The organism is Klebsiella sp. S69, assembly GCF_016516145.1.
Classification (GTDB): Bacteria; Pseudomonadota; Gammaproteobacteria; order Enterobacterales; family Enterobacteriaceae; genus Klebsiella; species Klebsiella oxytoca.
Genome location: NZ_JACVUU010000014.1, coordinates 115,344 through 173,014, shown reverse-complemented (window position 1 = coordinate 173,014; position 57,671 = coordinate 115,344). Strand labels below are relative to the sequence as shown.

Sequence of the window (57,671 nt, the reverse complement as noted above, 5' to 3'; positions counted from 1 at the left end):
ACACGCCCAATCAGATGTTCGCCCAGAGCATGGTCTATGAGCCACTGGTAAAGTATCAGGCGGATGGTTCGGTAAAACCCTGGCTGGCCAAAAGCTGGACCCAATCGGCGGACGGCAAAGTCTGGATTTTCACCCTGCGCGATGATGTGACATTTTCCAACGGCGAAGCGTTTGACGCCCATGCCGCCGCGGAGAACTTCCGCGTGGTGCTCGATAACCGCCAGCGCCACGCCTGGCTGGAGCTGGTCAATCAGATTGTCGATGTCAAAGCGCTCAGCCAAAACCAACTGCAAATCACCCTGAAAAGCGCGTATTACCCGTTCCTGCAAGAGCTGGCCCTGCCGCGCCCTTTCCGCTTTATCGCCCCGTCGCAGTTTAAAGACAATGAGACCCTGCACGGCATTAAAGCGCCGATTGGCACCGGCCCTTGGGTACTGAAGGCATCAAAACTCAATCAGTACGATGTGCTGGTGCGTAACGAGCGCTACTGGGGGGAAAAGCCGCAAATTGAAAAGATTACCGTCAAGGTGATCCCGGACCCGACGACCCGCGCTGTAGCTTTTGAAACCGGAGATATCGACCTGCTGTACGGTAACGAAGGGCTGCTGCCGCTCGACACCTTTGCCCGTTTCAGCCAGAACCCGGCGTACCGTACCCAGCTTTCCCGGCCAATAGAGACGGTGATGCTGGCGCTAAATTCCGCCAAAGCGCCCACCAGTGAGCTGTTGGTGCGTGAAGCGCTGAACTACGCGGTGAATAAAAAATCGCTGATCGATAACGCCCTGTACGGCACGCAGCAGGTTGCTGATACGCTGTTCGCCCCCACCGTGCCTTATGCCGACATTGGCCTGACGCCGCGCCGGTACGATCCGCAGCAGGCGAAAGCATTGCTGGAAAAAGCGGGCTGGCTACTGCCTGCGGGAAAAGAGATTCGCGAGAAAAACGGCCAGCCGCTGCGCGTTGAACTGTCGTTCATTGGCACTGACGCCCTGAGCAAGTCGATGGCGGAAATCATTCAGGCCGATATGCGGCAGATTGGCGTGGACGTGGCGCTGGTCGGCGAGGAAGAGAGCAGTATTTATGCCCGCCAGCGCGATGGTCGCTTCGGCATGATTTTCAACCGCACCTGGGGGGCGCCGTACGATCCGCACGCCTTTATGAGTTCGATGCGCGTGCCGTCGCACGCCGATTTTCAGGCGCAGCAGGGTTTAGCCGACAAACCGGTTATTGATAAAGAGATTGGCGAGGTGCTGGAAACCACCGACGAACCCCACCGTCAGGCGTTGTACCGCGACATTTTGACCCGTCTGCACAATGACGCGGTGTATCTGCCCATCAGCTATGTCTCGACGATGGTGGTCGCCAGACCGGAGCTGGGTGCTATTCCTTACGCGCCGATTGCGTCTGAAATTCCGTTTGAACAGATTAAACCGGTGAAACCCTGATGCTACGTTACGCGCTACGGCGGATCTCGCTGCTGATCCCGATGATCTTCGCCGCCTCGGTGATTATCTTCCTCATGCTACGCCTGGGCACCGGCGACCCGGCGCTCGACTATTTGCGTCTGTCGAACCTGCCGCCAACGCCAGAGATGGTCGCCTCGACCCGCGTGATGCTGGGACTGGATCAGCCGCTTATCGTCCAGTACGGCAGCTGGCTGTGGCAGGCGCTGCATCTGGATTTCGGCATCTCGTTCGCCACTCAGCGTCCGGTGCTGGATGACATGCTGAACTTCCTGCCCGCCACGCTACAGCTGGCGGGGGCTGCGCTGGTGTTGATTCTCCTCACCTCCGTACCGCTCGGTATTTGGGCGGCGCGGCATCGTGACCGCCTGCCGGATTTTATTGTGCGGGTTATCGCCTTCCTTGGCGTGTCGATGCCCAACTTCTGGCTGGCTTTCTTGCTGGTGATGTTCTTTTCGGTTTACCTGCAATGGTTGCCTGCGATGGGCTATGGCGGCTGGCAGCACATCATTCTACCGGCGGTGTCGATTGCCTTTATGTCGCTGGCGATCAACGCTCGTCTGCTGCGCGCCAGTATGCTGGAGGTCGCCGGGCAGCGCCATGTGACCTGGGCCAGACTGCGCGGTCTGAACGAGAAACAAACCGAACGTCGCCATATTTTGCGTAACGCTTCGCTGCCGATGATCACCGCCGTAGGAATGCATATCGGCGAGCTGATTGGCGGCACGATGATTATCGAGAATATCTTTGCCTGGCCCGGCGTGGGGCGTTATGCCGTTTCGGCGATATTTAACCGCGACTATCCGGTGATTCAGTGCTTTACGCTGATGATGGTGATTGTTTTTGTGGTTTGTAACCTGATGGTTGATCTGTTGAATGCCGCGCTGGATCCGCGCATTCGTCGCCATGAAGGAGCGCGTTCGTGAACTTTTTCCTCTCTTCGCGCGGGTCTGTTCGCCTCTCTTTACTCATCATCGCCCTGCTGGCGGTCGTTGCGCTCACCAGCCAGTGGTGGCTGCCTTACGATCCGCAGGCGATCGATCTGCCTTCGCGCCTGCTGGCACCTGATAGCCAGCACTGGCTGGGCACCGATCATCTGGGCCGCGATATCTTCTCGCGATTGCTGGCGGCAACCCGCATATCGCTTGGCTCGGTGATGGCCTGCCTGCTGCTGGTGCTGGCGCTGGGATTGATCGTCGGCGGCAGCGCGGGGCTTATCGGCGGTCGCGTCGATCAGGTCACCATGCGCATCGCGGATATGTTTATGACTTTCCCGACCTCGATCCTCTCTTTCTTTATGGTCGGCGTGCTGGGAACCGGGCTGACCAATGTGATTATCGCCATCGCCCTGTCGCACTGGGCGTGGTACGCACGGATGGTGCGCAGCCTGACCCTCTCCCTGCGCCAGCGCGAATTTGTGCTCGCTTCCCGGCTTTCCGGCGCGGGCCATGTCCGGGTGTTTATCGACCATCTGGCCGGCGCCGTGATCCCGTCGCTGTTGGTGCTGGCGACGCTGGATATCGGGCATATGATGCTGCACGTCGCCGGGATGTCGTTTCTCGGCCTCGGCGTCACTGCCCCCACCGCTGAATGGGGGGTGATGATTAACGACGCGCGCCAGTATATCTGGACCCAGCCGCTGCAAATGTTCTGGCCGGGGCTGGCGCTGTTTATCACCGTGATGGCCTTTAACATGGTGGGTGACGCGCTGCGCGATCGTCTGGACCCTCATCTGGTTACGGAGCATACCCACTGATGCCGCAACAAATTGAACTGCAAAACATCGCCTTACGGGCCGAGCGTCCGCTGGTGCACGGCGTTTCTTTGACGATCAAACGCGGGCGCGTGCTGGCGCTGGTTGGCGGCAGCGGCAGCGGCAAATCCCTGACCTGCGCCGCGGCGCTGGGCATTTTGCCTCCCGGCGTACGCCAGACGGCCGGGATAATCCTTGCCGACGGCCAGCCGGTTTCTCCCTGTGCGCTACGCGGCAGCAAAATCGCCACCATTATGCAGAATCCGCGCAGCGCTTTTAATCCGCTGCGAACAATGGCCGATCACGCCCGGGAAACCTGCCGGGCCCTGGATAAAGCCTCAGACGACGCCACGCTTATTGCGGCGCTGGAAGCCGTCGGGCTGGAGAACGCGCCGCGCGTGCTCAAGCTATACCCGTTTGAGATGAGCGGCGGCATGCTGCAGCGAATGATGATTGCTATGGCGTTGCTGTGCGATGCGCCCTTTATCGTTGCCGACGAACCCACCACCGATCTGGACGCGGTGGTCCAGGCACGCATTCTCGATCTGCTGGTAAGTATTATGCAAAACCGCGGCCCCGGCATGCTGCTGGTGACGCATGATATGGGGGTGGTGGCCAGGCTGGCGGACGATGTCGCGGTAATGGATAGCGGCCGCATTGTGGAACAGGGCGATGTGGAATCTCTGTTTCGCGCCCCGCGACACGACATCACCCGCGGGCTGGTGGCGGCGCATCTCGCCCTTTATGGTCTGGAGCTAAGCTGATGACATTACTGACCGCCTCGACAATTACCCATCACTACCCGGACTTAAAGGTGCTAACAGAGGTCTCTTTAGCGCTGAAAAGCGGTGAAACCGTGGCCCTGCTGGGGCGTAGCGGCTGCGGCAAAAGCACGCTGGCGCGCCTGCTCGTCGGCCTGGAATCCCCAACGCAGGGTCGCATCTGCTGGCGGGGAGAGCCGCTCTCCCGGCTCAATCGCGCTAAACAAAAGGCGTTCCGTCGGGATATTCAGATGGTGTTTCAGGACGCCATCAGCGCGGTCAATCCGCGTAAAACCGTACGCGAGATTCTGCGCGAGCCTATGCGTCACCTGCTATCGTTGACGAAAGCGGAGCAGCTGGCCCGGGCCAGCGAAATGCTCAGGGCGGTGGATCTCGACGATAGCGTGCTGAATAAGCGCCCCCCGCAGCTGAGCGGCGGGCAGCTACAGCGCATCTGCCTGGCGCGGGCGCTGACGGTAGAACCAAAGCTGCTGATCCTGGATGAGGCGGTTTCTAACCTCGACCTCGTGATCCAGGCGAGCGTTATTCGTCTGCTCAAAAAGCTCCAGCAGCAGTTCGGCACCGCCTGTCTTTTTATCACCCACGATTTACGCCTGGTTGAGCGCTTTTGCCAGCGGGTGATGGTGATGGATGAGGGGAAAATCGTGGAGATACAAACCGTGGGCGAGGCATTAACTTTTTCCTCTGACGCCGGTCGCGTGTTACAAAATGCGGTACTTCCCGCCTTTCCCGTGCGCCGAAATAAGGTTTAAGCCAGATGCAACGAATTACCATTACTCTCGATGACGATTTACTCGATACGCTGGATAGCCTGAGCCAGCGCCGTGGCTACAACAACCGTTCCGAAGCGATCCGCGATATTCTGCGCGGCGCGCTGGCCCAGGAGGCCGCTCAGGAGCACGGTACCCAGGGCTTCGCGGTGCTCTCTTACGTCTATGAACATGAGAAACGCGATCTCGCCAGCCGTTTAGTCTCCACCCAACATCACCACCACGATCTCTCCGTCGCCACTCTGCATGTGCATATTAATCACGACGATTGTCTGGAAATTGCCGTGCTGAAGGGGGATATGGGCGACGTTCAGCATTTTGCCGATGACGTTATCGCCCAGCGCGGCGTGCGCCACGGCCATTTGCAGTGCCTGCCGACGGAGAAGGAATCCCCCCACTCATAAACTGTGCGCGGCGATAAACGGCTTTTTAACTCGCGAGTGGGGCTAACGCTATCATGCTGGCTCGTTAGCCCATGCGCCTCGTAGCGGTTTTGCCAGCAGGGCAAGAACGGCAATCATGCTGATTTCAATCGAAAACGACCAGCAAATATGACCGAGGGTTTCGCTCCACAGCTCGTAGCCATTCAGGTTCCACAGCCATCCGGTTTCCCCGTTTAAATAGGCCGGGTGCCTGAAGCCCAACGCGGGAATGAGAAAGCCGTGCATAACGAGAGTAATAATCAGACCATAGGCCGCGCCGTACCAGAGCCGAATCTTTGGCCAGTACGCGGAAATAAAGACATAAAGAAAGGCGAAAGCAAAACTGAATAACCAGTGATAAAGCATGACGGCGCCGGGGATCGTCACTCCCTGGTAAACGTAGTCCAGCGAGTGTGAATTAATACCGAGCCAGCCAAGCCAGGCGTCGATATGCGCCGCCGGAGGCGATATTTCTCCCGCCACGCGAGGCGGCATATTGGCCTCCGTTCCCGACTTAACCAGGGAGCTAATAAAGCCCCCAATCAGCGTAGTCCAGATAATAACCTGGAGATTAACCCTGTTTTTCAACATAATAGATTTCCTCTTACAATATCGCTTATAGGATGTGTCACCTCTGATTTTTCAACTAATCAATGCGCTGATAACAGCCTGCTTGACTTATTCATCGATCATTATAGTTTGCCACTAACAAGTGCATGCTAAGACAACCCGCTCCTGCTACCTCCCCTATCGCGAAAACCAGCGGTTTTTCTCAACCATTAATAAACGATATGAATTATACGTTTGGTTAATTATTTCACTTCGCTAATAATCACGTCTCATTTAACGATCTCGTTATGGCGAGGCTCCTGCATAAACATAAGTTACCGCCCTGTTGGTATCGAGAGAGACCACTCAGGGAAATACAGGCTTCCATCGAATCAAGGTGTTGCCAAGGTAACTTCTGACGGCGTTCATGTCGGACAGATACGTTGTGCAGTGCTAAAACCAGGACGTAGGGATCTGCCTGTGCTCATCCTGTCTTGTTCGCCCCTATGAGTGATTTTTTATAGGGAATTACACCATGTCTTCCATTCAACTGTGCGCCGCACACCAGGCGACTTCGACTTTCGACGGCGACGCAATTGCCCAGTACATGCGTACCGATTTCATTACCCTGCCGGAGCATCTCAGCGTTCATGAGGCGCGAGAACTGTTCGTTTCTCAGCTGGCGAGCGATGAGATCCCCGGGCAGGTTTTTGTCGTCGCCGGAAAAAAACTGCGCGGCAGTTTATCGATTAAAAAGCTGCTGCAGGAGAGCGATACCGCGCAATCCATCCGTTATTTAATGGATAGCTGTCTGTTTCGCGTCAGGCCCGACGACCCGCGCCCGCAGGTGGTCGCCGAACTCGGCGAGCGCGGGCTCGATCTGGTGCCGGTGGTCGAAAAGGGTGAGCTGGTCGGCTGCCTGATGGAAAAAGAGATCGCTCATCTGCTGGAAGATGACGTGACCGAGGATGCTCAGCGCCAGGGGGCGACGCTGCCGCTGGAAAAGCCCTATCTGGAAACCAGCCCGTGGGCGCTGTGGAAAAAACGTTCGGTATGGCTGCTGCTGCTCTTTGTCGCCGAAGCCTACACCAGCAGCGTGTTACAGCATTTTGAAGAGGCGCTGGAATCGGCTATCGCGCTGGCCTTTTTCATACCACTGCTGATTGGTACCGGCGGCAACAGCGGAACGCAGATAACCTCTACGCTAGTACGTTCGATGGCGCTCGGGGAAGTGCGACTGCGCGATATGGGACGCGTGATCCGCAAAGAGGTCTCAACCTCGCTGCTGATCGCCATCACGCTCGGCCTGGCGGGCTGCCTGCGCGCCTGGATGATGGGCATCGGAATGGAGATCACCCTGATTGTCAGTCTGACGCTGGTATGCATCACCCTGTGGAGCGCGGTGGTGTCGTCGGTGATCCCCCTGACGCTTAAGCGCGTCGGCATCGACCCGGCGGTGGTGTCAGCGCCGTTTATCGCCACCCTCATCGACGGTACCGGATTAATTATCTATTTTAAAATCGCCCAGTATTTTCTTGGCCTGAATTGATTATTGCACCCGGCGGGCACGTCTTGCCGGGCTGTTTTATTCCCGCACGAATATCAGCAATCGCATTAAGCAATCTCAGTAAATCCGGTGCAAGTCGATAAAAAGCGTGTCCTTTCTCCGTTAAAATAACTTTTCTGATATTCCTGCCACGCGTAATCAGGTTAAAACCCAGTTCATTTTCAAGCGCACATATGCTGGTTGTTATTAGCGAAGGGGCAATACTCAGCCGCTGCGATGCAAAGTGAATACTCCCCTCCCGAACCATAAGCATGAATATCTCCACCTGTGATTTATTCACTGCCGAAATTTCTCCTGATTAAACCTTTGGCTTACGTTTTAAGTTGTCCAGTACGCAATGTCAATCGGTACAAACGGCCCCTCCGCCCCTACAAATAAAATAAAGTGTGAAGCTGACCGTTCGCGCATTTAATTATGCATTTCAGCCATTTCATTATTAAATATCCAGTCTCGCGGCGGCGTCTGCGGATGTGAACGACATCACTATAATTCAGCCAACCAAAAAACAAAATATACATACTTATCAAATAATTAAAGAAAAAATGCTTGCTGAATTAATTTATGGCACACGCCATGCAATTACCTCCACGTAATCAACACTGGAGATAGTTAAATGACGTACAAAATTTTACTCCCGCAGGAAATCATGGCTGAAGGGAGAGAATACCTGGAAAGTCGCGGTTATCAGCTGATTAACGGATCAGGGATGGAAGAAGAAGATATCATTCGCGACATCGGGGACTGCGACGGTATTATCGTACGCCTTTCAAAAATGTCCGATCGCGTATTTGAGGCGGCTAAAAAGCTGAAAGTCGTTGCACGACACGGTGCCGGTTACGATACGGTCGATCTGGAGTCAGCGAAACGTCACGGCGTAGTCGTATTAAATGCGCCAATTGCTAACAGCATGTCCGTTGCCGAACTGGCCATATTTTATATGCTGCACTGCTCGCGTAATTTCAAGCTGGTACAGGAAAAGATGCTTGAAGATTATTACTGGGCAAAACTGCGCACACCAAAAGTGGAGCTGGATGGTAAAACGCTGGGCCTGATTGGCGTGGGAAATATCGGTTCACGCGTGGCAATCAAAGCACTGCATGGCTTTAATATGAAAGTTATCGCCTACGATCCGTATAAAACCCAGCAGCAGATCCCCGAAGGCGTAGAACTCACCGACGATTTTGACCGTATTTTCAAAGAGAGCGACTTCGTTTCTCTGCACTGCCCGACGACCGCGGAAACCACCGATTTTGTTGGTGAGAAACAGTTTTCCATGATGAAGCCCACCGCCTACTTCATTAATACCGCACGCGGAAAGCTGGTTGATGAAAAAGCGCTGTATCACGCCTTGAGCACCCACGCTATCGCCGGAGCGGGCGTGGACGTCTTAAAGAAAGAGCCGTTTGATGCCAACGATCCGATTTTCTCGCTAAGCAATATCGTGATTGCCCCGCACATTGGCGCCGCCACTATCGAAGCGACCGACAGAGCCTCGCTCCATTCCGCGATTGGCATTGATGAAGTCTTATCCGGTAAGAAACCATCCTGGCCGGTGCCGGGTTTTTAAGGAGAAAAACATGACTATTGGTAACCGTATTTTTTTAAAACGTCCGGCCTGCAGCGTCGATCTTCTGAAAGAATTTGAACAGCTCCCGGCGGCGAATATTGCTGACACCATGAATCGTATTGCCGTACTGGGTAACGGGATTAAACGGATTTCTTCGCCGAAAAAACCGATTATGGCGGGCTTCGCCATCACCGTAAAAGTTCGTGCGGGCGATAACCTGATGCTGCACGCCGCGCTGGATATGGCGGGTGAGAACGATGTGATTGTGGTCTCCAACGAAGGCGACCGTTCGCGAGCGCTGATGGGCGAGATCATGGTGGCCTACGCCCACTGCATGAAGAAAGTCGCCGGTATCGTGCTGGACGGGCCAATCCGTGACATCGATGCGCTGTCGGTTCTCGATTTTCCACTGTTCGCCACCGGCTCCAACCCCGCAGGCCCGTTTAAACAAGGTCCCGGCGAGGTGAACACGCCGATCGCCGTTGGCGGCGTCGCGGTTTGTCCGGGCGACCTGATCGTCGGCGATGCGGATGGCGTCATTGTTATCCCCCTCGGCGACGCAGAAGCCGTACTGAATAAAGCCAAAGATTATGCAAAATTCGATGCAAGCAAAGTAGAGGCCGCGAAAAACGGCACCGCGAATCGCCTTTGGGTCAAAAAATCACTGGATGAGACAGGCGTTGAGTTTATCGACGACATGTATCGTTAATTTGATTAAATAATATCAGGCCGCGGTGCCCTGACGGGCCGTGGCTTTAAAGCAAAGGTAATAAAAATGCTTTATTTAAAACTCTTGCCCATTATCTTTTTTCCCGTTTTATTTTGGATAATACCGCACCCGGAAGGCGTCGCCGCGCCGACCTGGCATATGGTTGGCATCTATCTGGCGATGCTGTGCGGACTGGTTTTACGTCCGTTTACCGATGCGGTCATTATGCTGATTATTCTCGGGTTTGCCTCTCTGGTTCTCGACCCTGCTCCTCTGTTTGCGGGTTTTGGTAGCCCGATGGTCTGGTTTATCATCAGCGCCTTTATTATTTGCAAAGCGTTTGTCATTACCGGTCTGGGTAAACGTATCGCCTATCTGCTGCTAAAACGCTACGGTAAAAATACCCTCACCCTGGGCTATCTGATGATGGTGACGGATACCGTACTGGCCCCGGCAACAGGTTCAAATATGTCCCGTTCCGGAGGCATCACCTATCCCATCTTCAGGAACATCGCCGAAGCGCTGGGCTCGAAGCCCGACGACGGTAGCCGGAAAATCGGCGCCTATCTGACCATCCTGATGTACGTCGTCTCAATGGGAACCTCCAGCCTGTTTCTGACGGGGATGGCGACCAACTCAATTACCGTCTCGCTGGCTAACGAGATCATGAAGGTGAATCTCGAATGGATGACCTGGTTTAAAGCCGCCATTGTGCCCGCCGGACTGGTGCTGCTGCTCGCGCCATGGATTCTGTATAAAATCTACGCCCCGGAACTCAAAGTTATTGATAACGTGAACGAAATTGCTGAAAAAGGCCTGCGTGAACTGGGTCCGGTAAAGCGCGAAGAGAAGCTGTTGATCGTATTCTTTATTCTGGGCGTACTCGGCTGGATGACGGGCTCCATTACCGGCATCGCCTTTATTCCCGTCGGCCTGGCTTTCCTCGCCTGCCTGCTGCTTTTCGGCGTCCTGAGCTGGAACGACGTGGTGAGCGAAAAATCGGCCTGGCAGACCTTCGTCTGGTACGGCGCGTTTTATGGATGCGCGGTTGCGCTATCAAAAGGCGGGTTCTATGTCTTCCTGGTCGACGTTATCAAAAACTATCTTGACCTGTCGCACCTGAATGAAATCAGCGCGATTGCCGTCCTGGTCTTTATCAGCCTTGCTGTCCGCTATTTCTTTGTCTCTAATAGCGCGTTCGTGGTCTCATTCTACCCGGTACTTTTTACCCTGGGAATGACGACTCAGGCGCATCCTATGTACGTGGCGCTTTCTCTGGCCTTCTCCGCAGGCTATGGCGCATTGCTGACGCACTATGGCAACGGCGCTGGCGTATTTACGTTCTCCAGCGGCTACGTGCCGCAAAAAACATTCTGGATGCTGGGCACCATCATGGTGGTGGTCAACGTATTAATCTTCTTCCTGATCGGTATTCCCTACTGGAAGTTTATCGGCATTTAACAGGAGCATAAAATGAAACTGGATATTCTGATTAAAAACGGTCTGGTCGCCGATCTTGATAGCCGCGATTATATTAATCGCAATATTGGCATCATCGGCGATCGTATCGTTGACTTAAATGCCGTTGATGATTTGCAGGCCGAAACGGTTATTGATGCCGCAGGTTGTATCGTACTGCCTGGCTTAATCGACTTCCATGGCCATGTTTTTCATGGCGGGACCGCCATCAGTGTTAACCCTGATATCGTATGCTTGCCTAATGGGGTCACCAGTATGGTCGATGCCGGCAGCAGCGGCTGGGTAAATTATCAGCTTTTTCGCAATAGCGTGATTCATCCTGCCATGGTGAAAATCAAAAGCTATCTGAACGTGGTCAACGTCGGACTTTCTACCCTCGGAGGCGGGCCGACCGGTTATCTGGAAAATACCAATCCGGCAAATTACAACGAGGAGAAGATAGCGCAAACGCTGAATGGCAACAGAGACAATATTCTCGGCCTGAAACTACGCTACAGCCAGGATATCGCTAAAGGGAAACAGTACGCCAGCGACCCTCTTCTCTCTACCGTCTCCCTGGCGCGTAAACTGGATACCACGATTTGCGTTCACGTCACGGACTCTCTTCTCTGCGCCGATGAACTGATCCGCTATTTTAATGCCGATGATATTTACGCGCACTGTTTCCACGGCACCGGCCACTCGATTCTCAATGAACAAGGCGAGGTCTATGCGGCGATAAAAGAGGCCCAGTCCCGGGGCGTTATCTTCGACTGTTCAAACGGCGTGGCCCACTTTGATTTTCACGTTGCCAGAACCGCCATGGCGCAAGGATTCTATCCTGATATCATTAGTACCGATCTCACTTTAAGAAATAGCTTACGGACGGATAAGGTCTACAGTCTGCTCCACGTCATGTCGAAATATCTCAACATGGGAATGTCCTTCTTCGATATTGTTCGCGCGGTAACCGCTACGCCGGCCCGCCTGATGAAGATGCAGGGACAAATTGGTACCCTGGCGCCCGGCGCGTTTGCTGATATTTCGATTGTTAAACTGCAAAAAGAGAAGATTGTTTTTGAAGATACTCAGGGCGTTAAAATTGAAGGCGACCGTTACATTGATAACTGCGCTACCCTGTGTAATGGTCAAATTGTCTACCGCCGCCTGCGCTTCTAATCGCTAATTATTAAGCCTTACGTCTACCTCGGCGTAAGGCTTTTATTCTGAATCGCGTATAATATGACTTCACTCATTGATTCTCCTCGCGCTCATCATATACTAAGGCTTGCCTACCCTGCTGTCTGCGAGAATAATGCATGAATAATAATGAAATTGTTATCTTTTCAGTTTCCAGGACAATAACCCAACGAATCATGAATGTCCTTATTGAAAGGAAACTCGACATCCCCGTGTATGAATTTCGTTATTCAGAAGTTCTCGACAAAGCCCATGAGATGATTCAATCCGGCACTAAGATAATTATTAGCCGAGGCGGTACCGCCGCACTCCTGCGTAGCAATATTACTATCCCCGTCATTGAAATCGCCCATGATTTTCATGGCGTTTATCGCATCTTACAAGAAGCGAATAGTAAGTCGCAAAAAATCGCCGCCGTTGGTTTCCCGCAGTTTTGCAGCGCCTTACGCCATTACCAGAACATGACCAATGAAGATTTTAAAATTTGTCAGGTTTATAATCATCACGATATTGAAAATGTTATAAAAAATCTTTCGGAGAATAATTACCATACCGTAATCGGCGGACTGACCGTTGCTGAAATGGCTCAAAAATATCACCTCAATGCTATTATGGGGGATACTGATAACATTTCCATTGAGCAGGCCATCAATGAAGCTCACAGTTTATTGAAATACATTAATCGTGAAAACAGCAAACTGATCATGAGCCACTCAGCATTGAATCAGGCGCGTGAAGGTATTATGTGCATCGATCAGCTTGGTGAAATTATCAATATCAACGCTACCGGCGTGGCATTATTCCAATGTCAAGCCGGAGATAAAATATTCAAAAAAGAAGCGTTTAAAGAGATCTACGCCAGTATTATTAATGAATTAGACATCAAAGAGCAGGCTATAGACATCAACGGCGTAATGATTCATATTTCCGTGCGCCACTTTTCTAACCGAAAAATATCTTATGCCGTTATTACGGGGCTAAGCCAGGAGAGCACGCTTTGGCAAAACAGCGTCAACAAAAAAAGTAAGCTGCGCGGTTTTTCCACAACCTGGTCTTTCGACGATATTATTGGCCAGTCGCCGGCCATCCTCGATGTTATAAAAAAAGCCAAACTTTGCGCCCGCCACGAACTGCCGATTCATATTTTAGGTGATACCGGCACGGGCAAAGAACTTTTCGCCCAAAGTATTCACCACTATAGCGCCAGAGGCCATAGTCCTTTTATCGCGATTAACTGCGCGGCCATCCCCGAGAGCATTCTGGAAAGTGAACTCTTTGGCTATGCCGACGGCGCGTTTACCAGCGCGCGGAAGGGCGGCAAACCTGGGGTGTTTGAAATGGCGATGAACGGTACGGTGTTTATCGATGAAATCAGCGAAGCGCCGCTATCGGTACAGGTTAAGCTGCTGCGCGTATTGCAGGAAAAGCAGTTTTCTCGTCTCGGCGGCGATACGCTTATTACCGCCGATTTTCGCCTGATCACCGCCAGCAATAAGGATCTGCGCCAGCTCGTCGCCAACGGTGAATTCCGGCAGGATCTGTACTACAGAATCAATATCCTTGAGTTGACGCTACCGGCCTTACGCCAACGACCGGGCGATATTATGCTGTTAATTCAGCACTTGCTTCATCAGCAGGGTAAGCAAATCACCTTTACCCCCGACGCGGTGGATTTTTTACATTGCTATCGCTGGCCCGGCAATATTCGCGAACTCCAGGCGGTGATCTACCGACTCATTGTGCTGCTCGATATAGACAGGGTGAACAAGGAGATTTTACTCCAGGTTAGTCAAATTACACCCGATGACCATCAGCAACTCGCTCACTCCCCGGCGGTGAGCGTCTCATCCGATGAAACCGATCTATTAAAGAAACAAGAGAAACAACTGATTACCAGCGTAATAGAAAAAACCGACGGAGACAGAACCAGAGCATCGGTCATGCTGGGCATTAGCCCCACCACCCTGTGGCGCAAATTAAAGCAGCATAATATCAGCGGATAAGTCGAAGCCTGCTCCGCTGATACAGAGCAGGCGGTTATTTCTGTTCCGCTAAAGCCTGCGCGCATGCCCAGGCTGACGCCCATGCCCACTGGAAGTTATAACCTCCCAGCCAGCCGGTAACGTCCATCACTTCGCCGATAAAGTAGAGCCCGGGCACCTTACGGGCCTCCATGGTGCGCGAAGAGAGTTCGTTAGTATCTACGCCGCCGAGGGTCACTTCCGCCGTACGATAGCCTTCGGTGCCATTCGGCTGGACGCGCCATGCGGTCAGCGTCTCAACCAGCGCCTGCTGCTCGCGGACGTTAAGCTGCTTCAGGGTGACATCCGGGAGTTGGCCCAGCTGCTGCAGGCACTCAACCAACCGTTTCGGCAGTTGCATCGCAAGCGTGTTTTTCAGGCTCTGATTAGGATGCGCCGCGCGCTGTTCGTTGAGGAAGTCATCAAGATGGCAATCCGGCAGCAGATTGATGCTGACGAATTCTCCCGGCTGCCAGTAGCTGGAAATTTGCAGTACCGCCGGCCCGGACAGCCCGCGGTGGGTAAAGAGCAGATTTTCCCGGAAGACGGTCCCGTTTTCCGCCGTGATGGTTGACGGCACCGAGACGCCGGAAAGCACCTGCAGCTGCTCAAGCAGCGGCTTATGCAAGGTAAACGGCACCAGGCCCGCGCGGGTCGGCAGTACCTTCAGGCCAAACTGCTCGGCAAGCTTATAGCCGAACGGCGAAGCGCCCAGACCGGGCATGGATAACCCGCCGGAGGCCACCACCAGCCTGTTCGCTGCCACCGTCTCGCCGTTAAGCTGCAGCATGTAGCCCTCATCATCCCGCTCAACGCTGATAATTTCGCTACGCAGGCGAATTTGTACGCCGCCCTTTTCACACTCCGCCAGCAGCATGTTGACGATTTGCTCGGCGGAATCATCGCAGAAAAGCTGGCCCAGGGTTTTCTCATGCCAGGCAATACCGTGTTTGCTAACCAGATCGATAAAGTCCCACTGGGTGTAGCGCGCCAGCGCGGATTTGCAAAAATGCGGGTTTTGGCTGAGATATGCCGCGGGTTCGATATACATGTTAGTAAAGTTGCAGCGTCCGCCGCCTGACATCAGGATCTTGCGCCCGGGCTTTTTGCCATTATCGAGCAGCAGCACCCGGCAGCCTGCCTGCCCTGCCTGCGCCGCACAAAACATTCCCGCCGCTCCGGCGCCGATTACGATGGCATCAAACCTTTCCACACAACATTCCTCATATCCCGATTGTCGGGAATTGTAAATTTTTCACTCTGGTCGCACCAGCATGAAAAAAACAGATTTACGTACCTCATTGAAAGATATAGGAATACTCCCAACAAGGTAAAACTTAAACAGGAAGAAAATCAAAAAAAGTCTATATTTCACTTTGCCCGCGCCGCTAAAGTCACTGATAATGCGCCGCGTTCATGTCCTCAAAATGGCGTAACGTCCTATGCTACATTTATTTGCCGGTCTGGATTTACATACCGGGCTACTGTTATTGCTTGCTCTGGCTTTCGTGCTTTTTTACGAAGCGATCAATGGTTTTCATGATACCGCAAACGCTGTTGCAACTGTGATCTACACACGCGCAATGCGGTCGCAGCTTGCTGTGGCGATGGCGGCTCTTTTTAACTTCTTCGGCGTTCTGTTGGGCGGTCTCAGCGTAGCCTATGCCATCGTGCATATGTTGCCGACCGACCTGTTGCTTAACATGGGTTCAGCACATGGCCTCGCCATGGTCTTTTCCATGCTGCTGGCGGCAATTATCTGGAACCTCGGCACCTGGTACTTCGGCCTTCCGGCCTCCAGCTCGCACACCCTGATCGGCGCGATTATCGGTATTGGTTTAACCAATGCGCTGATGACCGGTACGTCGGTGGTGGACGCGCTGAACATCCCGAAAGTCATGGGTATTTTTGGCTCGCTTATCATCTCGCCAATCGTTGGCCTGGTCGTGGCGGGCGGCCTGATTTTCATCCTGCGTCGTTACTGGAGCGGAACCAAAAAACGCGCCCGTATCCACCTGACCCCAGCCGAGCGTGAAAAGAAAGACGGCAAGAAAAAGCCGCCGTTCTGGACGCGTATTGCGCTGATTCTCTCCGCCATTGGCGTTGCGTTCTCCCACGGCGCGAACGATGGTCAGAAAGGCATTGGCCTGGTCATGCTGGTTCTGATCGGCGTAGCTCCGGCTGGCTTCGTGGTCAATATGAACGCTTCCGGCTACGAAATCACCCGTACCCGCGATGCGGTCAACAACGTGGAAACCTTCTTCCAGCAGCGTCCTGAGCTGTTGAAGAAAGCGACCGGCGCTGAGCAGCTCATCCCGTCTCCGGACGCGGGGGCAGCCGCAAATGGCGAATTCCACTGCCACCCGGCAAACACCATCAACGCGCTTGACCGCGTGAAGACGATGCTGACCGGAACCGAAAGCTACGACACGCTCTCCGTTGAGCAACGCAGCCATCTGCGCCGCATTATGCTCTGCATCTCCGATACCACCGATAAAGTGGCGAAGCTGCCGGAAGTCAGTGCCGACGATAAGCGTCTGCTTAAAAAGCTGAAAACCGATATGCTGAGCACCATCGAATACGCGCCCATCTGGATTATTATGGCGGTTGCGCTGGCGCTGGGTATCGGCACCATGATCGGCTGGCGTCGCGTGGCGACCACCATTGGCGAGAAAATCGGTAAGAAAGGGATGACCTACGCACAGGGTATGTCAGCTCAGATGACCGCAGCCGTATCGATTGGTCTGGCGAGCTATACCGGTATGCCGGTTTCCACCACCCACGTGCTCTCCTCCTCGGTTGCGGGGACAATGCTCGTCGATGGCGGAGGTCTGCAGAAGAAGACCGTCACCAGTATTCTGATGGCATGGGTACTCACCCTGCCCGCGGCGATTCTGCTCTCCGGCGCGCTGTACTGGCTCTCGCTGCAGATTATCTAAGCCGTCTCGGTAATAAGACAGATAAACGGGTCAGGAAACTGGCCCGTTTTTTTTACCCGCAGTGTCACTAGTGCCAGATAGCCAGGGCAATCATGCTCACCATCACCAGGCCGCAGAGGGCGCTGGTAAGGATAAACTGCCGACGAACCCGCTCGCAGCGGCGGATGAACTCATCGTCGTGATGATCGCGGTAGCGCTGAGCGTAGATATACCACACCAGGCGCATCTGTTTGCTGGGCTGTCCATGCGACGTAAAAAAACCGCCGCCGTCGACATATTGATAGAGCAAAGGGTCACAACCACGTAGCACAACAAGCAATGCACGCAGCGACGAGAAGTAGCGTGCCATATTCACTACACATACGATACACAGGGCCCAAAACAGCGCAACAGTGCTGATCATACCTCCTCCCCGGCGACCCGTCCTCGGAGGCTCCCTCCGGGACTACCGCTCCCCAATATCAAACCGACTGTACTGTGAAAGAGTGCGATTCCGATCACGTTTATTTATCCGACCGGCTCATTAAATAGTGTAGGAGATCAGTTAATTTTTTTACCACAACGTTAATCATTATCAATGCATAAGTCGGATATATTTGTTTAACTATTTGCTGAACAAGGTAGATTGACGGATCGCGAGGGGCGCTATAAGGTAGAAATATCTTCTACAATTAGGTCCTTAAGGACTACCCCCCCGCGAATGTGGCACGCAGGACGCGGGCGAAGCGGCAGCGCTGGCTGTCAGGTCCAACGGTCATCGACAACTTATGGAAGGAGTAACACTATGGCTTACAAACATATTCTTATTGCAGTAGACCTGTCCCCGGAAAGCAAAGTACTGGTAGAAAAAGCCGTTTCTATGGCCCGTCCCTACAATGCAAAAGTTTCCCTGATCCACGTAGATGTGAATTACTCCGATCTCTACACCGGCCTTATTGATGTTAACCTGGGCGATATGCAGAAACGCATCTCCGAAGAGACTCACCACGCGTTAAGCGAACTCTCTACGAATGCGGGCTATCCGATCACTGAGACCCTGAGCGGTAGCGGCGATCTCGGCCAGGTGCTGGTCGATGCGATTAAAAAATATGATATGGACCTCGTGGTTTGCGGTCACCATCAGGACTTCTGGAGCAAGCTGATGTCCTCCGCGCGTCAACTCATCAACACCGTTCACGTCGATATGCTGATTGTCCCGCTGCGCGACGAAGAAGAGGAATAACAGGACGTTATTTCATTTCGCTGATGACCAACGCCCGCCCATGCGGGCGTTTTTATTTCTCACTCCCCGCCGAAAAAAAGAATATAAATCCATAAAATCCGCAAATTGCCAGATTGATCAACCAACTAAATCGCCATTTATCCATATAATCATTCGCCAAAGTGTATAAACATCATATCATTGCGCAAAATTAAGGTTTTTAAGCGCGTTTTGGCATACGCGTGCATACTTTTTCGGACAGGACTAAAAGGCGAAGCAATATGAACTCCACCGCACCCACAGGCTTGCTGCAGCAACCTCGCCCATTCTTCATGATCTTCTTTGTGGAACTATGGGAACGATTTGGCTATTACGGCGTTCAGGGCATTCTGGCCGTTTTCTTTGTTAAACAGCTCGGCTTCTCGCAGGAACAGGCGTTTATAACCTTTGGCGCGTTTGCGGCGCTGGTATATGGCCTGATCTCCATCGGCGGCTATGTCGGCGATCATCTGCTCGGCACCAAACGTACGCTGGTGCTGGGCGCGATTGTCCTCGCCGCGGGCTACTTTATGACCGGCCTGTCGCTGCTCAAACCCAATCTCATTTTTATCGCGCTGGGAACCATTGCGGTGGGAAACGGGCTATTTAAAGCCAACCCGGCGAGCCTGCTCTCCAAGTGCTATCCGCCAAAAGATGCCCGCCTCGACGGCGCCTTCACGCTGTTCTATATGTCGATTAACATCGGTTCGCTGCTGTCGCTGTCGCTGGCGCCGGTGATTGCCGATAAATTCGGCTACGCGGTGACCTACAACCTGTGCGGCGCCGGCCTGATTGTCGCCCTGCTGGTTTACTTCGCCTGTCGGGGTATGGTGAAAGATATCGGCTCTGAGCCGGACCACAAGCCGTTGAGTCTGCGCAATTTACTGTACGTGCTGGCAGGAACGGTGGTGATGATTTTTGTCTGCGCCTGGCTGATGCATAATGTAAAAATCGCCAATCTGGTGCTAATTATCCTCTCAGTGGTGGTGACGATTTTCTTCTTCCGCGAAGCCTTCAGGCTGGATAAAACCGGGCGCAATAAAATGTTCGTCGCCTTTATCCTGATGCTGGAAGCGGTGCTGTTTTATATTCTGTACGCGCAGATGCCGACCTCACTCAACTTCTTTGCCATCAACAACGTCCACCATGAAATACTCGGTTTCGCGATTAACCCAGTGAGCTTTCAGGCGCTAAATCCGTTCTGGGTGGTGGTGGCCAGCCCGATCCTCGCCGCGATCTACACACGTTTGGGCAATAAAGGCAAAGACCTGAGCATGCCGATGAAGTTCACCCTCGGCATGTTCCTGTGCGCGCTGGGCTTTTTAACTGCCGCAGCGGCGGGAATGTGGTTTGCCGATGCCCAGGGATTGACCTCGCCGTGGTTTATCGTGCTGGTCTATCTGTTTCAGAGTCTGGGAGAACTGCTGATTAGCGCCCTGGGGCTGGCGATGGTTGCCGCGCTGGTACCGCAGCATCTGATGGGCTTTATTCTGGGGATGTGGTTCCTGACGCAGGCCGCCGCGTTTCTGCTGGGCGGCTACGTCGCAACCTTCACCGCCGTACCGGACAACATTACCGACCCGCTACAAACGCTGCCGATATACACCAACGTATTCAGTAAAATTGGCCTGGTGACCCTGGGCGTCACGGTGGTCATGGCGATCATGGTGCCGTGGTTGAACAGGATGATTAATACAAAGAGCGCGTAAAAACGGTGCGGTCGACGAGGTTTCCCGGATTGCGGCTAACGCCTTATCCGGGCTACAGAACTGCGCATCTGTCCGGGCTACCAGACCCGCAGACGGCGGTGAACCCGTAGCCCGGGCAAGGCGCATCGCGCCGCCCCGGGAGCAGAGCGCAGAGTGGCAGAATTTCCCGGAGGCGATACTGCGCATCTGTCCGGGCTACCAGACCCGCAGACGGCGGTGAACCTGTAGCCCGGACAAGGCGCATCGCGCCGCCCCTGGGAGCAGAGCGCAGAGTGGCAGAATTTTCCGGAGGCGATGCTGCGCATCTGTCCGGGCTACCAGGTTGCAGACGGCGGTGAACCTGTAGCCCGGGCAAGGCGTATCGCGCCGCCCCCGGGGAAATAGCCCTGATGCAGCTTGTTTACCCCTGCGGCTCAACCGCCGTTCCGGCATAGATATCAAAGCGATGGCCTTTGGTCACCACCGCGTTAGGGGTCGCAACATTCGCCAGCGGCGGCGCGTAGTCCGGGCGCTTAACCACCACCCGCCTGGTCGCCAGCTGACGCGCCGGCGCCAGCAGACCGTCGGCGTCTAAATCCGGCCCCACCAGCGACTGAAATACCCGCATCTCTTTCTTCACCAGCGCGCTTTTTTGCTTATGCGGAAACATCGGGTCGAGATAGACCACCTGCGGACGCGGGGTAATATCGGTCAGCGCCGTCAGGCTGGAGGCGTGAATCAGCTGCAGGCGCTCCTGCAACCACGAGCCGATTTCAGCGTCGGCGTAGCCACGCGCCAGGCCATCGTCGAGCAGCGCGGCAACCACCGGATTACGCTCCAGCATCCGTACACGACAGCCGACTGACGCCAGCACAAAGGCATCCCGCCCCAGACCGGCGGTCGCATCGACGACATCCGGCAGATAGTCGCCTTTGATTCCCACCGCTTTCGCCACCGCCTCGCCGCGGCCGCCGCCGAACCTGCGCCGGTGAGCCATCGCCCCGCCGACAAAATCCACGAAAATGCCGCCGAGCTTCGGTTCATCGCGCTTACGCAGCTCAAGATGCTCCGGCGTCATCACCAGCGCCATCGGGTTGTCATCGTCCTGCTCCAGCCCCCAGCGGTCGACAAGAACAGATAAGGCGCCGTCTCCGGCGCCCGTTTCATCAATTAAACAAATTTTCACAACAGGATTAACTCTTAATACCGTAATGCTCAAGCATCGCGTCCAACTGCGGCTCGCGACCGCGGAAGCGTTTGAACAGGACCATTGGCTCTTCCGAACCGCCGCGGCTAAGAATGTTGTCGAGGAACGACTGGCCGGTTTCGCGATTGAAGATCCCCTCCTCTTCGAAGCGCGAGAAAGCATCCGCCGCCAGCACATCGGCCCACAGGTAGCTGTAGTAGCCCGCCGCGTATCCACCGGCAAAAATGTGGCTAAAGGCATGCGGGAAGCGGCCCCAGGACGGCCCGGGAATCAACGCGACCTGCTGCTTGATTTCCGCCAGCGTTTCGAGGATTTTCGCCCCCTGCTGCGGGCTAAATTCCGCATGCAGGCGGAAGTCGAACAGGCCGAACTCCAGCTGACGCAGAATAAACATCGCCGCCTGATAGTTCTTCGCGGCCAGCATTTTCTCCAGCAGCTCCTGCGGCAGCGGCTCGCCAGTTTCGTAGTGGCCGGAGATAAACGCCAGCGCTTCCGGCTCCCAGCACCAGTTTTCCATAAACTGGCTCGGCAGTTCGACTGCATCCCACGGTACCCCGCTGATACCGGAAACGCCGGCGGTATCGATGCGGGTCAGCATATGGTGCAGACCGTGGCCAAACTCGTGGAACAGCGTGATCACTTCATCGTGGGTAAACAGCGCCGGTTTGCCGCTGACGGGACGGTTAAAGTTACAGGTCAGATAGGCAACTGGCTTTTGTAGCGTGCCGTCAAGCTTGCGCATCTGGCCAACGCAATCATCCATCCACGCCCCGCCGCGTTTATGTTCGCGGGCGTAAAGGTCGAGGTAGAAGCTGCCGCGCAGCTCGTTATTTTCGTCGTACAGTTCAAAGAAGCGCACTTCCGGATGCCAGACGTCGACGTCAGTACGCTCTTTCGCGGTAATGCCGTAAATACGCTTAACGACTTCAAACAGGCCGTTAACCGCTTTGTTTTCCGGAAAGTACGGGCGCAGCTGTTCATCGCTGATGCTGTAAAGATGCTGCTTCTGTTTTTCGCTGTAGTAAGCGATATCCCACGGCTGCAGTTCATCCACGCCGAATTCGGCTTTGGCGAAGGCGCGCAGCTGAGCCAGTTCTTTCTCACCCTGCGGACGGGCGCGTTTAGCCAGGTCGCTCAGAAAGTCGAGCACCTGCTGCGGATTCTCCGCCATTTTGGTCGCCAGCGACTTATCGGCATAGCTGTCGAAGCCCAACAGCTGAGCCAGCTCGTGGCGCAGGGCGAGGATTTCCGCCATTACCGGACTGTTATCCCACTTACCGGCATTCGGCCCCTGGTCAGAAGCGCGGGTGGAATAGGCGCGATACAGCTCTTCACGCAGCGCCTGGTTATCGCAGTAGGTCATTACCGGCAGATAGCTCGGGATATCCAGGGTCAACAGATACCCTTCCTGCTCTTTGGCTTCAGCCTGAGCTTTCGCCGCAGCAAGTGCGCTTTCCGGCATCCCGGAGAGCTCGGATTCATCGGCGATCAGCTTCGTCCAGCCCATGGTGGCATCGAGGACATTGTTACTGTACTGATTGCCCAGTTCAGACAGGCGTGCGGCGATTTCGCCGTAGCGTTTCTGCTGCTCTTTGGCCAGGCCAATACCGGAGAGTTCAAAATCACGTAGCGCGTTATCCACCGCTTTTTTCTGCGCGGTATTCAGGGTGGCGTAATGGTCGCCGTCGCGCAGGTCGCGGTACGCTTTGTACAGACCTTCATGTTGCCCAACCCAGGTGCTGTATTCGGAGAGCAGCGGCAGAGTTTGTTCGTAGGCTTCACGCAGCTCAGGGCTGTTTTTAACCGAGTTCAGGTGGCTGACCGGGGAAAAAATACGCCCCAGCACGTCGTCCACTTCCGCCAGCGGCTGGCAAAGGTTTTCCCAGGTATACGGCGCCCCTTGCGCCACCGCGCGTTCGACCGCCGCCCGGCAATCATCCAGCGCTTTGGTGACCGCGGGGACCACGTGCTCGGGTTTGATTGCAGAAAAGGGCGGGAGCGAAAAAGGCGTCAGTAATGGATTGGTCATATGCGCAGTCCTGTTGAATTGGGTGAATGAAGCGCGCGTCCGGCGCTATAGCATGAGATCTAGAATGGGGGATAGTTTGCTGAATTTCAATGTCAGGCGCCGCGCGCAGGCGGGTATTACTGCGATAAGTCTGGCCGTGGTAGCCATTGCGCATAAAAAAAGCCGGGTTCGCATCACGGCGACCCGGCTCGTTTCAGGCCGACGACCAGCTTATACCACCATCCCCAACAGCAGGCAGCCAATCAAACCGCACACTGAGATGATGGTTTCCAGCATCGACCATGACTTGATAGTCTCGCCAATGGTCAGGTTGAAATATTCCTTAAACAACCAGAAACCCGGATCGTTAACGTGAGAGAAGATAACGCTACCAGAGCCAACGGCGATAACCATCAGTTCCGGGCTCACGCCGGTGGTGGCGATCAGCGGCGCGGCGATACCGCCCGCGGTAATGGCCGCAACGGTGGCGGAACCCAGCGCGATACGCAGTACCGCAGCAATAGACCAGGCCATAAACAGCGGAGACATATTGGATTCGTGCATGATAGACGCAATGTACTTATCCATGCCGCTATCGACCAGCACCTGCTTGAAGGCGCCGCCGCCGCCGATGATCAGCAGCATCATGGCGATAATTTTGATCGAGGAGGTCAGCGTATCGTTAATCTGCTCCATGGAACGACCGCGATTGAGGCCGAAAGTGAACATGGCGATCAGCACTGCGATCAGCGTTGCCATCACCGGGTCGCCAAAGAATTCCGCAATCGGCAGGAAAGCGTGGCCTTTCGGCAGCACCATTTCGGCGACAGCGCGCATGGCCATCAGAATCACCGGCACCAGAGAAGTCCAGACGCTGACGCCAAAACCCGGCATCTCTTCTTCAGTGAACGTCTTCGGGTTGTGCAGGCCTTCCGGAATCGGCTTATCGATGCCTTTCAGGAAACGCGCGTAAACCGGCCCCGCAAGAATAACCGTCGGAATCGCCAGAATCGTACCGAACAGCAGGGTCTTACCCATGTCGGCATGGAAAATAGTAGCAATCGCGGTCGGGCCCGGATGCGGAGGCAGGAATCCGTGCGTGACCGAGAGCGCAGCCGCCATCGGTACGCCAATATAGAGCAGCGGAATACCGGCGGATGCTGCGATGGTAAAGACCAGCGGCAGCATCAGTACAAAGCCGACTTCATAGAACAGCGCAAAGCCGACGGTAAAGCCGGTCAGCACGACCGCCCATTGAATATGTTTTTTACCAAATTTGGCAATCAGCGTGGTGGCGATACGCTGCGCACCGCCGCAGTCCGCCAGCATTTTTCCGAGCATCGCGCCGAAGCCCATGATCAGCGCGAGGCTGCCGAGGGTTCCCCCAACGCCATTTTTGATGGATACGATAACTTTATCCAGCGGCATACCCTGCATGAGCCCGACGGCAAGCGCCACCAGAACCAGAGCGATAAACCCGTTAAGCTTGAAACGGATCATCAGCAACAATAACAGGGCAACCCCGATAGCAACGATGACTAATGGCATGATTTACCTGGCCTTAATTTGTTATGGGTAACGTCATAGTTTCAACATTGACTTCATCCGTCCCGACCGGAACAAAAAATGTCTGACGCCGTAGAAGCTGGCTTTATCCTTACCCAGAGAAAGGATAGCTGGCTATTTTTTTATCTGTGGCGCCTGATGCGAATGATACGGGTAACATAACGAGTTTGAGAATCACCTGGGCGGTGAAAATTTCAAATATGAGACTTAAGTCATACTCTTTCCCGGGTTTCTGGCGGGTCGCTTAGCGGGGAATGTTGCGCGGTAACATGAAGAGAGTTGCCCGGCAGCGGAAAGCTGCCGGGCGGGGAATCAGTAGTAAGAGTGCTCGCCGCGCTGATGCTCGGTGAGATCGCGTACGCCTTTCAGTTCCGGGAATTCGTTCAACATCTGTTTCTCGATCCCTTCTTTCAGCGTTACGTCGACCATCGAACAGCCGTTACAGCCGCCGCCAAACTGCAGAATCGCCAGGCCATCATCGGTGATTTCCATCAGCGTGACGCGCCCGCCGTGGCCGGCCAGCTGCGGGTTAATCTGCGACTGCAGCAGATACTCGACGCGCTCCATCAGCGGGGCATCGTCAGAAACTTTGCGCATTTTGGCGTTGGGCGCTTTCAGCGTCAGCTGGGAGCCCAGCTGGTCAGTAACAAAATCGATTTCAGCGTCTTCCAGGTACGGCGCGCTAAGCTCATCGACGTAGGCGGTGAGCTGCTCAAATTTCAGCGCAGTATCGGAATCTTCCACCGCATCCGGTGGGCAGTAGGACACGCCGCACTCGGCGTTAGGGGTGCCGGGATTGATCACAAATACGCGAATTTGTGTCCCTTCTTCCTGATTTGCCAGCAGTTTGGCAAAGTGCGCTTGTGCAGCATCGGAAATACGGATCATAGCGTTGGCCTAATAGTTGACTATTTTACTGGGTTATTATACGCCCATCAGCAGGGGTCTACAAGGTACGGCATATACACCATACCTGAACCGTCGCGGCGCCGTTTCGCAAAAGCAGGCGGGATATCTCAGCGACGGTGCTTCCGGTTGTGACGACATCATCCACAATGGCGATATGGTGCCCCTGTAGCGACAATTCAAGCTGGAAGGCGTTTTTCAGGTTCTGTTTGCGCAATCTGGCGCTGAGCTGATGCTGAGTGGCGGTGCGGCGTCTGCGGGTCAGCGCATCGCTACGCCAGGCGCAGCCCAGCCAGCGGGATAGCGGTCGGCACAGCAGGTCGCTCTGATTAAACCCTCTCCTCCACTGGCGGCGCTGCCAGAGCGGCACGCTAATTATCCGGTCCGGATGAGGTAGATCCGGGCTGTGACGTATGCGCAGCAGCAGTAGACGCGCCAGAGCGGGCGCCAGCTCGGGCCGCTTATTGAATTTCAGCTGGTGAATCAGGCCGCTCAGCGGCGGTCGATAGTCATTGACCGTCACCAGCCGCTGCCACGGCGGCGGTTTTTGCAGGCAGCGTCCGCAGGGCAGCGTGTTTGACTGGGCCGGCAGTCCGCACTGAGGGCATAGCGGTTCGCAGGCCAGCAGCGCCGACGCGCATCGCGAACAGATCCCCCAGCGGGCGATGGCCAGCGGCATTTGGCATAGCCAGCATAAGCTGTGTGCTGTTAGCATATTTCCCCTCATATTGGTGGAAAGAGAACAGTAACTGATGAACGCGATCGAGTGGCAGACCATGGGCGAAGGAAATTGTCATCTTGTGCTGCTGCACGGATGGGGTCTGAATGCCCAGGTGTGGGATTGCATCACGCCGCAGCTGCGCTCGCATTTTACGCTGCACCTCGTCGATCTTCCTGGCTACGGCCGCAGCGGCGGCTTTGGCGCTCTGTCGCTGGAAGAGATGGCGCAGCGGGTGCTGGAGAAAGCGCCGGTGCGCGCTATCTGGCTAGGCTGGAGCCTCGGCGGGCTGGTAGCAAGTCAGGTAGCATTATCCCATCCCGATCGCGTGCAGGCGCTGGTTACCGTGGCTTCTTCCCCCTGTTTTAGCGCTCACGACAGCTGGCCTGGCATCAAGCCCGAAGTGCTGAGCGGATTCCAGCAGCAGCTGAGCGAAGATTTTCAACGCACCGTCGAACGCTTTCTGGCGCTGCAAACCATGGGTACCGAGAGCGCACGCCAGGATGCGAGAATGCTGAAAAGCGCGGTGCTGTCGCTACCGATGCCATCATCGGAAGTCTTAAACGGCGGGCTGGAGATCCTCAAAACCGCCGACTTACGCCAGCCGTTATCTACCCTCAAAATGCCGTTTTTGCGCCTGTACGGTCGGCTGGATGGCCTGGTGCCGCGTAAAATCGTCCCGATTCTCGACGCCATGTGGCCCGGCAGCACGTCGTTCGTCTTTGATAAAGCCGCCCATGCGCCGTTCATTTCGCATCCGCAGGCGTTTTGCGCTCAACTGGTCGAACTGAAGCGTGAGGTCAGTAAATATTTTTAGCGGGACGTGGTAAAAACGCAGGGTGCAGCAATACTTAGGTTGTTGCGGAGGTTGACTATTTCACGCCGGACCCGCGACCTAAAAAAACAACCTAATGGAGAGTAGAGGCTATGAAACTTGTTACAGGAATTGTTGCATCTCTGGTGATTGGCTCCCTGTCCTTTGGCGCGTTCGCCGCCAAGGAGATCCAAAAAGACGAAGTGGCTAAGATGAACCTGACTAAAATCGGTTCCATTACGACCTCAAGAACAACCTCTCCGATGGATGCAAAGCGCGATCTGTCGAAAAAAGCGGATGAGCTGGGCGGCACTTATTTCGTGGTAATTGCCGGCGAGAAGAACGAAAAAACGGTTCACGCTAACGCGGACGTCTACAAGTAAGCCAGAAAGCGGGTCTCACGACCCGCTTGCACCCGAGGGCGCAGAGGCTTCCCCGGAGGCGGCGCGTTGCGCCTGTCCGGGCTACCAAACCCAAAACCGCACAAATTCGTAGCCCGGACAGATGCGCAGCATCGCCTCCGGGAAAAGCACCGGAAAACACCTCAGCGCAGCGACCACCACTCCCGCAGGCAGGCCTTGCCTTCCGGGCAGCTTTTACAGCTGCCGGAGAGGCAGCCATCGGCATCTTCGGTGGTTTTCACCGCTTTACCCATTGCTTCCAGGCGGCCCAGCATGGCGTCGATTAACGGCTGCGGCGCACGCAGGCGGGCGCTGATCTGCTTTGCTTCCATCCTCCCCTGCAGGGCGAGCATATCGCGAACTTCAATTAACGACGCCATCATCGCTCCTTAGTGGCAATCGCCAGCAGGACTCTGGCAGCAGGAAGACGGCGTTTTGCGCGTCGCCAGCAGCGAAACGTCCACCCGGCTACGCGCTCTGCGCAGCAGGCCAAAGACCACGATATTGAACAGCACCACCGCCAGAATGCATACCAGGCTGTAGCGCGGATGCTGGCTAAAGCTGACGGTCTGGTAGTACAGCGTAGAGAGCGAATAAGCGATATTCAGCCCCCACAGGACGGAGAACATCATCCAGCCGCGGCTCGACTCGCGGGCAATTGCCCCCATAACCGAGATGCAGGGAATATAGAGCAGGACGAAAATCAGGTAGCTATACGCCGCCGCAGCGCTGCCGAATTTGCTGCCCATCACGCCCATCGCACCGGTTTCCATTTCGCCGTCGCCTTTACTGGCTTCGATGGGGTTGGCCAGCACGCTCAGGCTGAACGTATCTTTCAGGCTCTGCCAGGTCTCGTCCACGGCAGCCAGCAGCTCATCGCCGAGGCTAAACGTCTGCGGACTGAACTCTTCGTTCTGGATATCTTCGGCGGTGTAGAGGGTGTTCAGCGTCCCTACCACGACTTCCTTGGCCATCGCGCCGGTGAACAGTCCGACGGTCGCCTGCCAGTTATCCTCATGTACGCCAATCGGTTTAAACACCGGGGTAATCACCCGGCTGACCGACGCCAGCGCCGAGTCGTTGATGTTATCGACGATCTTACCGCTCAGCGAGAAGCTGTTCAGCGCGCTGAGGAAGATACTGACGATAACGATCACTTTACCCGCGCGCAGCACGAAGCCTTTCAGGCGCTGCCAGGTCTGAATAATCAGGCTCTTCACGTGCGGAACGTGGTACACCGGCAGCTCCATGACGAACGGCGAAGCTTCGCCGCGCATAATGGTATGCTTCAGCATAAGACCGGTGGCAATCGCCATCACGATACCCAGCACGTACAGCGAGAAGACCGCCAGCGCGCCATTCTGGCCGAAAAAGGCGGCGGCAAAGACGGCAAAAATCGCCAGCCGCGCGCCGCAGGACATAAACGGCGCCATCATAATGGTCATCAGACGCTCACGCGGCGCATCAAGCGTACGCGCGCCCATCACCGAAGGGACGTTACAGCCAAAACCCACGATTAACGGCACGAAGGATTTCCCCGGCAACCCCAGCGCCTGCATCAGGCGGTCCATCACAAACGCCGCCCGCGCCATATAGCCGGAATCTTCAAGGAAGGAGAGGAACAGATACATCATGCCGATTTGCGGCACCAGCGGCAGCACGGTATTGATCCCCCCACCAATCCCCTGGGCGAGGAAAACGGTCAGCCAGTCCGGGAAATGCAGGGTATAGCCAATCCACTGAATGCCGTGGATAAAGATCGCCACGGAACCGGCATCGAAAATGGGCTGCAACGCGCCGCCGATATTGATCGCCAGTAAGAACATCAGATACATAACGAACAGGAAGACCGGCAGTCCGAGAAAACGGTTGAGGATGACTTTATCCATCGCTGCGGTAAAGCGGCTGGGCTCGGCGGTAAGCGTGTTACTGACCGCATCGCAAATAGCAGCGATGCTTTGGTAACGGGCATCGGCGATATGCAGCGCGGGATCATCCAGTTCTTCGCTCAGGTGCGCCAGGGCCACGTCCAGCTTATGGGCGGCATCACCGGCGTAGGCGCGGCTGTAAATATCGCCTTCAAGCATCTGTAAGCCCAGCCACCGACGCTGGCGCTGCGGAATCTCCCCGGACATCACCTGCGCCAGCTTGTCCGCTTCGCGCAGCAGCGGCTGCGGATAGTGCACCAGTTCTACAGGCTGATTTTGCTGATGACGATCGATCGCCATTTTCAGGGCTTCAATACCGCGTCCGCGGGTGGAAACCAGCGGAATAACCGGGCACCCGAGGCGGGCGGCCAGCGCGTCGACATCGATACGGATGTTCTGTTTTTCCGCGATATCGAGCATGTTCAGCGCGACGACGCAGGGGATGCCCAGCTCCAGCAGCTGCAGCGTCAGATAGAGGTTACGTTCCAGATTGGACGCATCGACCACGTTAATCAGCATGTCGGCGTCGCCGCTGAGAATATAGTGGCAGGCAATCTGCTCATCCAGCGAGGTTTGCGAGGAGATAGTGGTTAGCGAATAGGTGCCCGGAAGATCCACCAGCGTGACCTGATGATCGGTGGTGTTGAAGCCTCCCTCTTTACGCTCAACGGTCACCCCCGCCCAGTTACCAACGCGCTGGCGCGCACCGGTGAGCTGGTTAAACAGGGTAGTCTTACCGGAATTAGGATTACCAATTAAACCAAGGGTTAATTTTTTCATATTCATGCTCTTAGTGCCGGTCAGGCATTATTGTGCAACCGCTTCCAGCTCAATTAACGCAAGATCCTTTTTACGTAATACCAGGCTCACGCGTCGGGTTTCAATATGGATAGGGTCGCCGAGCGGCGCCACGCGAACCACATTAAAAGATGAACCCGGCAGCATTCCGAGGGACAGCAGTTTCTGCCGATACGCCGGACTAATATCGCGGGAGAAACCAATGATTTTCCACGCACTATCAGGTGTGAATTGCATAGGACCTACTTGTGTATCGCCAACTGAAAAAGAGTTTTCCGTACGCGCCTAAGATGCGGCGCAAGGGACCGTAGCCAACGAAGAATAAAAAATATTCAATGCAAATAATGATAATGAGAATAGTTTTTATCATCAATACATATAATGCGGTCGATTGTTTTTTTAAACAGGAGATTGAGCTTTTGTTGATATTGAGCAAACTCTATTTTGTAACACGCGTCGAAATAATAATAATTCTTAATGACCAAATGTTTAATTAAGGTTTCGATAGTTAACGAAATGAAAATAATAATCTCACCGTCCGCATTTCGCGCTTATTACGACGTTATAAGAAAATACTGATGCTTGTTTGCACAATATGGCGAATGCCGGAAGAAATGCGGCCCCTCGACAAAAGGGGCCGGAGAGTTTAGCGTTTTTTACCCATCGCCGCCGCCAGCGCGTCCATCATCGCGCTGTTGCCCGCAGGCTGCGTCTCACGACCGCGAGGTTTAGCAGCCTTCGCCGCCGGGCGGTTGCCCTGGGGGCGATCGTTCCCACCGCCGCGGCGCGCGTTGCTGTCGCCGGGCTGTTCGTCCAGACGCATCGTCAGCGCGATACGCTTGCGCGGCAGATCAACTTCCATCACTTTGACCTTCACGATATCCCCCGCTTTCACCACCGTATGCGGGTCTTCAACGAACTTGTTCGAAAGGGAGGAGATATGCACCAGGCCGTCCTGGTGAACGCCGATATCAACAAACGCGCCGAAGTTGGTGACGTTGGTCACCGCGCCTTCGAGGATCATCCCCGGCAGCAGGTCGTTCATCGTTTCTACGCCATCGGCAAACTGGGCGGTTTTAAACTCCGGGCGCGGGTCGCGGCCCGGTTTTTCCAGCTCTTTGATGATGTCGGTGACCGTCGGCACGCCGAATTTCTCATCAGTAAAATCAACGGCTTTCAGATGACGTAGCTCGCTGCTGTTGCCCATCAAATCTTTCAGCGCCTGCTGAGTCGCCGCCAGAATGCGCTCCACCACCGGGTACGCTTCCGGGTGCACGGTTGAGGCATCCAGCGGGTTATCGCCATGGTTGATACGCAGGAAGCCCGCGCACTGTTCAAAGGCCTTCGGCCCCAGACGGCTAACCTTCAGAAGCTGCTGGCGGTTCTGGAACTGACCGTTCTCATCGCGCCAGGAGACGATATTCTGCGCCATCATGCGGGTCAGGCCGGCAACGCGGGTGAGCAGCGGAACGGATGCGGTATTCAGATCGACGCCAACGGCGTTCACGCAGTCTTCCACCACCGCGTCCAGCTTACGCGCCAGCTGGGTCTGGCTGACGTCATGCTGATACTGGCCGACGCCGATGGATTTCGGGTCGATCTTCACCAGTTCGGCCAACGGGTCCTGGAGCCGGCGGGCGATAGAGACCGCGCCGCGCAGGGAAGCGTCGAGGTCCGGGAACTCCTGCGCCGCCAGCTCGGAGGCGGAATACACGGATGCGCCCGCTTCGCTGACGATGACCTTCTGTGCGGTCACTTTCGGGAACTGCTTCTGGACGTCGAGGAAGAAGCGCTCGGTTTCACGCGAGGCGGTACCGTTGCCTATCGCTACCAGCTCAACGTTGTACTTTTCGCACAGTGCGGCAACCGCTACCGCCGCTTTGGCGGCCTGTCCGGTATGCGGGTAGATGGTATCGGTAGCCACCAGTTTGCCGGTGCCGTCAACGACGGCGACTTTTACGCCGGTGCGCAGGCCAGGATCGAGCCCCATGGTGGCGCGTAGTCCGGCCGGCGCGGCCATCAGCAGGTCGTGCAGGTTGCGGGCAAAGACGTTAATGGCTTCGTCTTCCGCGCGTTCGCGCACGGTGCCCATCAGCTCGGTTTCCAGGTGCATCAACACCTTGATACGCCACGTCCAGCTCACCACGCCCTTACGCCAGCCGTCTGCCGGAGCGTTATTCAGGCGCAGGCCGAGATGGTTGATAATAATCTGCTCGCCGTGGCTCTCTTTCGGCGGCTCATCGAACAGCGGGTCAGCGTTCAAAGAGAGCTGCAGCACGCCTTCGTTACGGCCGCGGAACATCGCCAGCGCGCGGTGCGACGGCACGGTGGAGATCGGTTCATGGTGATCGAAGTAGTCGCGGAATTTCGCACCTTCCTCTTCTTTGCCGCTAACGACGGTGGCCACCAGATGGGCGTTTTTCCACAGATAGTCGCGCACTTTCGCCAGCAGGCCCGCATCTTCAGCAAAGCGCTCCATCAGAATATAGCGCGCGCCATCGAGGGCAGCTTTGCTGTCCGCGATGCCTTTATCAGCGTCGATATATTTGGCAGCTTCGGTTTCCGGGTCATGAGAGGGCTCGTTCCACAGCAGCTCGGCCAGAGGCTCCAGCCCGGCCTCAATGGCGATCTGCCCGCGAGTGCGGCGCTTCGGCTTGTACGGCAGATAGAGGTCTTCGAGCTCGGTCTTACTCAGCGTCCCGTTGATGGCTTTTTCCAGCGCCTCGGTCAGCTTGCCCTGCTCGCCGATGGACTTCAGGATCGCCTGACGACGGTCTTCGAGTTCTCGCAGGTAACCCAGGCGGGTTTCCAGATTACGCAGCTGCGTGTCATCCAGACCGCCGGTGACTTCTTTACGATAGCGTGCGATAAACGGCACGGTATTCCCTTCATCAAGCAGGCGAACGGCAGCTTCTACCTGTTCAGCCCTGGCCTGAAGTTCACCCGCAATAATGCGGCAGAGCGAATCATTCATCATCGGTTTAATTCATCTTTAGGATCAAAAATCAGGGGGATAGTTATACGGACTGGCACGCTAAAATGCCAGCCGCGACCCAAGCCTCTCGGAATGTTCCGCACCTATTTAGCTTTGACGTATTCAATTTCGTTCACGTACCAGGCAGCCTCGCCCGCGGGCGTGTTAACGATAGCTAAATCGCCGACCTCTTTTTTCAGCAGCGCGCGCGCCATTGGCGAATCAATGGAGATGTAGTCATTGCGGCCAAAGATTTCATCGTAGCCGACAATCCGAAAGCGCTTCGTCTCACCCGCATCGTTTTCAATCTCTACCCAGGCGCCGAAAAAGACCTTTCCTTCCTGCTGCGGCGAATAATCGACGATTTTCAGCTGTTCGAGGCATTTGGTCAGATAGCGCACCCGGCGGTCGATTTCACGCAGGCGCTTTTTATTGTACTGATAGTCGGCGTTTTCGCTGCGGTCGCCAAGGCTCGCCGCCCAGGTCACTTTTTTAGTGACTTCCGGACGTTCTTCGCGCCACAGGGTATCCATCTCTTTCTTCAGTTTTTCATACCCTTCACGGGTGATCAGCGGCGTTTTCATCGAAGGTTACGGCTCCTGATTACAAATCTTTGTGCAATGCTGCGCACAATTCGTCGCGCGTCATAATAGCAACAGGATAAATAATGCGTCTTATGCTTAAATGTATACTTAAGCTGCTGTTAAATATGCTTTGTAACAATTTAGCCTGGAATATATACCAGATTTCGCTGGTGGGCGACCCGGGCTTTTTTGAGAATACGTACTGACAATTGCAGTGAACCTTTGGGAGTATAAACAATGCAAGAGAATTATAAGATTCTGGTTGTCGATGACGACATGCGCCTGCGTGCGCTACTCGAACGTTATCTGACCGAGCAGGGCTTCCAGGTTCGTAGCGTGGCGAACGCTGAACAGATGGATCGCCTGCTGACCCGTGAATCCTTCCACCTGATGGTGCTGGATCTTATGCTGCCGGGCGAAGATGGCTTGTCCATTTGCCGCCGCCTGCGCAGTCAGAGCAACCCGATGCCGATCATCATGGTCACGGCGAAAGGGGAAGAAGTTGACCGAATCGTGGGCCTGGAAATCGGCGCCGACGACTATATCCCAAAACCGTTCAACCCGCGCGAGCTGCTGGCCCGTATCCGCGCCGTGCTTCGCCGTCAGGCCAACGAACTACCGGGCGCGCCCTCGCAGGAAGAGGCGGTTATCGCCTTTGGTAAATTCAAGCTGAACCTCGGCACCCGCGAAATGTTCCGTGAAGATGAACCCATGCCGCTGACCAGCGGTGAATTCGCGGTGCTAAAAGCGCTGGTGAGCCATCCGCGCGAACCGCTGTCCCGCGATAAGCTGATGAACCTCGCCCGCGGCCGTGAGTATTCAGCCATGGAGCGTTCCATCGACGTACAAATCTCACGCCTGCGCCGCATGGTGGAAGAAGATCCGGCGCATCCTCGCTATATCCAGACCGTATGGGGCCTGGGCTACGTTTTCGTCCCGGACGGCTCTAAGGCATGAAACGCGTGCGCTTTTCGCCGCGAAGCTCGTTTGCCCGTACCCTGCTACTGATCGTCACCCTGCTGTTCGCCAGCCTGGTGACGACCTATTTAGTGGTGCTGAATTTCGCGATCCTGCCCAGTCTCCAGCAGTTTAATAAGGTTCTGGCCTACGAAGTGCGTATGCTGATGACCGATAAACTGCAGCTGGAAGACGGCACCCAGTTGGTGGTTCCGCCGGCGTTTCGCCGCGAAATTTACCGCGAGCTGGGCATTTCGCTCTATTCCAACGAAGCGGCGGAAGACGCAGGCCTGCGCTGGGCGCAGCATTATGAATTCTTAAGCCAGCAGATGGCGCACCAGCTCGGCGGGCCGACCGAAGTGCGGGTTGAGGTCAACAAAAGCTCCCCCGTGGTGTGGCTGAAAACCTGGCTCTCCCCCAATATCTGGGTGCGCGTACCGCTGACCGAAATCCACCAGGGCGACTTCTCGCCGCTGTTCCGCTACACCCTGGCGATCATGCTGCTGGCGATTGGCGGCGCCTGGCTCTTTATTCGTATACAGAACCGACCGCTGGTCGATCTGGAGCACGCCGCGCTGCAGGTCGGGCGAGGGATTATCCCTCCGCCGCTGCGCGAATACGGCGCATCAGAGGTGCGTTCGGTGACACGTGCCTTTAACCATATGGCCGCAGGCGTTAAGCAACTGGCGGACGACCGTACGCTGCTGATGGCCGGGGTGAGCCACGATTTACGGACTCCGCTCACGCGTATCCGTCTGGCGACGGAAATGATGGGCGAAGAGGACGGCTACCTCGCCGAGTCGATTAATAAAGATATCGAAGAGTGCAACGCCATTATCGAGCAGTTTATCGACTATCTGCGCACCGGTCAGGAGATGCCGGTGGAGCTGGTGGACCTGAATGCGGTGCTGGGCGAAGTGATTGCGGCGGAGAGCGGCTATGAGCGGGAAATCGCTACCGATCTGCAGCCGGGAGAGATCCCGCTGCGCGTGCATCCGCTCTCCATCAAGCGCGCGCTGGCGAATATGGTGGTCAACGCCGCCCGCTACGGCAACGGCTGGATCAAGGTCAGCAGCGGCAGCGAAGGTAACCGGGCCTGGTTCCAGGTCGAAGACGATGGACCGGGAATCAAGCCGGAGCAGCGCGAACATCTGTTCCAGCCTTTCGTTCGCGGTGACAGCGCCCGAACGATTAGCGGAACCGGCCTCGGGCTGGCTATCGTTCAGCGCATCATCGATAACCATAACGGCAAGCTGGAACTTGGCTCCAGCGAACGCGGCGGATTATTAATTCGCGCCTGGCTGCCGGTGCCGATGCATCGCGCCCTGCCGGCGGTAAAACCCACAAAAGAGAGCTAATTCCGCAATCATCAGTTGGCTGCGGGCCGGTAGCCCGGACAGGTGCGCCAGCACCGCCTCCGGGGAGTCGCATCTCACACAACACCAGCAGGAATTAAAACAGCACGGTACCGCAGCGGTAATCCAGGCGGATCTGCGGTAAACTATCGGTTATCTTGTTTAATTCCCGGAATCACCGCATCCATGCTCAGTTATCGCCACAGCTTTCACGCAGGCAACCACGCCGACGTTCTAAAACACACCGTTCAGAGCCTGATCATTGAATCGCTCAAAGAGAAAGAAAAACCGTTTCTCTATCTGGACACCCACGCCGGCGCTGGCCGCTATCAGCTGAGCAGCAAACATGCCGAGCGCACCGGTGAGTATCTCGAAGGTATCGCCCGCATCTGGCAGCAGGATGACCTGCCCGCCGAGCTGGAGCCGTATATCTCCGTGGTCCAGCACTTCAACCGTAGCGGCCAGCTGCGCTACTACCCCGGCTCTCCGCTGATTGCCCGCCAACTGCTGCGCGAGCAGGATAGCCTGCAGATGACTGAGCTGCATCCCAGCGATTTTCCGCTGCTGCGCGCGGAGTTTCAGAAAGACGACCGCGCCCGGGTTGAAAAAAGCGATGGCTATCAGCAGCTGAAGTCTAAGCTGCCGCCGGTATCTCGTCGTGGCCTGGTGCTAATCGACCCGCCTTATGAAATCAAAAGCGACTACCAGGCGGTGGTCACCGGTATTCATGAAGGCTACAAACGCTTTGCTACCGGCACCTACGCGCTGTGGTATCCGGTCGTACTGCGTGCGCAGATTAAGCGCATGATCAAAGAGTTAGAGGCCACCGGCATTCGCAAAATTCTGCAAATCGAGCTGGCGGTGCGTCCGGATAGCGACCAGCGCGGGATGACCGCCTCCGGGATGATCGTCATCAACCCGCCGTGGAAGCTGGAGCAGCAGATGAACAACGTTCTGCCCTGGCTACATAAAAAGCTGGTGCCGACCGGTATCGGCCATGCCACCGTCAGCTGGATCGTGCCTGAGTAACAATCACAGCAATCGGTGGAACCTGGTGATTTCAGGTATACAATCGCGCCAATTAGACATTAAGGATAAGACTCATGAGCAAGCATTATGACTATATCGCCATTGGCGGCGGCAGCGGCGGTATCGCCTCCATTAACCGTGCCGCTATGTACGGCCAAAAGTGTGCGCTGATTGAAGCCAAAGACCTGGGCGGCACCTGCGTGAACGTCGGCTGCGTACCGAAGAAAGTGATGTGGCATGCGGCGCAGATCCGTGAAGCCATCCATCTGTATGGCCCGGATTACGGTTTTGATACCACAATTAATCACTTCGACTGGGATAAGCTGGTCGCCAGCCGTAGCGCCTATATCGATCGTATCCACACCTCTTACGATAACGTGCTGGGCAAAAACAAGGTCGATGTCATTAAAGGCTTCGCCCGTTTTGTCGATGCGAAAACCGTCGAAGTTAACGGCGAGACGATAACCGCCGACCATATTCTGATCGCCACCGGCGGCCGTCCGAGCCATCCGAGCATTCCCGGCGTCGAGTACGGTATTGATTCCGATGGTTTCTTCGAACTGCCGGCGCTGCCGAAGCGCGTTGCGGTTGTCGGCGCGGGCTATATCGCCGTTGAGCTGGCGGGCGTGATTAACGGACTGGGCGCGGAGACCCATCTATTCGTGCGTAAACACGCGCCGCTGCGTAGCTTCGATCCGCTGATCGTTGAAACGCTGGTTGAGGTGATGAACGCCGAAGGCCCGCAGCTGCATACCCATGCCATTCCGAAAGCGGTAGTGAAGAACGCCGACGGCAGCCTGACCCTGGAGCTGGAAGATGGCCGCAGCCAGACCGTGGACTGCCTGATTTGGGCGATCGGTCGCGAACCGGCAACCGATAACTTCAATCTCGCCGCTACCGGAGTGGAAACTAACGATAAAGGCTATATCGTCGTCGATAAATTCCAGAATACCAACGTTCCGGGTATTTACGCCGTCGGCGATAATACCGGTGCCGTCGAGCTGACTCCGGTCGCCGTTGCCGCCGGCCGCCGTCTCTCCGAGCGTCTGTTTAACAACAAGCCGGACGAACATCTGGACTACAGCAACATCCCGACCGTGGTATTCAGCCATCCGCCAATCGGTACCGTCGGTTTATCCGAGCCGCAGGCGCGCGAGCAGTACGGCGATGAGGCGGTAAAAGTGTATAAATCCTCTTTCACCGCCATGTATACCGCCGTCACTTCACACCGCCAGCCGTGCCGCATGAAGCTGGTCTGCGTCGGCCCGGAAGAGAAAATTGTCGGCATTCACGGTATCGGCTTCGGTATGGATGAAATGCTGCAGGGCTTCGCGGTGGCGCTGAAGATGGGCGCAACCAAGAAAGACTTCGACAATACCGTGGCGATCCACCCAACCGCAGCGGAAGAGTTTGTGACGATGCGGTAACACGGCGCACCGTACATGAAAAAGAAGCTCTCCGGAGCTTCTTTTTTTATCTTTACGCCACGCCGTTATTGCCGTGGCGCTTAAACGCCGGGCGCTGATTCAGCGCCATATACCAGCGCTCCACTTCGGCCATTTCCGGATGCGCGAACGGCGTCATTTTCCAGCGATGCACCGACAGTCCCAGGACGATATCCGCGAGCGTAAACTGGCTGCCGGCAACCCATGCCCCGGTTTGCTGAAGCTGCGCATTGAGGATCTGCACGCAGCGGGTCCAGGCGACAATGCTCTCTTTGATAGCCGTCGGTTCCTGAAAACGCGGGTCCTTGCGCACCAGTCCCATAAAGGCGTAGCGCCAGGCAGTATTGAATTCCGTTGCCTGCCAGTCCATCCAGCGCTCAACCTCGGCGGCAGCCTGCGGCACCGTGGGGAGCAGGTCTTCCCGCCCGGCTTTGCGCGCCAGATAGCGGCAGATGCTGTTCGACTCCCACAGCACAAAATCGCCATCCAGCAGCACCGGGACCAGGCTATTCGGATTAAGGGCGCGAAACGCCGGGGTCTCGATGGACTGGAACCCGCTACCGTAATCCTCCTGCTGATATGCTATTCCCGCTTCTTCACAGGTCCACAGTACCTTACGCACGTTAATTGATGAGCGTTTGCCCAGTATTTTTATCATTGTCAGCAATTCCTCAATCAAAAGAGATGGTTGTTTCACAATACTGCATCGGCGGCTCATGTACAGCCGGATAATGTGTATAGTGGATTGCACGATTTTTCTCCAGGACAGGTTACCCGACATGTTGACCTCTTTTAACGTTTTAACACCGGGCAATATCCGCTTTGGGCGCGGCCTTGCTCTAAGCGCGGCCCCCTGGCTCGCCGGGCGCTCGACAAAGATTCTGCTGATTCACGGCGCCACCCCGCAGCGCGCGGAATGCTTGCTAAGCGAACTCCACGCGCTTCGGCTGCACGTCACCACACTCTCTATCGCCCATGAACCCTGCCTGCAGGATATTGAACGGGGCGTGAGTCTGGCACGGGAAAAAGGCGTCGGCGCCATCGTCAGCCTCGGCGGCGGCGCGGTCATTGATGCGGGCAAAGCCATTGCGGCGCTGGTTCCCGCGCAGGGGCCCGCGATCGAATACCTGGAAGTGGTGGGTAGCGGCCGCATATTAGAGGCCAATCCGCTGCCGTTCGTCGCCATTCCCACGACGGCCGGTACCGGCGCGGAAGTCACAAAGAACGCGGTGATTAACGTCCCCGAGCAGCAGCGCAAGGTCAGCCTGCGTGACGACCGCATGCTGCCGGACCTGGCGATTATCGACCCGTCCCTCACCGACAGCGCGCCGCGCGCGGTGACCTTAGCCTCCGGTCTCGACGCTATCACCCAGGTGATTGAGCCCTGGCTGTGCACCCGCGCGAATCCTTTTACCGACGCACTCTGTCGGGAGGCGATCCCGCGCGGCATGAAAGCGCTCAGAACGCTGATGGAACATGAGTGTCCGGATAGCCGCGATGAGATGGCGTGGGTCAGCCTGTGCGGCGGACTGGCGTTAGCCAATGCCGGACTCGGCGTGGTTCACGGCCTGGCAGGCCCGCTGGGAGGCCTGAGCAACGCTGCCCACGGCGCACTTTGCGGTAGTCTGCTCCCCTTCGGCCTGGCGCTCAACGAAGCACAAATTAGCGACGAATGCCTCCGCCAGCGTTTTGCGGATGTACGCCAGTGGCTGGCCGCTGGACTGGATTCCGATCATGACAGCGCATGGGAGAGCCTGCGCGAGTGGAGCCAGCGCGCCGGTCTGGGTAATCTGCGCGATCTCGGCGTCCCCCGCGAAGCGCTGGAGCCTGCGGCCCTCGCCGCCAGCAGCTCCTCATCCATGAAGGCTAACCCGGTCACGTTGACCAGCGAGCAGCTGCTGGAGCTGCTGGAAGCCGCGTGGGAGTAATGGCTGAATAGCGGCAGCGCCCGGGAATTTAGATTTTGTTGCAAAACGAAATCTCCGAATTTTTCGACGCAATACGCAGCGGTTAAAACGGTTTTAATCCGGTAGATCAAAAAGTTAAAGCAAAAACTCCGAACCGATTGTTCAGAGGAAAGCGTGATCTACCGCACACTTCTCTTTTCGTTTCCCGCTGCGAATGTCTAAGCTTATTAGACAGGTCGGGCGTGCCCGGCATCCTCTACTGACGCAATCCGGAGGTCCGTACCCCTATGTTCAGCCAGAAATTACGCAACGTTGATGACGATGAGCTCAGGATCGACACCGATCCGTGCTACGAAGCCGATCCGTATGAGTTAAAGCTGGATGAAATGTTCGACGCCGAACCTGAACCGGAGATCATTGAAGGGCTGCCCGCCTCGGATGCCCTCACCCCTGCCGATCGTTATCTGGAGCTGTTCGCCCACGTCCAGAAATCGCGAATTTTCGCCGATAGTAAAACCTTCCCGGACTGCGCGCCGAAGCAGGATCCGCTGGATATCTTGATTCACTATCGTCGCATCAGGCGCACCCCCGGATTCGATTTACGCCAGTTTGTGGAAGATCATTTCTGGCTGCCGGAAAGCCGCGCCGAGGACTACGTCTCCGATCCCACGCGATCCCTCAAGGAGCATATTGATAATCTGTGGCCAATCCTCACCCGCGAGCCGCAGGATCATATTCCGTGGTCGTCGCTGCTGGCGCTGCCGCAGTCATATATTGTTCCCGGCGGACGCTTTAGCGAAACCTACTACTGGGATTCCTACTTCACTATGCTGGGGCTGGCGGAAAGCGGCCGCGAAGACCTGCTGAAATGCATGGCCGATAATTTCGCGTGGATGATCGAAATCTACGGCCATATTCCTAACGGCAACCGTACCTACTATCTCAGCCGCTCGCAGCCGCCGGTCTTTGCCCTGATGGTCGAACTGTTTGAAGAAGATGGCGTCCGCGGCGCTAAACGGTACCTTGACCACCTGCAAATGGAGTACAGCTTCTGGATGGACGGCGCGGAATCGCTGATCCCCAATCAGGCGTATCGTCACGTGGTGCGTATGCCGGACGGCTCTTTGCTGAACCGCTACTGGGACGATCGCGACACGCCGCGCGATGAGTCGTGGCGGGAAGATGTTGAAACGGCGAAGCGCTCCGGGCGCCCGCCGAATGAAGTTTATCGCGACCTGCGCGCGGGGGCGGAGTCCGGCTGGGATTACTCCAGCCGCTGGCTGCGCGATATCACCCGACTGGCAAGCATCCGCACTACCCAGTTTATCCCCATTGATCTGAACGCCTTGCTGTTCAAGCTGGAGAATACCATCGCCAACCTCTCCGGCCTGAAGGGCGACCGGGAAACCGAGGCCGCTTTCCGCCAGAAGGCCAGCGACCGTCGGGCGGCGGTGACCCGCTATCTGTGGGATGACGAAAGCGGTTGTTTCCGCGATTATGACTGGCGCCGCGAGCAGCTGGCGCTGTTTTCCGCCGCCAGCATCGTCGCGCTCTATGTCGGTATGGCGACCCACGATCAGGCCGACAGGCTTGCCGATGCGGTACGCGCCCGCCTGCTTACCCCCGGCGGTATTATGGCAACCGAATATCAAAGCGGTGAACAGTGGGATAAGCCCAACGGCTGGGCGCCGCTGCAGTGGATGGCGGTACAGGGTTTTAAAATGTACGGTCAGGATCCGCTCGGCGATGAGATAGCCCACAGCTGGCTGCAAACGGTGAACCATTTCTATAAACAGCACTTTAAGCTGATTGAAAAGTACCACATCGCCAGCGCCACTCCTCACGAAGGCGGAGGGGGTGAGTACCCGCTCCAGGACGGCTTCGGCTGGACCAATGGCGTGGTGCGCCGGCTTATTGGTCTGTACGGCGAACCGTTGTAACAGCAGACTGTTCCGGCAGTCGATGTCCTGCTATGTTCATGGCATCGACTTTTGCCGGAACCCTGCTATGCCAGAACTGATGACCCCACGTCTGCGCTGTTCCCCGCTGCAGCTTGATGACTGGCCTTTTTTCCTCGCCCTCCAGCAGGATCCCCAGGTGATGCTTTACGTCGCGGATCCTCGCCCGGTCGCCGACATTCGTGAGGCTTTTGATTCGCGGCTTCCCTTATGGTCCCCGGGGGCGGCCCACTGGCTGTGTCTGGTCGTGCGCGATCGCTTCACCCATGCTCCCCTTGGCCTCACCGGCTACCAGCATCTCGCTGGCGATAGTGCTGAAGTGGGTTTTCTGTTCGCTCCCCACGCGCAGGGGAAAGGGTACGGCAGTGAATCGCTGCGCGCGCTGTGCGAGTACGCTTTGACTACGGGCGGTATCCGGCGGCTGACGGCGACCGTCACCGCGGGCAATCTGGCGTCAAAAAATCTGCTGCTAAAGGTTGGTTTTCATCAGGAAGGCGAGCTGCGTGAATGCTACTGGCTCAACGGTCGCTGGCACAACGATTGGCTTTTCGGCCTGCTGCGCCGCGAGCATAACCAGCCTGGGCCATCTGGCGAATAGGGCGCGGTTAACTTTTCCTCTACACTGCGGGCCAGCCAAAGAGGAAGAGAACATGTCCCCCATAACACCGTCGCTAAGCCCGCAGGGCCTGGACTTTATTAAACGAACTCAGGGACTAGCACTCGCCCCCTATCGGGACGAGAGCGGCCTGCGCGTGATTGGCTATGGCCACGTTCTCAAAGATTATGAAACGTTCAACCACTTCACGCGCGAGATCGCGGAGACCTTGCTTACCGTCGACCTGGTGCAATGCCAGCGCCAGCTTAAGCGCAACCTGCGGGTGAGGCTTAACCCATCGCAGTATGATGCGCTGGTCTCTTTAGCCTTCAGCTGCGGCCCGGCGTCTCCGGAGCTTGATATTGTTTTAACTCACCTTAACCATCAGCGGTTCGCTGAGGCGCTGACCGCCTGGGAAAATATTCGCAGCGGCCACGAACAGCGGCGTGAAGAGTGCGCAAGATTCAAGGCGACAACCGATTAAGTTTCGCTGACGCCATTAAACACCATCGCCGCCTGGGTTCGATTCTTCACATCCAGTCGGCGATACAGCGACTCCAGATGCGCCTTGACCGTGCCCGCGCTAATATTTAACGCGCGGCTAATCTCTTTATTGGAATCTCCCGCCGCCAGCAGCTGTAAAATCTCGCGCTGACGCTGGCTTAAATGAACCAATTTATTATCCCGCGCTTCCGCCGTCATGAGCCAATCGCCCGGCAAACAGAGCAGGCCATGCATAATGCTGTTGATCGCCTGGGCGAATGTTTGCAGGCTTTCCCTGCGTTGAATAATCCCGCGCACATTCCAGGAAAGCGCGCGCTGTAGCCAGCTTTTATTATCGTCGGACACGATCAGCAGCACCTGAGTCGCCGGGAAACGGAGCTGCTTTTCCTGCAGTAGCCAGCAGCAAAACTCGCTGTGCATATCGCCATCCAGAATGAGCAGTGCTTCAGGATTCGCCGTTAGCTTCTGCCAGAGCTGATCCGCCTGACAGGTGCCAAAAATATCAAGTTCAGGAATGTGTTGCTGGAGGCCAATTTTCATTCCGTGAATAAATATCGACTGCCTGTCAAACATGATTACCTGCATGGATTTATCTCCAACAAAGAAATGCCCGATTAAAAGAGGGGGAAGGGTAATATCAGCAAGATAAAATAAGAACTCGCTGTTTGGCCTGGGGCATTTTACCGATAGGGAGGATTATCTAAACATCATAACAATGAATAGTTACAGGCCTTATTCACGCCATTACTTATTCACAATATTTATTACATTTAAATTAAGGAAATCCTTAATGAACCAGGCAGGTAAAAAATAAATATAATATTATTTTTCTATTTTAAACGAACCCGCAAACGCAGGCGATGGCAAAGCGGGGAAAGTATGTTACGGAGTAAGAAAGCGCATGAAATGCGTATACCCCTTCATGATCCATGAAGGGGCTCGGGATTACAAAAACATTCCGCCAGAGACCTCAACGCGCTGGGCATTCATCCAGCGCAGATCGTCGCTGAGTAGCGCGGCGATAGCATCGCCTATATCATCCGGCTGCCCCACTCTTCCCAGCGCCGTTTGCCCGGCGATATGCTGATTCACCTGCGGGTTATCGCGTACCACGCCGCCGCCAAAATCGGTTTCAATGGCGCCAGGAGCAATGATATTGACCGAAATTCCGCGTTCCCCAAGCTCCTTCGCCTGATAGCGCGTCAGTACCTCCATCGCGCCTTTCATCGCGGCATAGGCCGCATAACCCGGCAGAGCAAAACGCGCCAGTCCGCTGGAAACGTTGAGGATGCGTCCCCCGTCCTGCAATAGCGGTAACAGACGCTGAGTAAGGAAGAACGGTCCCTTAAACTGGATGTTCATTAATTCATCAAACTGCGCTTCGCTGGTTTCGGCAAAAGCGACGTTCAGGCCAATACCGGCATTGTTTAATAAATAGTCGAATGTCTCCCGCTGCCAGCGTTGTTGAAGTACTTCCCCAACCTTGTGTGCAAAACCATCAAAACTGGTGATATCGCCGACGTTTAACGGTAATGCTGCGGCTTTTACGCCTTTTTTCTCAATTTTAGCTACCACGTCAAGCGCCGCCTGCGGGTTGCTATGCCAGGTCAGAATAATATCGGTTCCCTTCTCCGCCAGCTTCAGGGCGGCGTTTTTCCCCAGTCCGCGGCTGCCGCCGGTCACCAAAGCGATACGTTGTGTCATCAGAAAACCCCTTTTCGATTGCATTTGCCTCGTTAAAGAGCTTATTAGCTGCTATAAAAACAATAAATACTGAAAATTACGCTTTACTGTTTCATTAAGAGCAACAAAAGGTCTGCGGAATGGATAAAATTCACGCAATGCAGCTGTTCATCAGAGTCGCGGAGCTGGAGAGTTTTTCCCGCGCTGCGGATACGCTTGGCCTGCCTAAAGGGAGCGTTTCGCGCCAGATTCAGGCACTGGAAAACCATCTTGGCGTTCGTCTGCTGCATCGCACCACCCGCCGGGTGCAGCTGACTCAGGATGGTATGGTCTACTACGAACGCGCCAGAGACCTGCTCAGCAATCTCGATGAGCTGGACGGGATGTTTCAGCTCGATCCCTCCAGCATTAGCGGACGCCTTCGGGTCGATATGCCGGTCGCCGTGGCGAAAAAACTGGTTATTCCGCAACTGCCGGCATTTCTGCAGCAGTATCCCGGCATCGAACTGGAGCTCAGCAGCAGCGACAGGTTGGTTGACGTAATCCGCGAGGGTTTTGATTGTGTGATACGCGTCGGTACGCTGAAAGATTCCGGGCTGATTGCGCGACCGCTGGGCAAGCTCACGCAAATCAACTGCGCCAGTCCTCAATATCTCACCCGCTTTGGCTACCCGCAGTCGCTGGACGATCTCGCCGATCATGCGCTGATCCACTACGCCAGCAATCTGGGCGTGCGCCCGCTGGGCTTCGAAGTGGTTAGCGATGGCGCCGTCCGCTGGGTCAAAACCGGTGGCGTTCTGACGGTTAACAGCACCGAAACTTATCAAGCCTCGTGCCTGGCGGGGCTGGGGATTATTCAGGTACCCCGGGTGGGCGTTCGTGAAATGCTGCGCACCGGGGAGCTGATAGAAATTCTGCCCCACTACCGCGCCGAGCCGCTGCCGGTTTCGCTCATTTATCCGCACCGGCGCAACCTTTCACGTCGGGTACATCTGTTTATGGAGTGGCTGGGCGGGCTCATGAAAAGCTATGTTGATGAGTCCGCATGATGAAAAATCCGTATTTGTGGGAGTAGCGATATTTTATGTCGGGTAGCAGCTAACGCCTTACCCTGGATAAATATAGATAACTATCAGTGAATTATGAGTTTTCCGCGGCCCTGCGCAAACAAAACGCCGGCGAGCGATTAGCGCAGAACAGGCGGCAAACAGGAACGTATTCATGCCTCCGATGCCCCCGGCACGCCTTATCCGTGATTTTACGTATATAATTTTGATGAATATCGCTGTAAAAAAGGAAGAAATAATTTATGACGCCGGAAAACGACGCCCAACGACCAGCCCAGGATCCGGGCCAGCAGCCGGATGAAAATAAAAGCGCCCTGGCTGCGATAAATGACTCCACCGTGGCGAAAAAAGCCAACCAGGCGCTAAAAAGCGTCACCGGAACGGCGGAAAAAGTCCAGCGTAACCCCATTATTGCGCACCTCATCCGCGCCGCAGAGCGTTTCAACGACAGGCTGGGCAATCAGTTTGGCGCGGCGATCACCTACTTCTCATTTTTATCGATGATCCCGATTCTGATGGTCTCTTTTGCGGCAGCCGGTTTTGTTCTGGCCTCGCATCCTACGCTGCTACAGGACATCTTCGATAAAATCCTGCTTAACGTCAGCGACCCGACGCTCGCGGCAACGCTGAAAAATACCATCAATACCGCCGTACAGCAGCGCACCACCGTCGGCATCGTCGGTCTGCTGGTGGCGCTCTATTCCGGTATTAACTGGATGGGCAACCTGCGTGAGGCGATTCGCGCCCAGTCCCGCGACGTCTGGGAACGTACGCCACAGGATCAGGAAAAAATTTGGGTGAAGTACTTTCGCGACTTTATCTCGCTAATCGGCCTGCTGGTGGCGCTGGTGATCACCTTGTCAATCACCTCCATCGCCGGGTCGGCTCAGCAGATGATTATCTCGGCGCTCTATCTGGACTACATCGAGTGGCTGAAACCGGCGTGGCGGCTTATTGGCCTGGCCATTTCCATCTTCGCCAACTATCTGCTCTTTTTCTGGATTTTCTGGCGACTCCCGCGCCACCGCCCGCGCCGTAGGGCGCTGATTCGCGGTACCCTGATTGCGGCGGTCGGCTTTGAGATAATCAAGATCGTCATGACCTGGACGCTACCGTCGCTGGTCAAGTCGCCGTCCGGGGCGGCATTCGGCTCGGTGCTGGGAATCATGGCCTTCTTCTATTTCTTCGCCCGCCTGACGCTTTTCTGCGCCGCGTGGATTGCGACCGCCGAGTATAAAGACGACCGCCGGATGCCGGGCAAAGCCCACGACTAAACCATCACTGGGCTGAATAAAAGACGCAAAATTCAGCCCAACCTGGCATTTCAGCAGATAAATCCAATATGTAACTTTTATTTAACCTAAACCTGGTTTTATCAACCATTATTTGAATTGTGTGAAGCATTTCATAGAACTTATTTTTCTGGCACAGAAATTATTCACTTTTTGCCTGTTTTTTAGCCTCCCCGTCCCCTTGTTACAGATTGAAATGTCCCCAAGGCTGTGGCTATATGGCCTTTCGTTCGCAAAAAATAAGAAAGATCTATGCAAGCCACAGCCACAACCACAACACTCGACAATGCTCAGGAAACCGTTCCGGTTAACTCACGCAACAAGGTCGTCGTCGCTTCGCTCATTGGCACCGCCATCGAGTTCTTCGACTTCTATATCTATGCCACCGCGGCGGTCATTGTATTTCCGCATATTTTCTTCCCGCAGGGCGATCCCGCCGCCGCGACGCTACAATCGCTGGCGACCTTCGCCATCGCGTTTATTGCCCGCCCTATCGGTTCTGCGGTATTCGGCCATTTCGGCGACCGCGTAGGCCGTAAAGCGACCCTCGTGGCCTCGCTGCTGACGATGGGGATCTCAACCGTAGTTATCGGCCTGCTGCCCGGCTATGAAACCATTGGCATTATGGCGCCGGTGCTGCTGGCGCTGGCCCGCTTTGGCCAGGGGCTGGGCCTTGGCGGCGAATGGGGCGGCGCGGCGCTGCTGGCGACGGAAAACGCCCCGCCGCGCAAGCGCGCGCTGTATGGCTCATTCCCGCAGCTGGGCGCGCCTATCGGCTTCTTCTTCGCTAACGGCACCTTCCTGCTGCTCTCCTGGCTGCTGACCGACCAGCAGTTTATGGAATGGGGCTGGCGTATGCCGTTTATCTTCTCCGCCGTGCTGGTCATTATCGGCCTGTACGTCCGCGTTTCACTGCACGAGTCGCCGGTGTTCGCAAAGGTAGCCGCCGCGAAGAAACAGGTCAAAATCCCGCTGGGCACCCTGCTGACAAAACACGTACGCGTCACCGTTCTCGGCACCTTTATCATGCTGGCGACCTACACGCTGTTTTACATCATGACCGTCTACTCCATGACCTTCAGTACCGCCGCCGCGCCGATTGGTCTCGGCTTGCCGCGCAACGAAGTGCTGTGGATGCTGATGATGGCGGTCATTGGTTTTGGCGTGATGGTGCCGGTGGCGGGCCTGCTGGCGGATGCCTTTGGCCGTCGTAAGAGCATGGTCGTGATCACGACTCTCATCATCCTCTTCGCGCTGTTTGCCTTTAAACCGCTGCTCGGCTCCGGCAATCCGCTGCTGGTCTTTGCCTTCCTGCTGATTGGCCTGAGCCTGATGGGGCTGACCTTTGGCCCTATGGGCGCGCTGCTGCCGGAGCTATTCCCGACCGAAGTTCGCTACACCGGCGCCTCGTTCTCCTACAACGTCTCGTCGATCCTCGGGGCATCCGTAGCGCCGTATATCGCCGCATGGCTGCAGGGCAACTACGGTCTGCCCGCGGTTGGGCTCTACCTCGCCGCCATGGCGGCGCTGACGATGATCGCGCTGCTGCTGACTCACGAAACGCGTCATCAATCGCTGTAACTCTCCGTCCACTCCCCCGGCCATCCGGCCAGGGGAGTCTTCTTCCCGACTATTTTTTCATCTGCGACAAGATTGCCCGACACTGGTTCGCCTCGCCTTCGGCAGGTGATATCAGCGCCAGCAGCGCTGCTGCCGGCGTCACCAGCGTCGCCAGCGCTGCCGCTACCGCGCCGCGGGCAATCAGCGGCCCCGCCTTCACGCCCGCATTCGGCGACTTAAAGCTGCCGCGAACATACAGCGGGGAGCGCAGGGTGATAATACGAAAGCCCTTACTCTCCGGATCGATAGTGAGGTCCAGCTGCTCCGACGCAAAGCTGGCGGTCCCGGTCACGTTGATCAGCGCGTTTTCGGTATCAAACGCGAACACCTGCGGCCGGGCGACGCCGTTGACCACGTCGATATTCGCCGCCGCGCAGTTCACCCGCACCTCATCATCGCCAAAGATCTGGCCGATAATAAAGTTACCGACGTTCAGGCCGAGGATCTCCATCAGGTTACGGCTAATCAGCCCGTCGTTCATCAGCAGCTTCAGGTTACCGTTACTGTTGCCCAGCAGCGCGGCGACGGAGTTACCGGTGCCGCGAAGCTGAACATCGCCGTTCATTTCGCCGAGCGTTTTCTGCATCATCTCCACGTTTGGCATCAGCGCTTTGAGCTTCAGGCGGCGCGCCTGTAGGTTGGCCGTCCCCTGCAGCGGTTTTTTATCCCCTTCAAGATGAATGCTGCCGGCGAGGGTACCGTTAACCAGCCCCAGACGCAGCGGCTGCAGGCGCAGGTCGCCTCGCTGCAGGATGATGTGCGTAGAAAGGTCGCTGATGGGTAGCGTGCTGCCGTGCTCAATCCGCCGTCCTTTGAAGCGCACATCGGCATCCATTACCTGCCACTTGTCGGTTTCAAAGCGGTCATACGGCAACACTTTTCCGGCTGGCTGCGGAGAAGCTTCACCTTTACGCCGTTCAGTCTGGCTGCCTTTACCGCCGGAATCGACGCCAATCAGCGGCCCCAGATCCGCCAGCCGTAGCTGCCTGGACTCCAGATCGCCCTCCAGCTTAGGCCGGGGTTTACCGGTGGTGTAGGTCAGCGACCCGTGGATATCGCTCTCGCCAATACGGCCATTGAAATCCTGATAGGCGAAGCGTGAACCGTTTTTCTCCTTAAAGGTGGCGCGCAGATGGCCGTCGGTAGAGAAAGTCGGCGTATCCGGCAGCAGTACGCCGGTCAGATCGTAGAGATCGCCCAGCGAATCACCGGAAAACTTGAGGCGCAGATCGACGCCGCCGAGATTGAGCGGATCGCTCACCGTGCCGGTAAAAGCGACCCGGGTATTGCCGGAACGAAAATCCCCCTGCAGCGGGAACGGCGTCCCTTCGCTGCGCAACGCCAGCATGCCGCCGATTTTGCCGTTACCGGAGAGCGGCTGCCCGTTGTAGCTCCCTTTCGCCTGCAGGCCGAAGACGTAATCGCCCACTTTCTGCGACGCTCCTTTCCCTTTTTCGCCGGTCACTTCACTAAACGCCAGCGGCTTACCGAGCGGATCAACCACGATCGTCACGTCGGCGCGCGATACCTTGTCATCGATAGCAATCTTGCCGCGATCGAAAAGAATATTGTCGAGTCGGAAAGACCAACTGGAAGGCGCCGCGTCTTTCTCAGACGCTCCCGCCGAAGCCAGGTCGAAAGTCCAGTTGTTGGTCTTCTCCGACAGTCGAATCAATCGCGCGTCCGGCTGTTCAAGCTTAATCCACGGTAGATAGACCGTTTTGCTGAGCAGCGCCAGCGGGGCGAGGGTCGCCTCAACGCGCGGCAGGTGAACCATGGTGACCTGCGGGATGTCAGGCGGGTTGCCGAGGATAATATCTTCGGCATGCACGTGCGGCCAGGGTATCCAGCTTCGCCAGCCTCTTTCGCCGGGCTGGCGCTCCCACACGACGCCCAGATCGCCGCGAATCGCAAACGGACGGTTCAACTCGGCCGACACTTTCTGATTAATCGTCGGCTTCAGGCGATTCCAGTCAAAGGTCGCCACCACAATAAAAAACAGAACGATCAGTACGACTATCGTTCCAAGGATAATAGCCACGGTTTTACGGGTTCTGGTCATCCCTTCTGCACTCCTTTTGCGTCTCGTCAGTCATGAATATAGTTGAGAAACGTCAGGTGCTCTGCCAAATGCGCTTTTCGTCACATAATCCGCGTCAGGTCAAAAAAATAATGGAACGTTGTTTTAATATCATTGACCATAAAAGCGGCCCAGCGCACACTAGGGTTAATATTGATTTAATTTCAGGTCATCACTATGTCTAAGAAAATTGCCGTCATTGGCGAATGCATGATTGAGCTGTCAGAGAAAGGCGCGGCGGTAAATCGCGGCTTTGGCGGCGACACCTTAAACACTTCCGTCTACATTGCCCGCCAGACCGACGCCAGCGAGCTGGGCGTACACTATGTTACCGCCCTGGGCACGGACACCTTCAGCCAGCAGATGCTCGAATCCTGGCAGAGTGAGAATGTCCAGACGGACCTGATTCAGCGCATGGCCGACCGTTTACCGGGCCTCTACTACATCGAAACTGACGATACCGGCGAGCGTACGTTTTACTACTGGCGTAATGAAGCCGCAGCGAAGTTCTGGCTGGAGAGCGAGCAGTCTGCGGCCATCTGCGAAGAGCTGGCGACCTATGATTATCTTTACCTCAGCGGCATCAGCCTGGCAATCCTGAGCCCGACAAGCCGCGAGAAGCTGCTGACCCTGCTGCGGGAATGCCGGGCAAACGGCGGTAAAGTTATCTTTGATAACAACTATCGTCCGCGCCTGTGGAGCAGTAAAGAAGAGACGCAGCAGGTTTACCAGCAGATGCTGGCCTGCACCGACATTGCGTTCCTGACCCTTGATGACGAAGACGCGCTGTGGGGCGAGAAGCCAGTGGCAGAGGTGATTGCCCGCACTCACGCCGCTGGCGTTGAAGAAGTGGTGGTGAAGCGCGGCGCCGACTCCTGCCTGGTAGCGATTGCCGGACAGCCGCAGCTGGAAGTCCCGGCCGTTAAGCTGGCAAAAGAGAAAGTCGTTGATACCACGGCAGCGGGCGATTCATTCAGCGCCGGCTATCTGGCCGTGCGCCTGACCGGCGGCGATGCCGAATCGGCGGCAAAACGCGGCCACCTGACCGCCAGCACGGTGATTCAGTATCGCGGTGCGATTATCCCGCGCGAGGCGATGCCGCAGTAATTTCGATGGAGTTACGCCCGCCGGCGAGAATCCCGGCTTGCGCTGCGCTTAGCCGGGCTACGGGTTTACCGTCATCTGCGGGCCGGTAGACCGGAGAAGGCGCGCCAGCGCCGCCTCCGGGAAAATCACCGGGCCAATCCCGAGCAATAGTTAAAACAGATAAGCCATAAACCTCACCGGATAGCCACGCTATCCGGTTTTGCTTTACTGCGCAGGCGGGATATCCGTCGCTTCGCTACGTCCTTGCGCAACATCACCGGCGCTGTTCGACGCCGCGGCGGCCGCTGGCGCTGACGCCATCAGCTTTTCCCACGTCGCCTGCAGGTCCTTCATGTTGTACTCCGGTTCGCCCTGCGGCTGCTGCAACACCAGCGCCATATCCTGTGAAAGCTGCTGACGCAGGTACTGATTCAGCATGTCAACCGTCAGCGAATTGAGGAACTCCTGACGCAGCTTCTGATACTGCTCGGGAGCGATATCCACCACCTGATTTTGCAACGAACGCATCCGCTGGCTAATCAGAAGATAGGTATCCGTGCGGGCATAGGTGGCAAACAGCTTCTGCAGTTCAAGGTTTTTCTGCGCAATCAGGGCATCAAATTCATCCTGCGGCAGACCGTTATCGCGCACTTTCGCCAGCTCGCGCGCCACGGTCGTTAAGTTGGCGTTCAGCCGCTCGCCCGGCGATTCGATATTGATCGCGCACTGGGCGCGCTGGTAAAGCACGCGGCAGTCAAAGCCCAGGCCGATATCCTTGATGTTACTTTTGCTCAGATTCTGCTGAACGTGCCAGAACAGCGCTTCTCTGGCGAGGTCATCTCGCCAGTAGCGCTGCAGCGCGACCGAGTCACGAATCGGCTGCCACGGCGCATCCCACATCAGCGACAGCTTATCCTGGCGCACTGCATCGGTCATGATGCTGACCGGCGTCGTCGGCAGCGGCGACAGGGTAGGAACCGCCACCGGCGTTTCGCGCTTGCCCTTCAGGCCGCCGAAAGTTTTGTTAATTTGCTCCGCGACGCTGCGGCTATCGACGTTGCCGACCACAATCAGGGTCATGGCATCCGGCGTGTACCACTTGTGGTAATAGTCTTTAAGCTGAGCAATATCCACCGGCTGCTTCAGCGCCGCCGCCGGATCATGCCCCAGCATGGTGGAGCCTTTCAGCCGATAACGCCACCAGCCCTCTTTAGTATCCGCAGGCCAGGTGACCACCATATCTTCGCCCTGCAGCGCATGGTTGACCGCTTCCGGAGTGATCGACATTTTACCGCTGGCGCTCGCCAGCCAGCTCAGCGCCTCTTTCAGCAGGTCGTTACGGTTATTCGGTAAGCTCAGGTTAAACAAACTGTAGTCATAAGAGACGATGGCGGGCGGCAGAGGACGTTTCGGGTCAATACTCTGCTGCCATAGCGAACGGGCCTGCATGGTCGGGAGGCCACCGTTTTGCGTCAGCGCGAGGCGCGGGATAAAGTGGCTAAAGCCGCTCTGCTGAGTGCTTTCGCTCAGCGAGCCAATATTCACGGACAGGCGAACTTCGATACGATCGCTGGGACGCTGCGGAGTGGCTAAAACCTGCCACTGAAACCCGTTTGCCAGAGTGCCCTGTTGCCAGGCCGGGTCCGGCTGGAGCGCTTCTGCCTGCACATAACCGACCGTCGCCAACATCAGCAAACCACCGGTTAAGAGTCGAATTTTTGTGCCCTGCATGTGAACCCCTGATGAACAATCCTGGTTACAACAGCGGCCCACGGGAGGGCCGCCGAAAAAATGGTGAGTTAAGTACGTCGGTTAGACCACACGGAGACGAAAATGTCGCATGTTGACGTGAAATAATCATAAGGGTCACCGCCGCGCATGCGGCAGCGACCCCTAATTATGCGCAGGAGCCCATAGTCCAGCAAGGGACTATGGACCTAACAGATGGATTTATGAGGATAATTCGTGCGATTTGTCTACCGGCGTACGGTTATTCAGCACATCATCGAGCTGCTGTGAGTCCAGCTCTTTAACCCATTTCGCGACCACAATAGTCGCTACGCCGTTACCCACCAGGTTGGTCAGCGCGCGCGCCTCGGACATAAAGCGGTCAATGCCAAGGATTAACGCCAGACCGGCGACCGGCAAATGACCGACGGCGGAGATGGTCGCCGCCAGGACGATAAAGCCGCTGCCCGTCACGCCCGCCGCGCCTTTCGAGGAGAGCAGCAGCACCACCAGCAGGGTAATCTGATGGAAAATATCCATATGGCTGTTTGTCGCCTGGGCGATAAACACCGCCGCCATCGTCAGGTAGATTGAGGTGCCATCGAGGTTAAAGGAGTACCCCGTCGGGATCACCAGCCCCACCACCGATTTACGGCAGCCCAGCTTCTCCATCTTATCAAGCATCCGCGGCAGCGCCGACTCGGACGAAGAGGTTCCCAGGACGATCAGCAGCTCTTCGCGGATATAGCGGATGAACTTAAAGATGCTGAAGCCGGTGGCTTTGGCGATCGAGCCCAGTACCACCACGACAAACAGGATACAGGTGATGTAGAAGCAGACGATCAGCTGACCAAGCTGCACCAGCGTACCGACGCCGTATTTCCCGATGGTAAAGGCCATGGCCCCGAATGCGCCAATCGGCGCCAGGCGCATGATCATATTGATGATGCCGAATATAACCTGCGAGAAGCTTTCGATAACGTTAAAAATCAGCTGGCCTTTGCTGCCCAGACGATGCAGCGCAAAACCGAACAGCACGGCAAACATCAGCACCTGCAGAATGTTGCCACTCGCGAACGCGCCAATCACGCTGCCGGGGATAATATCGAGCAGGAACGCCACGATACCCTGATCTTTCGCCTGTTCGGCATAAACCGCCACGGCCTTCGCATCAAGGGTGGCCGGGTCAACGTTCATACCCGCGCCGGGCTGCACCACGTTAACAATGATCAGACCGATGATCAGCGCGATGGTGCTCACGACTTCAAAATAGAGCAGCGCCACCGCCCCGGTGCGGCCGACGGCCTTCATGCTCTCCATCCCGGCAATCCCCGTCACAACGGTACAGAAGATAACCGGGGCAATAATCATTTTAATCAGCTTAACGAAGGCATCGCCGAGGGGTTTCATCTGCGCACCCAGCTCCGGGTAAAAATGGCCCAGCAGAATACCGATCGCTATGGCCGATAAAACCTGGACATAGAGGCTTTTAAAGAAAGAGATTTTCATAGGGTGTCCTTTGGATATAACCACAGACTGTGAGGGGGTATTGCGTCTGTGGCTTAAAAATAACACCCATGAAACATTTCAGAAATAACGAGTGATGAAATTGCAATGCAATTGTTAATTTATTTGAACTGACTCGCATAAGCTAACAATGTTGTTACAAACTTGCATCCTCAACAACAGCCGGTAAAAAGCGGGCCTTAAAAGCCTCAGGCGGCATGGCGCAGCCAAAAAGATAACCTTGCACCGTCTCGACACCCGCCTCCTGCAGCCAGCGATACTGCTTATCGGTTTCAACGCCCTCCGCGACGATGTGCAGATTCAGCCCCCGCGCCAGCTGGATAATCGCGGGCACCATGCTGATGTCATCAGGTAGCATATCGATAAAGACTTTATCGATTTTCAGGATATCCACCGGCAGCGATTTAATATGCTGCAGTTGACGCAGCCCGGCGTAGCCCATACCAAAGTCGTCCAGCGCGATCCGCACGCCCGCTTCACGCAGCGGACGCAGCAGGGAAATCATGGCCTGCGGGTCGTCTATTCGACGGCTTTCGGTGACTTCGAGGATCAGCGTGCCCGGCGCGATACGATAGCGCGCGAGCAGCGCCAGCATCTCCGCGCCGCGATCGTGATGCAGCAGCTGTAGCTGCGACACGTTGACCGATAGCGGCAACATGATCCCCTGATTTTGCCAGGCGGCAAGCTGTCGGCAGGCCTCTTCCATCACCCAGTAGCCGACCGGGACGATCAGCCCGCAGGCTTCGATACGCTCAATCAGATCGCCAGGCAGCGACCAGCTCCCGTCAGCCTGACGCTGACGCAGCAGCGCTTCTGCACCGCAGACCTCGCCGCTGATAGTATCCACCTGCGGCTGCAGCCAGATGGCAAACTGCTGATTATCAAGCGCCGTTAAAATATCGTGCTCCTCCATCAGGCGGCGCTGCGCTTTTTCCATCTGTTCCGGATCGAAGAACTCAATCTGATTTTTACCTTTACGCCGCGCGGTAACGGCGGCGGAAAACGCCCGGCGATAGAGCTGTTCGCCGTTAATTTCGCCGTTAAACATCGCAATGCCGACGCTGGCGCAGGGGCGCAGCTGGATGCCGTGCAGGGGTAAACGTTCGCTTAAGACAGTAAGTACTTGCTTACTTAACGTCACCGCCTGCCAGGGCTCGGTAATTCCGTGGGCCAGAATCGCAAAGTCGTAGCCGCTCACCTGGGCCAGGACCATCTGCGTCGGGATAACCGCCCGCAGCTTTTCAACGAGCGTCAACAGCAGCATTTCGCGCTGCGTCTCTTTGAGTACGCCAGCGGTATCCTGCAGCGTTTCGCAGGCGACAATCAGCAGCGCAGACGCCTGCCCACGGGCGACGGTTTGCTCCAGCATCGCCATCAAAAAGGCTTTATTTGGCAGCTCGGATACCGGGAAACGGGTCGATTGCAAAGAGAGTTCATCGTGCAGGCGCAGCAGAGTCTGCTGGTTACGGTTATAGCTGCGCACCAGCATGCCGATTTCATCGTCATGATGTAAGCGCGGTATAGAAAGCTGATGGCCAAGACGCTCCTGCTGCGGGACATCATTCAGCTCGCGGGCGATTTTACGCAGCGGTCGTACCATCAGACGGTTGATGCACCAGGTGATGGCTACCGTCAGCATCAGCACCAAAAGTAAGTAAGCAGTCACTAATGTTGCCAGGGCGCTCATCACGAATTTATACATGCGATATGAATCGGCTTGCAGCACCAGATAGGCCAGCGGCTGTGGGTTAGCGGGCCGCTCAAGGGAGTAGATAGGCAGCGAAATCTGCACCGGCAGTTCAAACA

General features: G+C 55.9%; 50 protein-coding genes and 1 riboswitch (2 of these 51 cut by a window edge). Of the genes, 29 read left to right on the top strand and 21 right to left on the bottom strand.

Features of this window, described 5'->3' with window-relative positions; genetic code table 11:
* The 6 genes in view from nikA to nikR are tightly spaced (at most 5 nt apart) and all read left to right on the top strand, a layout consistent with a single transcriptional unit that may run on beyond the window.
* Window positions 1-1,445: the 3' portion of a nickel ABC transporter substrate-binding protein gene (gene nikA / locus IAE27_RS15410; protein WP_049593679.1), read on the top strand. The gene continues 124 nt to the left of window position 1, outside the view; only the last 1,445 of its 1,569 coding nucleotides appear in the window; the start codon falls outside the window, past its left edge; the stop codon is at window positions 1,443-1,445.
* A complete protein-coding gene (gene nikB / locus IAE27_RS15405) occupies window positions 1,445-2,389 on the top strand; it encodes a nickel ABC transporter permease subunit NikB (protein ID WP_049593680.1) in 945 nt (314 codons plus the stop codon). The genes nikA and nikB overlap by 1 nt, the downstream gene beginning before the upstream one ends.
* The gene (nikC, locus tag IAE27_RS15400; protein ID WP_004106621.1) at window positions 2,386-3,219 is read left to right on the top strand and encodes a nickel ABC transporter permease subunit NikC; all 834 of its coding nucleotides are present in this window, start codon (window positions 2,386-2,388) and stop codon (window positions 3,217-3,219) included. Before nikB ends, nikC begins: the two co-directional genes overlap by 4 nt.
* Entirely contained in the window at window positions 3,219-3,980 is a 762-nt protein-coding gene (gene nikD, locus IAE27_RS15395) for a nickel import ATP-binding protein NikD (RefSeq protein ID WP_016807566.1), read from the top strand. The genes nikC and nikD overlap by 1 nt, the downstream gene beginning before the upstream one ends.
* Window positions 3,980-4,750: a nickel import ATP-binding protein NikE gene (gene nikE, locus IAE27_RS15390; protein ID WP_004116149.1), complete on the top strand. Its 771-nt coding sequence runs from the start codon at window positions 3,980-3,982 to the stop codon at window positions 4,748-4,750. The genes nikD and nikE overlap by 1 nt, the downstream gene beginning before the upstream one ends.
* A 5-nt stretch (window positions 4,751-4,755) precedes the next feature.
* Entirely contained in the window at window positions 4,756-5,172 is a 417-nt protein-coding gene (gene nikR, locus IAE27_RS15385; protein WP_004106628.1) for a nickel-responsive transcriptional regulator NikR, read from the top strand.
* Window positions 5,173-5,223: 51 nt separating this feature from the next.
* Here the strand turns inward: nikR and IAE27_RS15380 are convergent, their stop codons facing one another.
* A complete protein-coding gene (locus IAE27_RS15380; RefSeq protein ID WP_004106630.1) occupies window positions 5,224-5,781 on the bottom strand; it encodes a YagU family protein in 558 nt (185 codons plus the stop codon).
* A 253-nt stretch (window positions 5,782-6,034) separates the two neighbouring features.
* Window positions 6,035-6,218, top strand: a riboswitch (M-box (ykoK) riboswitch).
* Window positions 6,219-6,274: 56 nt separating this feature from the next.
* Here IAE27_RS15380 and IAE27_RS15375 point away from each other — a divergent pair.
* A complete protein-coding gene (locus tag IAE27_RS15375; protein ID WP_004106632.1) occupies window positions 6,275-7,288 on the top strand; it encodes a magnesium transporter in 1,014 nt (337 codons plus the stop codon).
* Here IAE27_RS15375 and IAE27_RS15370 read toward each other — a convergent pair.
* A complete protein-coding gene (locus IAE27_RS15370) occupies window positions 7,254-7,586 on the bottom strand; it encodes a LysR family transcriptional regulator (RefSeq protein ID WP_004116154.1) in 333 nt (110 codons plus the stop codon). The genes IAE27_RS15375 and IAE27_RS15370 overlap by 35 nt on opposite strands.
* Window positions 7,587-7,919: 333 nt before the next feature.
* Between IAE27_RS15370 and IAE27_RS15365 the strand changes: the two genes are divergently transcribed.
* From IAE27_RS15365 to IAE27_RS15345, 5 genes are all read left to right on the top strand, one after another.
* On the top strand, window positions 7,920-8,873 hold the full coding sequence (locus IAE27_RS15365; protein WP_004106636.1) for a hydroxyacid dehydrogenase: 954 nt from the start codon (window positions 7,920-7,922) through the stop codon (window positions 8,871-8,873).
* Window positions 8,874-8,883: 10 nt separating this feature from the next.
* Complete coding sequence (locus IAE27_RS15360) at window positions 8,884-9,582, top strand: RraA family protein (RefSeq protein WP_004106638.1); 699 nt, start codon at window positions 8,884-8,886, stop codon at window positions 9,580-9,582.
* A 66-nt stretch (window positions 9,583-9,648) separates the two neighbouring features.
* Complete coding sequence (locus IAE27_RS15355; RefSeq protein WP_004106639.1) at window positions 9,649-11,043, top strand: DASS family sodium-coupled anion symporter; 1,395 nt, start codon at window positions 9,649-9,651, stop codon at window positions 11,041-11,043.
* A gap of 12 nt (window positions 11,044-11,055) precedes the next feature.
* A complete protein-coding gene (locus tag IAE27_RS15350; protein WP_017145285.1) occupies window positions 11,056-12,219 on the top strand; it encodes a metallo-dependent hydrolase in 1,164 nt (387 codons plus the stop codon).
* A gap of 140 nt (window positions 12,220-12,359) precedes the next feature.
* Entirely contained in the window at window positions 12,360-14,243 is a 1,884-nt protein-coding gene (locus IAE27_RS15345; RefSeq protein ID WP_154022837.1) for a sigma 54-interacting transcriptional regulator, read from the top strand.
* Between the two features lie 34 nt (window positions 14,244-14,277).
* Here the strand turns inward: IAE27_RS15345 and IAE27_RS15340 are convergent, their stop codons facing one another.
* On the bottom strand, window positions 14,278-15,474 hold the full coding sequence (locus IAE27_RS15340; RefSeq protein ID WP_023321735.1) for an NAD(P)/FAD-dependent oxidoreductase: 1,197 nt from the start codon (window positions 15,472-15,474) through the stop codon (window positions 14,278-14,280).
* A 229-nt stretch (window positions 15,475-15,703) separates the two neighbouring features.
* Between IAE27_RS15340 and pitA the strand changes: the two genes are divergently transcribed.
* Window positions 15,704-17,200, top strand: coding sequence for an inorganic phosphate transporter PitA (gene pitA / locus IAE27_RS15335; RefSeq protein ID WP_004106648.1), 1,497 nt, complete (start codon window positions 15,704-15,706; stop codon window positions 17,198-17,200).
* 67 nt (window positions 17,201-17,267) lie between these two features.
* Here the strand turns inward: pitA and uspB are convergent, their stop codons facing one another.
* Window positions 17,268-17,603 (bottom strand): universal stress protein UspB, encoded by a 336-nt coding sequence (gene uspB, locus IAE27_RS15330; RefSeq protein ID WP_004106649.1) that lies wholly within the window; start codon window positions 17,601-17,603, stop codon window positions 17,268-17,270.
* Between the two features lie 381 nt (window positions 17,604-17,984).
* Here uspB and uspA point away from each other — a divergent pair, with 381 nt between their 5' ends.
* Window positions 17,985-18,422: a universal stress protein UspA gene (uspA, locus tag IAE27_RS15325; protein WP_004106650.1), complete on the top strand. Its 438-nt coding sequence runs from the start codon at window positions 17,985-17,987 to the stop codon at window positions 18,420-18,422.
* Window positions 18,423-18,682: 260 nt separating this feature from the next.
* Window positions 18,683-20,149, top strand: coding sequence for a dipeptide/tripeptide permease DtpB (gene dtpB / locus IAE27_RS15320; protein WP_004116169.1), 1,467 nt, complete (start codon window positions 18,683-18,685; stop codon window positions 20,147-20,149).
* Between the two features lie 400 nt (window positions 20,150-20,549).
* Here the strand turns inward: dtpB and rsmJ are convergent, their stop codons facing one another.
* The 5 genes from rsmJ to gntX form a co-directional block, all read right to left on the bottom strand.
* Window positions 20,550-21,314: a 16S rRNA (guanine(1516)-N(2))-methyltransferase RsmJ gene (gene rsmJ, locus IAE27_RS15315; protein WP_004116171.1), complete on the bottom strand. Its 765-nt coding sequence runs from the start codon at window positions 21,312-21,314 to the stop codon at window positions 20,550-20,552.
* 7 nt (window positions 21,315-21,321) lie between these two features.
* Window positions 21,322-23,364 (bottom strand): oligopeptidase A, encoded by a 2,043-nt coding sequence (prlC, locus tag IAE27_RS15310; protein WP_004106656.1) that lies wholly within the window; start codon window positions 23,362-23,364, stop codon window positions 21,322-21,324.
* A gap of 210 nt (window positions 23,365-23,574) precedes the next feature.
* A complete protein-coding gene (gene gntT, locus IAE27_RS15305) occupies window positions 23,575-24,891 on the bottom strand; it encodes a gluconate transporter (RefSeq protein ID WP_004106658.1) in 1,317 nt (438 codons plus the stop codon).
* Between the two features lie 330 nt (window positions 24,892-25,221).
* Window positions 25,222-25,797, bottom strand: a complete 576-nt coding sequence (gene nfuA, locus IAE27_RS15300; protein ID WP_004106660.1) for a Fe-S biogenesis protein NfuA — start codon at window positions 25,795-25,797, stop codon at window positions 25,222-25,224.
* 58 nt (window positions 25,798-25,855) lie between these two features.
* Window positions 25,856-26,530 (bottom strand): DNA utilization protein GntX, encoded by a 675-nt coding sequence (gntX, locus tag IAE27_RS15295; protein WP_023321737.1) that lies wholly within the window; start codon window positions 26,528-26,530, stop codon window positions 25,856-25,858.
* A 37-nt stretch (window positions 26,531-26,567) separates the two neighbouring features.
* Between gntX and bioH the strand changes: the two genes are divergently transcribed.
* Both bioH and IAE27_RS15285 read left to right on the top strand, forming a co-directional pair.
* The gene (gene bioH, locus IAE27_RS15290; RefSeq protein ID WP_070557358.1) at window positions 26,568-27,350 is read left to right on the top strand and encodes a pimeloyl-ACP methyl ester esterase BioH; all 783 of its coding nucleotides are present in this window, start codon (window positions 26,568-26,570) and stop codon (window positions 27,348-27,350) included.
* A gap of 110 nt (window positions 27,351-27,460) precedes the next feature.
* Window positions 27,461-27,730 carry a YdgH/BhsA/McbA-like domain containing protein gene (locus IAE27_RS15285; RefSeq protein ID WP_004106665.1) on the top strand — a complete coding sequence of 90 codons (270 nt, stop codon included), beginning with the start codon at window positions 27,461-27,463 and terminating at the stop codon, window positions 27,728-27,730.
* Window positions 27,731-27,891: 161 nt separating this feature from the next.
* On the opposite strand, the gene feoC is transcribed toward IAE27_RS15285, so the two are convergent.
* The 5 genes from feoC to greB form a co-directional block, all read right to left on the bottom strand.
* Window positions 27,892-28,128 (bottom strand): [Fe-S]-dependent transcriptional repressor FeoC, encoded by a 237-nt coding sequence (gene feoC, locus IAE27_RS15280; RefSeq protein ID WP_004106668.1) that lies wholly within the window; start codon window positions 28,126-28,128, stop codon window positions 27,892-27,894.
* Window positions 28,129-28,137: 9 nt separating this feature from the next.
* Window positions 28,138-30,456: a Fe(2+) transporter permease subunit FeoB gene (gene feoB, locus IAE27_RS15275; protein WP_108705058.1), complete on the bottom strand. Its 2,319-nt coding sequence runs from the start codon at window positions 30,454-30,456 to the stop codon at window positions 28,138-28,140.
* A gap of 27 nt (window positions 30,457-30,483) precedes the next feature.
* Window positions 30,484-30,711, bottom strand: coding sequence for a ferrous iron transporter A (gene feoA / locus IAE27_RS15270; protein WP_004106673.1), 228 nt, complete (start codon window positions 30,709-30,711; stop codon window positions 30,484-30,486).
* Between the two features lie 409 nt (window positions 30,712-31,120).
* Window positions 31,121-33,451 (bottom strand): Tex family protein, encoded by a 2,331-nt coding sequence (locus IAE27_RS15265; RefSeq protein ID WP_154022917.1) that lies wholly within the window; start codon window positions 33,449-33,451, stop codon window positions 31,121-31,123.
* Between the two features lie 101 nt (window positions 33,452-33,552).
* Window positions 33,553-34,032: a transcription elongation factor GreB gene (gene greB, locus IAE27_RS15260; protein WP_004106676.1), complete on the bottom strand. Its 480-nt coding sequence runs from the start codon at window positions 34,030-34,032 to the stop codon at window positions 33,553-33,555.
* A gap of 237 nt (window positions 34,033-34,269) precedes the next feature.
* On the opposite strand from greB, the gene ompR reads away from it, so the two are divergent.
* The 4 genes from ompR to gorA all read left to right on the top strand — a co-directional run bounded on the left by ompR (window position 34,270) and on the right by gorA (window position 38,800).
* A complete protein-coding gene (gene ompR / locus IAE27_RS15255; RefSeq protein WP_001157751.1) occupies window positions 34,270-34,989 on the top strand; it encodes a two-component system response regulator OmpR in 720 nt (239 codons plus the stop codon).
* The gene (gene envZ, locus IAE27_RS15250; protein ID WP_004106678.1) at window positions 34,986-36,347 is read left to right on the top strand and encodes a two-component system sensor histidine kinase EnvZ; all 1,362 of its coding nucleotides are present in this window, start codon (window positions 34,986-34,988) and stop codon (window positions 36,345-36,347) included. The genes ompR and envZ overlap by 4 nt, the downstream gene beginning before the upstream one ends.
* Window positions 36,348-36,530: 183 nt before the next feature.
* Entirely contained in the window at window positions 36,531-37,373 is an 843-nt protein-coding gene (locus IAE27_RS15245; protein ID WP_200092623.1) for a 23S rRNA (adenine(2030)-N(6))-methyltransferase RlmJ, read from the top strand.
* Window positions 37,374-37,447: 74 nt separating this feature from the next.
* On the top strand, window positions 37,448-38,800 hold the full coding sequence (gorA, locus tag IAE27_RS15240; RefSeq protein WP_108704455.1) for a glutathione-disulfide reductase: 1,353 nt from the start codon (window positions 37,448-37,450) through the stop codon (window positions 38,798-38,800).
* A gap of 52 nt (window positions 38,801-38,852) precedes the next feature.
* On the opposite strand, the gene IAE27_RS15235 is transcribed toward gorA, so the two are convergent.
* Window positions 38,853-39,476: a glutathione S-transferase family protein gene (locus IAE27_RS15235; protein WP_070557356.1), complete on the bottom strand. Its 624-nt coding sequence runs from the start codon at window positions 39,474-39,476 to the stop codon at window positions 38,853-38,855.
* 121 nt (window positions 39,477-39,597) lie between these two features.
* Between IAE27_RS15235 and IAE27_RS15230 the strand changes: the two genes are divergently transcribed.
* The 4 genes from IAE27_RS15230 to IAE27_RS15215 all read left to right on the top strand — a co-directional run bounded on the left by IAE27_RS15230 (window position 39,598) and on the right by IAE27_RS15215 (window position 43,762).
* Entirely contained in the window at window positions 39,598-40,746 is a 1,149-nt protein-coding gene (locus IAE27_RS15230) for an iron-containing alcohol dehydrogenase (RefSeq protein ID WP_070557355.1), read from the top strand.
* Window positions 40,747-41,012: 266 nt separating this feature from the next.
* Entirely contained in the window at window positions 41,013-42,665 is a 1,653-nt protein-coding gene (locus IAE27_RS15225; RefSeq protein ID WP_004106683.1) for an alpha,alpha-trehalase, read from the top strand.
* 67 nt (window positions 42,666-42,732) lie between these two features.
* Window positions 42,733-43,281, top strand: a complete 549-nt coding sequence (locus IAE27_RS15220) for a GNAT family N-acetyltransferase (protein WP_105889321.1) — start codon at window positions 42,733-42,735, stop codon at window positions 43,279-43,281.
* Window positions 43,282-43,333: 52 nt separating this feature from the next.
* Window positions 43,334-43,762, top strand: coding sequence for a lysozyme (locus IAE27_RS15215; protein WP_154022762.1), 429 nt, complete (start codon window positions 43,334-43,336; stop codon window positions 43,760-43,762).
* Here the strand turns inward: IAE27_RS15215 and IAE27_RS15210 are convergent.
* A complete protein-coding gene (locus IAE27_RS15210; RefSeq protein ID WP_004106686.1) occupies window positions 43,759-44,367 on the bottom strand; it encodes a response regulator transcription factor in 609 nt (202 codons plus the stop codon). The genes IAE27_RS15215 and IAE27_RS15210 overlap by 4 nt on opposite strands.
* 360 nt (window positions 44,368-44,727) lie before the next feature.
* Window positions 44,728-45,486 carry an SDR family NAD(P)-dependent oxidoreductase gene (locus tag IAE27_RS15205; RefSeq protein WP_070557353.1) on the bottom strand — a complete coding sequence of 253 codons (759 nt, stop codon included), beginning with the start codon at window positions 45,484-45,486 and terminating at the stop codon, window positions 44,728-44,730.
* A gap of 119 nt (window positions 45,487-45,605) precedes the next feature.
* On the opposite strand from IAE27_RS15205, the gene IAE27_RS15200 reads away from it, so the two are divergent.
* From IAE27_RS15200 to IAE27_RS15190, 3 genes are all read left to right on the top strand, one after another.
* Window positions 45,606-46,514 carry a LysR family transcriptional regulator gene (locus tag IAE27_RS15200; protein ID WP_016807554.1) on the top strand — a complete coding sequence of 303 codons (909 nt, stop codon included), beginning with the start codon at window positions 45,606-45,608 and terminating at the stop codon, window positions 46,512-46,514.
* A gap of 260 nt (window positions 46,515-46,774) precedes the next feature.
* The gene (gene yhjD, locus IAE27_RS15195) at window positions 46,775-47,806 is read left to right on the top strand and encodes an inner membrane protein YhjD (protein ID WP_004106689.1); all 1,032 of its coding nucleotides are present in this window, start codon (window positions 46,775-46,777) and stop codon (window positions 47,804-47,806) included.
* A gap of 270 nt (window positions 47,807-48,076) precedes the next feature.
* Window positions 48,077-49,405, top strand: coding sequence for an MFS transporter (locus tag IAE27_RS15190; protein WP_049127686.1), 1,329 nt, complete (start codon window positions 48,077-48,079; stop codon window positions 49,403-49,405).
* 49 nt (window positions 49,406-49,454) lie between these two features.
* Here IAE27_RS15190 and IAE27_RS15185 read toward each other — a convergent pair whose 3' ends face one another.
* Window positions 49,455-51,506, bottom strand: coding sequence for an AsmA family protein (locus tag IAE27_RS15185; protein WP_154022761.1), 2,052 nt, complete (start codon window positions 51,504-51,506; stop codon window positions 49,455-49,457).
* Window positions 51,507-51,701: 195 nt separating this feature from the next.
* Between IAE27_RS15185 and IAE27_RS15180 the strand changes: the two genes are divergently transcribed.
* Window positions 51,702-52,631 carry a sugar kinase gene (locus IAE27_RS15180; protein ID WP_004106695.1) on the top strand — a complete coding sequence of 310 codons (930 nt, stop codon included), beginning with the start codon at window positions 51,702-51,704 and terminating at the stop codon, window positions 52,629-52,631.
* 204 nt (window positions 52,632-52,835) lie between these two features.
* On the opposite strand, the gene IAE27_RS15175 is transcribed toward IAE27_RS15180, so the two are convergent.
* The 3 genes from IAE27_RS15175 to hmsP form a co-directional block, all read right to left on the bottom strand.
* The gene (locus IAE27_RS15175) at window positions 52,836-54,341 is read right to left on the bottom strand and encodes a M16 family metallopeptidase (RefSeq protein WP_200092620.1); all 1,506 of its coding nucleotides are present in this window, start codon (window positions 54,339-54,341) and stop codon (window positions 52,836-52,838) included.
* Window positions 54,342-54,560: 219 nt separating this feature from the next.
* Window positions 54,561-55,847, bottom strand: a complete 1,287-nt coding sequence (locus IAE27_RS15170) for a dicarboxylate/amino acid:cation symporter (protein ID WP_004106699.1) — start codon at window positions 55,845-55,847, stop codon at window positions 54,561-54,563.
* 154 nt (window positions 55,848-56,001) lie between these two features.
* A protein-coding gene (hmsP, locus tag IAE27_RS15165; protein WP_024274799.1) for a biofilm formation regulator HmsP crosses the window boundary here: on the bottom strand, window positions 56,002-57,671 show its 3' portion. The gene runs 337 nt beyond the window's last position; 1,670 of the gene's 2,007 nt are visible here — the last part of the coding sequence; the start codon falls outside the window, past its right edge; the stop codon is at window positions 56,002-56,004.

What these genes read in the sequence shown, in the direction of transcription:
- nikR (WP_004106628.1), top strand. Translation starts at nt 4,756, where the DNA reads ATGCAACGAATTACCATTACTCTCGATGACGATTTACTCGATACGCTG.
- nikE (WP_004116149.1), top strand. Translation starts at nt 3,980, where the DNA reads ATGACATTACTGACCGCCTCGACAATTACCCATCACTACCCGGACTTA.
- pitA (WP_004106648.1), top strand. Translation starts at nt 15,704, where the DNA reads ATGCTACATTTATTTGCCGGTCTGGATTTACATACCGGGCTACTGTTA.
- feoA (WP_004106673.1), bottom strand. Translation starts at nt 30,711, where the DNA reads ATGCAATTCACACCTGATAGTGCGTGGAAAATCATTGGTTTCTCCCGC.
- IAE27_RS15170 (WP_004106699.1), bottom strand. Translation starts at nt 55,847, where the DNA reads ATGAAAATCTCTTTCTTTAAAAGCCTCTATGTCCAGGTTTTATCGGCC.
- IAE27_RS15345 (WP_154022837.1), top strand. Translation starts at nt 12,360, where the DNA reads ATGAATAATAATGAAATTGTTATCTTTTCAGTTTCCAGGACAATAACC.
- yhjD (WP_004106689.1), top strand. Translation starts at nt 46,775, where the DNA reads ATGACGCCGGAAAACGACGCCCAACGACCAGCCCAGGATCCGGGCCAG.
- uspA (WP_004106650.1), top strand. Translation starts at nt 17,985, where the DNA reads ATGGCTTACAAACATATTCTTATTGCAGTAGACCTGTCCCCGGAAAGC.
- gorA (WP_108704455.1), top strand. Translation starts at nt 37,448, where the DNA reads ATGAGCAAGCATTATGACTATATCGCCATTGGCGGCGGCAGCGGCGGT.
- nfuA (WP_004106660.1), bottom strand. Translation starts at nt 25,797, where the DNA reads ATGATCCGTATTTCCGATGCTGCACAAGCGCACTTTGCCAAACTGCTG.
- IAE27_RS15285 (WP_004106665.1), top strand. Translation starts at nt 27,461, where the DNA reads ATGAAACTTGTTACAGGAATTGTTGCATCTCTGGTGATTGGCTCCCTG.
- IAE27_RS15185 (WP_154022761.1), bottom strand. Translation starts at nt 51,506, where the DNA reads ATGACCAGAACCCGTAAAACCGTGGCTATTATCCTTGGAACGATAGTC.
- greB (WP_004106676.1), bottom strand. Translation starts at nt 34,032, where the DNA reads ATGAAAACGCCGCTGATCACCCGTGAAGGGTATGAAAAACTGAAGAAA.
- dtpB (WP_004116169.1), top strand. Translation starts at nt 18,683, where the DNA reads ATGAACTCCACCGCACCCACAGGCTTGCTGCAGCAACCTCGCCCATTC.
- envZ (WP_004106678.1), top strand. Translation starts at nt 34,986, where the DNA reads ATGAAACGCGTGCGCTTTTCGCCGCGAAGCTCGTTTGCCCGTACCCTG.
- IAE27_RS15210 (WP_004106686.1), bottom strand. Translation starts at nt 44,367, where the DNA reads ATGCAGGTAATCATGTTTGACAGGCAGTCGATATTTATTCACGGAATG.
- IAE27_RS15245 (WP_200092623.1), top strand. Translation starts at nt 36,531, where the DNA reads ATGCTCAGTTATCGCCACAGCTTTCACGCAGGCAACCACGCCGACGTT.
- IAE27_RS15380 (WP_004106630.1), bottom strand. Translation starts at nt 5,781, where the DNA reads ATGTTGAAAAACAGGGTTAATCTCCAGGTTATTATCTGGACTACGCTG.
- IAE27_RS15225 (WP_004106683.1), top strand. Translation starts at nt 41,013, where the DNA reads ATGTTCAGCCAGAAATTACGCAACGTTGATGACGATGAGCTCAGGATC.
- nikD (WP_016807566.1), top strand. Translation starts at nt 3,219, where the DNA reads ATGCCGCAACAAATTGAACTGCAAAACATCGCCTTACGGGCCGAGCGT.
- IAE27_RS15235 (WP_070557356.1), bottom strand. Translation starts at nt 39,476, where the DNA reads ATGATAAAAATACTGGGCAAACGCTCATCAATTAACGTGCGTAAGGTA.
- IAE27_RS15230 (WP_070557355.1), top strand. Translation starts at nt 39,598, where the DNA reads ATGTTGACCTCTTTTAACGTTTTAACACCGGGCAATATCCGCTTTGGG.
- IAE27_RS15175 (WP_200092620.1), bottom strand. Translation starts at nt 54,341, where the DNA reads ATGCAGGGCACAAAAATTCGACTCTTAACCGGTGGTTTGCTGATGTTG.
- IAE27_RS15200 (WP_016807554.1), top strand. Translation starts at nt 45,606, where the DNA reads ATGGATAAAATTCACGCAATGCAGCTGTTCATCAGAGTCGCGGAGCTG.
- nikB (WP_049593680.1), top strand. Translation starts at nt 1,445, where the DNA reads ATGCTACGTTACGCGCTACGGCGGATCTCGCTGCTGATCCCGATGATC.
- IAE27_RS15350 (WP_017145285.1), top strand. Translation starts at nt 11,056, where the DNA reads ATGAAACTGGATATTCTGATTAAAAACGGTCTGGTCGCCGATCTTGAT.
- feoB (WP_108705058.1), bottom strand. Translation starts at nt 30,456, where the DNA reads ATGAAAAAATTAACCCTTGGTTTAATTGGTAATCCTAATTCCGGTAAG.
- IAE27_RS15365 (WP_004106636.1), top strand. Translation starts at nt 7,920, where the DNA reads ATGACGTACAAAATTTTACTCCCGCAGGAAATCATGGCTGAAGGGAGA.
- ompR (WP_001157751.1), top strand. Translation starts at nt 34,270, where the DNA reads ATGCAAGAGAATTATAAGATTCTGGTTGTCGATGACGACATGCGCCTG.
- IAE27_RS15190 (WP_049127686.1), top strand. Translation starts at nt 48,077, where the DNA reads ATGCAAGCCACAGCCACAACCACAACACTCGACAATGCTCAGGAAACC.
- IAE27_RS15355 (WP_004106639.1), top strand. Translation starts at nt 9,649, where the DNA reads ATGCTTTATTTAAAACTCTTGCCCATTATCTTTTTTCCCGTTTTATTT.
- IAE27_RS15205 (WP_070557353.1), bottom strand. Translation starts at nt 45,486, where the DNA reads ATGACACAACGTATCGCTTTGGTGACCGGCGGCAGCCGCGGACTGGGG.
- bioH (WP_070557358.1), top strand. Translation starts at nt 26,568, where the DNA reads ATGAACGCGATCGAGTGGCAGACCATGGGCGAAGGAAATTGTCATCTT.
- IAE27_RS15265 (WP_154022917.1), bottom strand. Translation starts at nt 33,451, where the DNA reads ATGATGAATGATTCGCTCTGCCGCATTATTGCGGGTGAACTTCAGGCC.
- feoC (WP_004106668.1), bottom strand. Translation starts at nt 28,128, where the DNA reads ATGGCGTCGTTAATTGAAGTTCGCGATATGCTCGCCCTGCAGGGGAGG.
- IAE27_RS15215 (WP_154022762.1), top strand. Translation starts at nt 43,334, where the DNA reads ATGTCCCCCATAACACCGTCGCTAAGCCCGCAGGGCCTGGACTTTATT.
- prlC (WP_004106656.1), bottom strand. Translation starts at nt 23,364, where the DNA reads ATGACCAATCCATTACTGACGCCTTTTTCGCTCCCGCCCTTTTCTGCA.
- IAE27_RS15180 (WP_004106695.1), top strand. Translation starts at nt 51,702, where the DNA reads ATGTCTAAGAAAATTGCCGTCATTGGCGAATGCATGATTGAGCTGTCA.
- gntT (WP_004106658.1), bottom strand. Translation starts at nt 24,891, where the DNA reads ATGCCATTAGTCATCGTTGCTATCGGGGTTGCCCTGTTATTGTTGCTG.
- IAE27_RS15360 (WP_004106638.1), top strand. Translation starts at nt 8,884, where the DNA reads ATGACTATTGGTAACCGTATTTTTTTAAAACGTCCGGCCTGCAGCGTC.
- gntX (WP_023321737.1), bottom strand. Translation starts at nt 26,530, where the DNA reads ATGCTAACAGCACACAGCTTATGCTGGCTATGCCAAATGCCGCTGGCC.
- IAE27_RS15375 (WP_004106632.1), top strand. Translation starts at nt 6,275, where the DNA reads ATGTCTTCCATTCAACTGTGCGCCGCACACCAGGCGACTTCGACTTTC.
- uspB (WP_004106649.1), bottom strand. Translation starts at nt 17,603, where the DNA reads ATGATCAGCACTGTTGCGCTGTTTTGGGCCCTGTGTATCGTATGTGTA.
- IAE27_RS15220 (WP_105889321.1), top strand. Translation starts at nt 42,733, where the DNA reads ATGCCAGAACTGATGACCCCACGTCTGCGCTGTTCCCCGCTGCAGCTT.